The sequence below is a fragment of the Paraburkholderia terricola genome, from assembly GCF_900142195.1.
GTDB classification, from domain to species: Bacteria; Pseudomonadota; Gammaproteobacteria; order Burkholderiales; family Burkholderiaceae; genus Paraburkholderia; species Paraburkholderia terricola.
The window spans coordinates 112,658-155,898 of the sequence record NZ_FRAB01000016.1; the positions used below are offsets into that span (position 1 = coordinate 112,658).

Consider the following 43,241-nt stretch of genomic DNA (forward strand, 5'->3'; position numbering starts at 1 on the left):
AACAATCCACGCGAACTGAAGCTCTCGCGCAAGTGGATGAACCAAGGCCGGACCATCGACCTTGCCACACTGACCGACGCCACCACGGCGCTTGCCTAACTACACCTACGGACGGGACAACGGCATGAGAACCATCGACAACATCATGGGGGACCGCAGCAGCGCCGGTGTCTCCGGCCCTGTGACCCGGGGCTCGATCATCGCGCGTCTCGAGCGCCTGCCGAGGAACGCGATGCAGGTGCGCGCGCGGATTCTGATCGGGCTCGCGACATTCTTCGACGGCTTCGACGTGATCGCGATCGCGGCCACGCTGCCGGTCCTGATCGCGAAGTGGCATCTGACGCCGTGGGAAATCGGCTTTCTGATCGGCTCCGGGTCGGTCGGCCAATTGCTCGGTGCGTTCCTGTTTCCGTGGTACGCCGAGCGCAAGGGCCGCGTGCGCGCGATTGCATTGAGCTCGGGGATCATCGGCATCACCAGTATTGCGTGCGGTTTCGCGCCGACCTTCGCGGCGTTCGTGGCGTTGCGCGTGATTCAAGGCGTGGGACTCGGCGGCGAATTGCCGGTGGCCGCGACGTACATCAACGAGATCAGCCGTGCGCATGGCCGTGGGCGTTTCGTGCTGTTGTACGAGATCGTGTTTCCGGTGGGCCTGCTGGCTTCCAATGCGTTGGGTGCGTGGATCGTGCCGCGTTTTGGTTGGCAAGCCATGTACTGGATCGGCGGCATGCCGTTGATTCTGTTCTTCGTATTGCGCAAGCTGGTGCCGGAATCGCCGCGCTGGCTCGCCGAGCGCGAACGCATGACCGATGCCGACGCCGCCGTGCACGCGTTCGAACGCACCGCGAAAGGACCGCTGCCGCCGGTGACCCATTCCGCCGAATTCGAAGCAATGGCGAATCGCCATCCGAAGCGCCGCATGCGCGATCTGTTCGGCCCGGCTTATTTGAAGCGCACGCTGGCGGTGGCGATGCTGTGGATTACCTGCGGGTTCATTCAATACGGTCTCTCGACGTGGCTGCCGACGATCTATCGCACGGTTTATCACGCGCCGCTGCAACTGGCGCTGAATCTGGCGGTGGCGGCTTCGGTGCTGGGCGTGCTGGGTTCGCTGACTTGCGCGTTGCTGGTCGATAAGGTGGGGCGCAAGCCGATCATCAACCTGTCGTTCCTTGCGTGCACGCTTTCGTTGCTGCTGGCAGGCGTGTTTCATGAATCGTCGGTGTATGTGGTCGCGACGTTCTGTGCGTTTTCGTTGGGCTTTCTCGCTTGCGGCTTTATCACGGCTTATGTGTACACGCCGGAGTTGTATCCGACCAGTATCCGAGCGACGGGCTGCGGTATCGGCGGCGCGTGGCTGAAGGTGGCGGCGATCTTCGCGCCGGCCATCGTGTCGAAGACGATGATCGGCGGCAATTTGCAGGTGGCGTTTTATGTTCTGGCGGCGGTGCCTTTTCTTGCCGCGGTGGTGGTGCACTTTCTTGGGATCGAGACCAAGGGCAAGGTGTTGGAGCAGTTGGAGGCTTGATGCTTTCGGCGCGAAGGCGTTGGTGGTGAACTGCGCCCCAAAGATCGGATCGGTGTTCGACTTTTGGGGTGCGGGTCAATCACAACCCCTTCCGATAAATCACAAACCCCGACCGTTCAGCAACCTGGTCATAAAGCTTCATCGCCGTCTGATTGGTCTCATGCGTCTGCCAGTACACGCGTTGCGCACCGTCGGCCTTCGCCCGCGCATACACCGCTTCGATCAGCGCGCGGCCGATACCTTTGCCGCGCTCGGTTTCAAGCGTATAGAGATCTTGCAGATAACAGGTCGGTCCCGCCATCGTCGTGTGACGGTGATACAGAAAATGCACGAGGCCGAGCAATTGGCCGTTGCGTTCGGCGACCATCGCGTGCATCGGCTCATAACCGTCGAAGAAACGGCCCCACGTAATCAGCGTGATCTCGCGCGGCAATGCGGTTTCGCCGGAGCGTCCATAGAACGCGTTGTAAGCGTCCCAGAGCGGGAGCCATGCGTCGAAGTCGTCGGGCGTGGCGGGGCGGATTTGAATCGTGTCGGACATCAGCGCGGTTCCTTGTGGGTGATGGTGGCGGGCAGCCGCCGCATGCTTCTGCCAAGGGCGAATTGAGCGGGCGCAGACGTAGACGGTCGCGCTCAACGCCTCCTTGCGCCCTTCAGCGCCTTCCCGCCTGGCGGTATCCAGGCGATGGCTTTAGCTCCGACAGCATAAGAAATTTGCGGCGCTATTGTTAGCTCCAGCATGTGCTGGAAACTTGGAGCCACTATCGCCGGGGTTCACGCTCAACTACGCGGGCATCGAGCCGCACAAAGCGCATGCGTTTCGCGGTACGCCGACTGATCCGCCAACACGCCCCGCCACCATGACCTAAACCCTCTCCGCTCTCAACCACCGCGCGAGCATCGCATCATCACCCGTCTCCAAGGCCTGCGCGACGCGCCTTCCCACCGCCGCGCCGAATTTATAACCGTGGCCCGAGCATGCCGACACCACCAGCGTATTGCCGATGCGTTTCGAAAAGAAGCGTTTGTCCGCCGTAAAGGTGTACGCGCAGGTTTTCACTTCGGCAACGGTATATTCGTCGATCCGACTGAACGGCGGCGCAAAGAGCCTAAGCAAGCTGTCGCCCTCGCCGGGCCTCGCCACACGATCGACGTCAGGGTCCGGCGCACGCACCTTATGCACGCCGGCGCCGATTTTCAAACCGACGCCATCGACGGGCGGCAGCACATAGCCGTCGCTATCGCCGCCAATATCGACGATCGCCGGCGCATTCGACCACGCGTCCTCCAGATCCGCGGGCGGTTCCAGATAAGCGACGGCATTGCGATAGGTCACGAGTTCTTCCGCAAGCTCCGGGAACAGTTGCAGCGTCCAGGCACCGGCAGCGACCACGAGCCGGTCGGCGCGCACCACGGTCTCATCGTCGAGCCGCACGCAAGCGCCATGCGGATCGACGGAAAGCGCCTTGACGCGCATGCGAATATCGGCGCCGCGCATCTTCAGCCACGCTTTCATATCGCGCGCGATGCGTTCGCTAAAGAGCACGCCGCCTTCGCGATCGAGGTAGCCGTAGCGAAACGTCTCGGGGTCGAGAAAAGGATAACGCTCGGCTGCTTCACGCGGTTCGAGCCGTTCGTATTCGAATTCCATCCGGTCGAGGCCGGCGCGGCATCGTTCGGCGCCATCGCCCGCGTATTGCGAAATGCCGAGCACGCCGCAATTCGCATAGTGGGACACGCCCAGGTCGTTCCACACCAGATCCCAACTATCGAATGCCTCGGCGAGGTTGCGCGCATAACCATCGGCATCGCCATATGCACGGCGGATCATGCGATGCCGGTCGCCCGACGCGGCGAGCGGATTGGGAATCGAGCCTTGCTCGATCAGCGTGACGTCGTGTCCGAGTTTTGCGAGCGACCACGCCGTGCTCAAGCCGGCGATGCCCGCGCCTACGATTGTCACTCGCATACCAGCTCCCCCGAGTCGATGGTTCCGGGTCAGAGTCTAGCAGCGGAAAATAAAGAATCGGTGCGCGTTCGTGCGAATCGGCACTCGAATGAACCAGCCTGGTGCAAACACCAATCGGGCAGGCGGTGGTCTCCGCGCGCCGCCGTGTCAGTGCTTGCGATTCGAACCGTGGCGCAGTTGGTCGCGCACTTTCTTCGCCGCGAAGAGCGGCACGTAATCGAACACGCGGGCGTCGTGCCGATAGTCGGCGAGCGTGTCCGCGTACATCTTCGAGACGGTTTCCGGGGGCGTGTCGGTTTCCTCGGCGATGCTTTTCACCACTTCGTCAACGTTAGGCTCGGGTTGTGACATAGGACTTCTCCACGCAAGGGAGGCGGGTTGGACACCAGGACGCTCGGACACCAGCAGTCATTAGAGGATGCGATCGGCGGCGATGCAAATTGAATCGGTCTATCGCAGGACTCATTCCACAGAGATTTTTGTCTTGCAGTGCGGCAAACGCGCGAGCCACGCGGTGACGCGGAAAATCAATGGGTGTGACGATGATGTATGTCAGGGAAATGCGCATGCGTGTGCGTAATCGGTGCATGCCGATGCGGATGGCTGTGCGGCTCTTTGCCGTCCCAGGCGAAGTCGTGCTCATGCTGATGATGCGCGTCGTGCCGATGCCGATGCGTGTGATCCAGCGCGTGATGCGTGTGCGGATGCTCGTGCCGTTCGCGGATATGCAACCAGACGCCCAGCGTCATGAGCGCGGCGGCGACCCAGAATAGCGGCGGCGGCATGTCCGGCCACAGCAGCCACGACAAGGTCACGCCGAACAGCGGCGCGACCGAGAAATAGGCGCCGGTACGCGCGGTGCCGAGATTGCGCAGCGCGACGACGAACAGCACGAGGCTCACGCCATAGCCCGCGAAACCGGTCAGCATCGCGAGCGCGAGGGTCGGGACATTCGGCCAGGCGGCGCCAAGTGAGAGCGCAAGCGCGACGTTGACCGAACCGGCCACGAGTCCTTTCACGCAGGCAATGAACATCGCATCGTGGGTGGACACCTTGCGGGTGAGATTGTTGTCGACGGCCCAGCACGCGCATGCGCCGGCCAGCAGCAGCGTGCCGGGCGGCAGTCCGGCCGCGCCCGGCTGCCACGACAGCGCCACACCGCCCGCGACGATCGCGGCCATGCCGAGGAACACCTGCACGTCGACGTTCTCGCGGAACACGATCCACGCGATCAGCGCGGTAAAGACGCCTTCGAGGTTCAGCAGCAGCGAGCCGGTGGCGGCCGGCGTGGTTTGCAGACCCAGCATCAGCAGGGCCGGCCCCGCGACGCCGCCCGCCACGATCGCGCCGGCGAGCCACGGTACTTCGCGCAATGGAAAATGCCCACCATCGCTCCGCCGCGCGGCGGCGCTTGCCTTGAGCCGGCGCGCCAGGATCACCGCGGCGAGACCGATGCCGCTGCCCAGGTAGAAAAGGCCGGCGAGCGGAAACGGCGACAGCGAGCCGAGCAGCGCCTTGGCGAGCGGGGTAGTCGCGCCGAACAGGGCGGCGGCGAGCAAGGCGGTGAAGGCGGCGTTGGAACGGCTAGGCATAAGCGGACGATTCGAGTGGAAACGGGCGATGCCGACACCATACCGCTATCCCGGGGGCGATGCCTGGCGCTCCCGCGCCGGGCGACCAGAGCGCGCCGCGGCGCGCGTTCGTGGCGGCGCGCAAAGCGGCAGGCCGACGCGCTCCCGCCAGCAGCAGGCGCGGCCAAGGCTGGCCCGCGCGGTCCGCATCGACCCCATGCCGCTTCCGGTTCGAGTAGACTGTGCGACGATGCCGCCCGCGACTAGCAGGGCGGCAACCTTCTATCCGCTCGTGCACGGAGGCTCCGTTTATGCATGCTGTTCCCCCGCTCGAACAAGATGCGGTCGATGCACCGGCTGACGCGACGCTCGCTCATGCGGCCGCGCCGAATTCCACCCACGCACCCGCGAACGCCCACGCGCCGGGTCAGGCGGCCAATCAGGCGCCGGTGCGCGATCTGCGCCGCGTCGGTATTCACCCTGACTATTGGTATCCGCTCGCGTGGTCGCATGAGGTGAAGCGAGGCAAGACGCATGGCGTCACGTTCGCCGGCGATCCGATCGTGCTGGCGCGCACCGAGGGCGGCAAGGTGTTCGCGCTGGAAGACCGCTGCGCGCATCGTCAGGTGCCGTTGCATCAGGGCGTGGTGGATGGCGAGTCGATTCGCTGCGGCTATCACGGCTGGACCTACGACTGCTCGGGCAAGTGCATCGACGTGCCGTATCTGGGCCGCGAGCGTCTGCCGAACGGCGTGCGTTCCTATCCATGCCGCGAAGTCGAGGGGCTGATTTTCGTGTTCCCCGGCAATGCCGAACTGGCCGATGAAAGGCCGCTGCCCGCGTTCGGCTCGGTGTCGGACAAGAAGTACAAGACGCGCCGTTTCGGCCGTCCGGTGAATTGCCACTACTCGTTCATGCACGAGAACCTGATGGACATGAACCATCAGTTCCTGCATCGCCGGCAAATGGGGCAGATGCGCGCGCGTTCGTTGGGGCGGCGTCACGGCGACGGTTGGGTCGAGGTCGATTACACGTTTGCGCGCATGGCCGGCCAGCAGCCGATCGGCGAGGCGATCGTATTCGGCCAGAGCCGCAAGACCGGCGGCGACAACGACAAGGACGTCATGACGATCCGCACCGAGTATCCGTATCAGACGCTGCAAATCCGCACGTCGGAGCAGACGCTGGTGATGGATTTGTGGATCGTCTACGTGCCGCTCGATCGCGAGCAGCGCACCAATCGCACGTTCGGGCTGCTGTCGATCCGCAAGCCGGGGATTCCCGGTGTGCTGAATCTCGCGTGGCCGTTGCTCGTGTGGTTCACCGAGCGCATCTTCAAGGAAGACCGCGAGATCGTCGAAGCCGAACAGCGCGCGCACGATTTACAGGGCGCCGACTGGAATCACGAGGTGTTTCCGGTTATCAACGAACTGCGGGCTTTGCTGCGCGAGCGCGGCGCGCCGGATCAACGGGTGGGCGCCGGCACCGGCGACACCGCCGTGATTCGCTTCTGGGATTCGCGTCAGGGCAGTCCGCTGGCGAAAAGCTGATAGGTGGTTTCGGCGCCGCGGGCCGCGGCGCCACGCCAATGCAATGAATAGCGGCAATCGCGCATAAGCGAACGTCAGCGAACTTTGCACCGCGACGAATTAATCCATCTCCGCTCGGTAGGCAATCGGCCACCTTCGGCCACCTTCGGGCAGCGATAATGGCCTCTGATGCGTGAAGGTTTGCGCCATTCGACATCCGCAAGCCGCGCGCCCGTGTACCATTTCGCTTTTCCTCATTTTCAAGAACACCTCGTGACGACGCAACACATCCCCACCGCCTCCCGCAAATCCCTCACTCTGCTGCAAGTGCTCGGCATCATCGGCGCCGCCGGCCTGATTGCTTCCATCCTGCTGAATCAGCTGCTCTAGTCCACGCTTAAGACGCACGCCGGCACGCGCTGCCGGCTTCATCGCTATTCCGATTTGCCATGTACAAGAAGGGCGTAGCCGTCGAGATCCAGTTTTCCCCCGAGCGGCTCAACGACGGCGCCGGCGATCCCTACTGGATCGATCTGACGCGGGCCGAAGCGCAGCGGTTGCTGCAGAGCTTGCAAGCGCGCCTTGCGGAAAGTGGCGCGGGCACTGCCGCGCCGCTCGTGGTGAGCCTCGATGAGACGCCCGCATCGCAAGCAGCCGATGCGCCGGATGCAGCGGGCGAAACCGCAGCCTCGGCGGATGACTTCAAGCAATGGGTCTGTGTGATCTGCGGCTGGGTCTACGATGAAGCCGCGGGCTTGCCCGATGAAGGCATCGCGCCCGGCACGCGCTGGGCGGATGTTCCGGCCGACTGGCGCTGCCCGCTCTGCGACGTGGGCAAGGAAGATTTCGCGCTGGTCGAGTTTTGAACTCGACCAACATAAGGCATTAAAGCCGGCACTCACCGCGCCCGCACGGTGCGCGTGTACGACGCAATCATCGTCGCCAGTTCCTGCGCGGCGGGCGTGAGCGGAATGGCCGCGCGTTGCAGCAGGCACACGTTCTGTTCGACCGCGCGCTCGCGCACATCGATCGACGTGAGCGTGCTTGCGAACGGCCCGCGTTTCGCGACGACCGACGCTTCCAGCGACAGGCAATCCGTCGCGCCTACTAGATGCAGCGTCTCGTACAAACCTTCCACGGTCGCGACGATTTTCGGCGGCGGCAGGCCGTGGCTTTCAAACAGATGACTGAGCCGGTTGATTTGCGGATCGTCCGTGAGATTCGGCGAGCGCGTCGCCGCCCACGTGCAATCGACCAGTTCGGCCAGCGACGTCGCACCGGCTTTCGGATGACCCTGGCGGCAAACGATCACCGGATCCGACGCATAAAGCGGCGTCACCGACAGATCGGCCGTATCGGTGTGCTTCGACACCAGCGCGACCGCGAAGTCGAGCGAGCCTTCGCGAATCCACGAGATCATCATCCGCGAGGTGCCGGTACGCAGATGCACCGCGACCCGCTCGAAGCGTGAGCGAAATTCCATCAGCACCGGCGCGAACGCGTCGACCAGCGGCTCGGTGGTCATGCCGAAGGTGACCTCGCCGATGTAGTCGCCACGCAATTGCCGCACTTCCTGCTCCGCACGCTCGCATTCGCCGATGATGGCGCCGGCCCGCTGCAACAGGCGCTGGCCGAGCGCGGTCAACGCGATGCCGCGATTCGTGCGCGTGAACAAGGTCGCGCCCAGCATCGATTCCAGGTTCTGCAATTGCTGCGTGATGCCGCTCTGCGCGATGCCGAGCGCTCGCGACGCCGCGCGGATGCTGCCGTGCTCGGCAATGGCGGTGAACGCGCGCAGTTGGGAAATCGTCAGCGCCATGAAAGCTTCTGTTGGTGATCGGGAAAGGTGATCATGATAGTCCGGATGGGACTGTTTCAAAGCGCGGGTGCGGCATAGGATCGGTTTGTCGTCCTCCACCCCATCCACTTTTCCCGTCCATGAAAATTCCGCTGATGATCCTGAGCGCCGCGCTGATTTTTAGCGGCGGCGCGTTTGCCGCCGAGCCCGACACGCTGCGTCTCGGTATCGATCCGAGCTATCCGCCGATGGACGTCAAGGCGCCCGACGGCACCTTCAAAGGCTTCGACGTCGATCTCGGCAACGAAATCTGCCGGCGCATCCACGCGCGTTGCGAGTGGGTGGAGCTCGAATTCGCGGGGATGATTCCGGCGCTGCAGGCGCGCAAGATCGACGCGATTCTGTCGTCGATGGCGATCACCGAGAAGCGCGAGCAACAGATTCTCTTTTCCTCGAAGCTCTTTCAATTCAAGTCGCGCTTGATCGCGCGGCAGGGTTCCGCGCTCGCGGGCGGCTTGAATGCGCTGGCCGGCAAGCAGATCGGCGTGCAGTCCGGCACGCAGTTCGGAGGCTACGCGCTGAAAAACTGGGCGCCGATCGGCGCGCACGTGGTCGCCTATAAGAGTCAGGACGAAGTATTCGCCGACTTGCGCAATGGCCGGCTCGACGGCGCGCTGCTCGGTTCGGTGGAAGCGGACATCGGCTTTTTGCGCACGCCGGCGGGCAAGGGTTTTGCGTTTGTCGGCGAACCGCTTTCGATGGGCGACCGCGGCGTGGGCATCGGTTTGCGCAAGGATGAGACCGCGGTGCAGGCATCCATGAACGCGGCGATCGCTTCCATGCTCAAGGACGGCACGTATGCGCGGATCGCGAGGAAGTACTTCGACTTCGATCCATACGGCAACTGATCGTTTAGCTTCTTACTCTCTCTCTTCTTCAGATCATCCGCTCATGAACAGGCAATCGATTCCGCTCTTGTCGCCGGCTATCGGCACGCACCGCGAACTGGTGTCGTTTCACTTCGGTCCGGCTGGGAGCGGACAGAAGATCTATATCCAGTCGTCGCTGCATGCCGACGAAACGCCCGCGATGCTGACGACTGTTCTGCTCAAACGTCGATTGCTAGAACTCGAAAAGCGGGGCGCGCTGAATGCGGAAATCGTACTGGTGCCGGTGGCGAATCCGGTTGGACTCGGCCAGTACGTGCTGGGTCAATTTCTTGGACGATTCGATTTAGGCAGCGGCAAGAACTTCAATCGGCACTTCATGCAGTTCCCGAAACTGACATCGCGGGCGAAGGAGGTGCTCGGTTCCGACGCGAAAGAAAATCGGCGGACCGTGCGTGAACTGATTGCGGCTGAGTTGACGGAACAGAAGCCGTTGACTGAATTCGAGTCCTTGCAATTGGCTTTGCTGAAGCTCTCTTTCGACGCGGATGTCGTGATCGATTTGCATTGTTCCCTGGAAGCGGCAATGCATCTCTATACGAGCGAAGCAGCGTGGCCTGAGTTCGAACCATTGGCCCGGTATCTCGGCGCGCAAGCTTCGCTGCTTGCCACTAACTCAGGCGGCGAGTCGTTCGATGAGACGCATGGCTTGTTGTGGTGGAAGTTGCAGCAGGATATGCCGGCGGATAAACCGGTGCCGAATGGAACGATTGCGGTGACGGTTGAATGCCGCGGGCAGCGCGATGTTTCTTATGAAGCGGCGCAAGAAGATGCCGACGCGCTTGTCGATTATCTCGCGTGGCGCAAGGCGATTCTGATCGATGCGAAGCCGCTGCCCGAACTGCCGACGCCCGCGACGCCGCTCGCCGGCAGTGAGCAGTTTTATGCGCCGGTGAGCGGAATCCTGATTCATCGCGCGAAGATTGGTGACAGGATTCACGTCGGCCAGGCTTTGTTCGATATCGTCGATCCGTTGACCGATGAGACAACCACGGTGTCGAGCAATACCGAAGGCGTGTTTTATATGCGGCGGGCTATCCGGTTCGTGACGGCCGGCGCGCCGCTGGGGCGTGTGACGGGGACGCGGCCGTTCAGGACCGGGGTTTTGCTGGGAGCGTGAGGGTTTTGCGTCCCCCAGCGCTCCCAACGCGGCTTAACCCGTAACCAGAACCGGCGCGACCGCAGCCGGATCGCTGATACTCGGCCGCCCATTTTCGACGTGACCCGCCAAGCGACGCGAGAAACTCGCGTCGTCGTTATTCGTCACCGTCAAGTCGTACCAGTGATGGCTCGACGCCAGCACCCACGCCTCTTCGATATGCGCGCCGGCGGGCACCAGCACCGGACGCACGCGCGCACCGTAAGCGTTGTCGGTCACCGTCAAGCGAGCCACGCCACCGCCCTTGTTGCTGAAACTCAGAAACACGTTGCCGTTCGCCACGTCGTATTGCACCTTCACTTCAGGCTGCGCCGGCTTGTCGTTGCCGCGAGAACTCGCAGCCTTCTGCGTGTCGCCCGCGAACTTACGAACGAAACCATTCGGCCCGAACACTTCGAAGGTATAGGCGCCATTCGTCGTCGTCAGGTCGAACGTCTCCTTGAGCGACTTGCCCGCCTCGACCGTGTAACGCCACGGACCATCCGTGCGGTTCGTCGCATACACGTAGAAATGCGCGCCCTGGTCGCCGGAATTGCCGAACGAAATCTCGAACGTGTTCTTCTTCACGTCCGCGTGACCGTTCACATGCAACTCATACGGCAACGCGCGCGCGAAACGAATCCCGCTTTCCTGCGGATCGATCGCGCCAGGCGCCGCGGGTACGGTCGGCTTCGGCTGGGTCGCGCACTGGTTGTCGGCGATGCTCTTGTAGTTGCTCGTGTCCGGCAGCGGCGGCACCTTGGAGTCCGGCGTGCGGAAATCGAATGCAGCCGTCAGGTCGCCGCACACCGCGCGGCGCCATGCCGTGATGTTCGGCTCAACCACACCGAACCGCGTTTCGATGAAGCGAATCACCGACGTATGATCGAACACCTGCGAGCATACAAAACCGCCCTTGCTCCACGGCGACACGATGGTCATCGGCACGCGCGGGCCGAGGCCATACGGCAAACCGTCAGCGGTAAAGCTGCCGCCGCGCGCGGGATTCACCACGTTGTGAATTTCGCCCTCGGTGCTCACCGTCGACTTGCCTTGCGCGGGCGTCGTCGCCGGTTGCGGCGGCACGAGGTGATCGAAGAAGCCGTCGTTCTCGTCGTACATGATGAACAGCACGGTCTTGCTCCACACCTCGGGATTCGACGTCAACGCATCGAGCACCTGCGACGTGTACTCCGCGCCATACGCGGGCGTATAGCTCGGGTGCTCCGAGTACGCGGCGGGCGGGCACAGCCACGAGACTTGCGGCAACTTGTTCGCCAGCACGTCGGCCTTCAGATCGGCGATCGTGCGAACGGTCTGCGCGCGCTCATACAAAGGCGAGCCCGGCTGCGCGTTGATGAAGTTCGTGAAGTTCTGCAAGACGTTGGTGCCGTAGTTGCCGTTCAGCGGATCGGCGCCCGTCAGCCCCTGCTGATACACCTGCCACGAGATGCCCGCGGCTTGCAGGCGTTCCGGGTAGGTGGTCCACGAGAGCAACTGATAATTCGGTGGACCGTCGCCGTCGACGAAATCGTTGTTGTCGAGCAGCGGACCGCCCAGCGTGCCGGTCGGATCGACCATGCCGGTCATCAGATATGAACGGTTCGGGTGCGTCGGTCCCGGCAGCGAGCAGAAGTAAGCATCGCAGACGGTGAAGGCATCGGCCAGCGCGTAGTGGAACGGAATGTCGCTGCGCAGGTGATAGCCCATCGTCATGTCGGTCTTGGTGGCCGGCCACTGGTCGTAGCGGCCGCCGCCGATCGCGGCATGGGTCTTGTACCAGGAGTGATCGAGATCGCCGACGCATTGCGCGCTGGTCGTGGACGTATCCAGATGGAACGGCAGCACCGGCTTCGTGGGGTCGGCCTTCGACGGCTGATACCACACCGGCTTGCCGTTCGGCAGCGGAATCGGGAAGCGGTCGTTGTAGCCACGCACGCCGCGCAGGTGGCCGAAGTAGTGGTCGAACGACCGGTTCTCCTGCATGAACACGACGATGTGCTCCACGTCGCGAATCGTGCCCGTGCGCGAAAACGCGGGCACGGCAAGCGCATTACGAATCGACTCGGGCAGCGCGGTTAGCGCGGCGGCAGCGCCGGCGGACGATGCCACGGTCTGCAGGAAACGGCGACGGCTATTTGATGTCATCGAATATCACCTTCTGCGGGGGGAAAGAATAGCGCGCCTCGCGCGCCGGGGGAATGGGCTTGGGGAGTTAGTTGCTGCCGGCGCTGTCGCCTGGTGCGTAACGCATCACGGGCGCGACTTGCCGGCTGTCGGCGGCGAGGCTGGCTTGCATGTTTTGCGTGATTGCGTCGGAAGCGGCGAACGGGTTCTCCGCGAGCGGTGTGGATGCCGCGGATGACGTCCCCACGTTTTGCGCAACATCGTTGTTGTTCGCGACAACGGGCGACGAAGATGCCGAGGTTGTTGAAGCAGTGGCAGCCGGTGGCGAATCATCCGCGCCGCAGCCGCTCAACGCATACATTGCAAGCGCGATAAACAGCGCACTCGCGAGGCGTTTGTCTCTTCTCATGTCCGCATCCGGTTTCGTGAAAGCGGATGCAGTCTCTAATCCTTCCGAGAAATATTTGTGAAACGTTTGAGAGTCAGTGAAACTTGTTCGATGCGTCGGTTCTTCGAAAGGCGATGGAAAGCGATCAGCAGGACAATGTTCACCGCAGCGCCATATGTCCGGTAGTTTTGGCGTATCGAAAGATCACGGCTTGGCCTATTCCGGTAAATTCATGACACGCATCGAAAGACCTTTCGACATCACGCGTCTCGAAGACGAATGGCTCGAAGCGGATGGCTTCGGCGGATTCGCATCGGGCACGGTCGGCACGCTGCGCACGCGCCGCTATCATGCGTTGCTGCTCACCGCGACGCGAGCGCCGGGAGGGCGCATCGCGCTCGTCAATGGCGTGGAGGCGTGGCTCGAAACCGATGGCACGCGTTATCCGTTGAGCATGCAGCGCTATGTGCCGGACGTGGTCTATCCCGACCTGGCGCCGAGCCTTCTTCAATTCGACACCGTGCCGTGGCCGACCTGGCGGTTTCAGCTCGATACGCAGGGGGTGCTCACCGCCGAGGTATTCGTGACCAAGGCGACGCGCGAAACGGTGTTGCGTTGGCGGCTCGATGGCGCGATCAACGGCGTTCAGGCGTTACCCGCGATGCGCGCATTCACCTTGAAAGTGAGACCGTTGCTATCGGGCCGCGACTATCACGCGTTGCACCACGAAAATCCCGCGTTCAATTTCAACGCGCGGATCAGCAACGGCGACGCATGCGTGAGTTGGCAACCCTACGGCGACGTGCCGCTGATCAGCGCAGTCACGAACGGCGTCTACACGCACGCGCCCGATTGGTATCGGAACTTCTGCTACGTTCGCGAGCGCGAGCGTGGCCTCGACTTCAGCGAGGATCTCGCGACGCCCGGCGTATTCAGCTTCGATCTGGCGGCGAGCGAGGCGGTGATGATCCTCAGCGCGCCGAGCGTCACGACCGCATGCACGGCCGCATCCGCCACCGAGCCGACAGCGCAGCCAGGCGCGCGACCACCAACCGCGCATGCCGCGGAGTTGGCGCGCATCGAGGAGCAACGCCGCAGCGCACTCGGCTCGCGGCTGCAACGCTCCGCCGATGCCTACGTGGTCACGCGCAACGAAGGCCGCACGATCCTCGCCGGCTTTCCGTGGTTCACCGACTGGGGCCGCGACACGTTCATCGCGATGCGCGGCTTGCTGATCGCATCGGGCCGACTCGACGAGGCCGAAGCGATCCTGCTCGAATGGTCGGGCACGCTATCGGAAGGCATGCTGCCGAACCGTTTTCCCGACTACGGCGACGCGCCCGAATACAACTCGGTGGATGCGTCGTTGTGGTTCATCGTCGCCCTGCACGACTATCTGGCGACGGGACACGCGAGCGCCGCTACGCGAACGCGTCTGCAGCGAGCCGCCGAAGCCATCCTCGTGGGCTATACGAACGGCACGCGCTTCAACATCCAGGCTTCCGCCGCCGATGGCCTGTTGAACGCCGGCGTCCCCGGCATGCAACTCACGTGGATGGATGCCAAGGTCGGCGACTGGGTCGTCACGCCGCGCATCGGCAAACCGGTCGAAGTACAGGCGCTGTGGATCAACGCATTGCGCATTGCAGCAACGTGGAATCCGCTGTGGCTGCCGCCCGCCGAGCGAGCGTTGCAAGCGTTTCGCGAGCGCTTCGTCGATTCGTCCACGCAGGCGCTGTTCGATAACGTCGACGTGGATTTCATTGAAGGCCGCGTCGATCGCTCGATCCGCCCGAATCAGATTTTTGCCGTGGGCGGTCTGCCGTTTCCGTTGCTCGAAGGCGCGGCGGCGCGCGCGGTGCTCGACCAGGTCGAGGCGCATCTGCTCACGCCGCTTGGCCTGAGAACGCTGGCGCCGTCCGATCCCGCCTATCGCGCGTATTACGGCGGTCCGCCGCTGGAGCGCGATGGCGCCTATCATCAAGGAACCGTGTGGCCGTGGCTGCTGGGCCCGTTCGTCGAAGCATGGCTGCGGGTGCGCGGCAATGCGGCGGACGCTCGCGCCGAAGCCAAGGCGCGTTTTCTCGATCCGCTTCATGCGCATCTCGACCACGCCGGCCTCGATCATCTCTCGGAGATCGCCGGCGGCGACGCTCCGCATGCGCCTGGCGGCACGCCGTTCCAGGCGTGGTCGCTCGGCGAGTTGCTGCGCGTGGAGAAGCTGCTTGCCTAGTTGAAGCCCAAGGTTACGCAAACCGCGCTAGGATGTGAGTCCCACCGCAAGCCTGATGCAAGGACGTCGTCATGCCACCGCTTCGCGCCGCCAATCTGCTCGCCACCGTTGAGGGTTCACGCCTGCATTCGGCCGACTGTGCACATTGGCAACGCTGGGGACCGTATCTCAGCGAGCGTCAGTGGGGCACCGTGCGCGAGGATTACAGCGCGGACGGCACCGCCTGGGATTACTTTCCGCACGACCATGCGCGCAGCCGCGCCTACCGTTGGGGCGAGGACGGCATCGCCGGTTTCGGTGACGACACGCTGAGCTGGTGCGTGTCGCTCGCGCTGTGGAATCGCCGCGATCCGATTCTGAAAGAGCGTCTTTTCGGCCTCACCAACGCGCAGGGTAATCATGGCGAGGACGTGAAGGAGCTGTACTTCTACCTCGACGGCACGCCCACGCATTCGTACATGCGAATGCTCTACAAGTACCCGCACGCCGCGTTTCCGTACCAGGACCTGATCGAGGAAAACGCGCGCCGCGGCGGCGACATGCCGGAGTATGAAATTCTCGACACCGGCGTATTCGACGACTTGCGTTATTTCGACGTGCAGGTCGAATACGCGAAACATGCGCCCGACGATATTCTGATGCGCGTGACGATCGAGAATCGCGCGGACGAGGCGGCCTCGCTCGACGTGCTGCCGCAAATCTGGGCGCGCAATTCGTGGTCATGGAAGGAAAACAAGGAGAAGCCGTCGCTCGCCATCCGCACGGATCACAACGGCGAAGCGCATGTGCTCGGGCATCATCGCGTCCACGACCCGATCGTGGTGACGGCATGGTCGAAAGACGCGCCGCGCATCACGTGGCTGTTCTGCGAGAACGATACCAACGTCAAGCGCCTTTTCAACATGGAAGGCACGGGTCCGTTCAAGGACGGCTTCAACGATTACCTCGTGCACGGCGACGAACAGGCGATACGCCGCGACGCGGGCACCCGGGCCGCGGCGCATGCGCCGATCGAACTCGGGCCGCATGGGCGGGCCGTGGTGTACATGCGCTGGTGTCCGCAGGGCAACCTGGGCGACGCGCAACTCGACGCCGATGCGGTGTTCGCGCACCGCATCGCCGAGGCCGACGAATTCTACGGCGCCCTGCAACACGAAATCCACGACCCCGACGCGCGTCTCGTGCAGCGTCAGGCGCTCGCCGGCATGCTGTGGTCCAAGCAGTACTACCAGTACGACGTGCAGCGCTGGCTGGACGGCGATCCGCTGCAACCCAAGCCGGCCGCCTCGCGCAAACACGGCCGCAATGCGGACTGGCGGCACCTGTGCAATGCGGACATCGTGTCGATGCCGGACAAGTGGGAATACCCGTGGTACGCATCGTGGGACCTGGCGTTTCATGCGGCCGCTTTCGCGCTGATCGATCCGGCGTTTGCGAAGCGTCAGTTGCTGCTGCTGGTGAAAGACCGCTATCAGCACCCCAACGGCCAGTTGCCCGCCTACGAATGGGCGCTCAGCGACGCCAATCCGCCCGTGCATGCGTGGGCCGCGTGGCGTGTCTACGAGATCGACCGCGCGCTCACGGGCAAGGCGGATCGCGATTTTCTGGAACTGGTCTTTCACAAGCTCCTGCTGAATTTCTCGTGGTGGGTAAACCGCAAGGACGCCGACGGCCGCAATATTTTTCAGGGCGGCTTTCTCGGGCTGGACAACGTCGGCATCTTCGACCGCTCTTCGCCTTTGCCGACCGGCGGCCACATCGATCAGGCCGACGGCACCGCGTGGATGGCCGCCTACGCGCTCGACCTGATGCGCATCGCGCTCGAACTCGCGTATGCGAATCACGTGTTCGTCGATATCGGCGTGAAGTTCTTTGAGCACTTTCTGTATATCGCCGAAGCCGTGAGTTGCGACGACGGCTGCGATACGGGCCTGTGGGACAGCGAGGACGAATTCTTCTACGACAAGCTGCGCCTGCCCGACGGCAGCAGCGTGCCGATGCGCGTGCGGTCGATCGTCGGTCTGATTCCGCTCTTCGCCGTGCACGTGCTTGAAGAACGCTTGCATGGCCACTTGCCGTGTCTGCGCGAGCGGCTCGTCTGGTTCCTCGAACATCGCCCCGATCTGGCGAAGCTGGTCTCGCGCTGGAACGAGCCGGGCAAGGGCAATGCGCTGCTGCTCTCAGTATTGCGCGGACACCGCATGAAAGCTTTGCTGCGCCGGGCGCTCGACGAAAGCGAATTCCTCTCCGACCACGGCGTGCGCGCGCTCTCGCGATTCCATCGCGACCATCCGTTCGTGTTCAACCACAACGGCAACAGCTTTTGCGTCAAGTATCTGCCGGCTGAATCGGATACGCGCGTGTTCGGCGGCAACTCGAACTGGCGCGGTCCGGTGTGGATGCCGGTGAACTATCTGCTGATCGAATCGCTATACGAATTTCACCGCTATTACGGCGACGAGTTTCGTGTCGAGTATCCAACCGGCTCGGGGCAAAAGTTCTCGCTCAGCGAGATCGCCGACGAACTGGCGCGCCGTGCCACCACGCTGTTCCTCAAGAACAGGGACGGCGAGCGTCCGGTGATGGGCGCGTATCCGCTGTTGCAAGCCGACCCCCGGTCGCGCGATCTGATTCTGTTCCACGAGTATTTCCACGGCGACAACGGGCGCGGCGTGGGCGCTTCGCATCAAACCGGGTGGAGCGGGCTCGTCGCATTGTTGCTGCAACCGCGCGCCATGGCGGCGTCGGGCAATGTGCCGCTGGCGGGCGAACCGGAGCGCGCGCCGATTCCGACCGCGCCCACGCCGGCCATGCCGGAACCGGAGCCCGAACGTGAGCCGGTCCTGGCTTCCGCATCGGCGCCTGTATGGCGTGCCCGGCTGCGCACCTGAACGCCGGCTGCGGCCGGGTTCAGGCGCGGTCTTTCCTGTATCGCCAGGTTCTTTTCATCGCTTTTCGAACGTGAATCCCATGTCGACTACACCGAATACCCCGCCATCCGATAGCGCCGGCCACGAACTCAGTTGCAAGATCAGCGCGCGGGCGCACGATGCGCCCGCCTCGCCGGCCGGCAAGCGGCCCGCGCCGCCTTGCACGCTGGTGATCTTCGGCGCGGCCGGCGATCTGACGAAGCGGCTCCTGATGCCCGCGCTGTACAACCTCGCGGTGGACGGCCTGCTCGACGGCGGCATGAAAATCGTCGGCGTGAATCATGGCGCGCGTGAGACGAGCAAGTGGCGCGACGATTTGCACGCGTCGCTGCGGCAGTTCGCGGCGGACAAAGCCAGCACCTTCCACGCCGGCAAGCTCGACGACACAGCGTGGGACTGGGTCGCGCAACGCCTCGACTACATGGCCGGCGAATTCGAATCCGACGAGACGTTTGCGATGCTCAAGCAGAAGCTCGATCACACGCCGGGCGGCAACGTGATCTTCTATCTCGCGGTCGGCTCGCGCTTCTTCGAACCGATCGTCGAGCATCTCGGCCAGGCGGGCTTGCTGAAAGAAGGCGAGGGAGCTAGCGGCGGCTTTCGCCGCATCGTGATCGAGAAACCGTTCGGCACCGATCTCGCCTCGGCGCGCGATCTGAACGCGCACATTCTGTCGTATGCGAGGGAATCGCAGGTGTATCGCATCGATCACTTTCTCGGCAAGGACACCGTGCAGAGCATTCTCGCCGTGCGCTTCGCGAATGCGCTGTTCGAGCCGATGTGGCGGCGCGAGTACATCGACAACGTGCAGATCAGCGCGGCCGAGACCCTCGGCGTGGAAGGGCGCGGCAAGTTCTACGAGCAGACCGGCGCGTTTCGCGACATGGTGCCGAACCATCTGTTCCAGTTGCTCGGCATGGTCGCGATGGAACCGCCCAATTCGTTCGACGCCGAAGCCGTACGCGACAAGAAGGCCGAGATCTTCGACGCAATCCAGCCGCTGAATCCGGACGACGTCGTGTTCGGTCAATACGAAAACGGCCCGGCGGGCATCGGTTACCGCGAGGAGCCGGACGTCGCGCCGAACAGCACGACCGAAACTTACGCGGCGGCCCGCGTGTTCATCGAGAACTGGCGCTGGGCCGGCGTGCCGTTCTATCTGCGCACCGGCAAGCGGCTCGCCGCGCGCCGCACGGAGATTGCAGTGCAGTTGAAACCCGTGCCGTTCCGTTTGTTCCGCGACACACCCGTCGACGCGTTGACGCCGAACGTGCTGACCTTGCGCATCGATCCGGCGCACGGCACGAGCTTCGACTTCAACGTGAAAACGCCGGGGCCGGTGATGCGGATCGGCGCGGTGCAGTCGTCGTTCGATTACGGCGACTTCTTCGCGGAGCGTGCCAACGTCGGTTACGAAACCTTGCTGTACGACTGCATGCTCGGCGACGAGACGTTGTTCCAGCGTGCGGACAGCATCGAAACGAGCTGGTGCGCGGTGGACGACGTGCTGCATCCGAAAACCGGCGGCGCGCTTGCGGTGCACGGTTATGCAGCCGGCAGCGACGGACCCGCGCAAGCGGATGCGCTACTGGCGCGCAACGGCCATGCATGGCGGCCATTGAAAAAGAACGCAATCGAGAAGAAGTGACGCGATCCAACGCTTCAATAGGACACAACGGGGGACACGGTGGCGACACGTAAGGCGAAAGTAAAAGACAGCACCGAGCGGATTCTCGCGATCGACGTTGGCGGCAGCGGCCTGAAAGCCGCAATCATCGGTGCGGACGGTCAGATGCAAACCGAGCGCATGCGCGTGGCGACGCCGCATCCGTGCACGCCGGATCAGTTGGTGGATGCGCTGGCGAAACTGGTCGAGCCGCTCATCAAACAGGCGCCGCCTTCGCTCATGTCGATCGGTTTTCCCGGCGTGGTGCGTAATAACCGCATTCTCACGGCGCCGCACTTCGGCATCGAGGGCTGGCACGACATTCCGCTCGCGGATGCGTTGGCGCAACGCCTGGGCGGTTTGCCGGTTCGCATGATCAACGACGCCGAGATGCAGGGCTTTGCCGTGATCGAAGGCCACGGCATCGAATTCGTGCTGACGCTCGGCACGGGCGCGGGCACGGCGCTCTTTCGCGACGGCGAGCTGATGCCGCACCTGGAGCTTGCGCATCATCCGGTGAGCAGGAAAGGCGTCGCGTACGACGAGTACATCGGCGAGGCCGCGCGTGAACAGGTGGGGAATAAGCGCTGGAACCGGCGCGTGCAGAAGGTGATCGGCATTCTGGACTCGCTGGTGAATTACGACAGGTTGTGGATCGGCGGCGGCAACGCGGCGCGTCTCACGATCGAGTTGCCGGCCAACGTCGCAACCGTTTCGAACGATGCGGGTATTCAGGGCGGCGCGCGGCTATGGCATCCGAAGTCCGTGCGCGAAACGCGGCAGTTGCCCGAGGCGAATGAACGGATCGGGCGTTTCAAATGACCGGTTCCACAAGCGGCACCTGGCGGAATAAGAACATGTCGACGGAATAAAGCGCTCGGTCTAAACGTTTGCCGTCGACGGGCACCCCACTTTCCAACGGATCAACAATGAAAACATCGCGCCGTCATTTCCTGCTGCTGAGCGTGGGCGTGGGTTCATCGCTCGTGCTGTCGCGCGCCGCGTTCGCCGACAGCGCCAACGCGCTCAGCGAAGCCGATCCGAAGGCGCAAGCCGTCGGCTATAAAGAGGACGCGTCGAAGGTCGACAAGGCGAAATTCCCCGGCTATGCCGCCGGGCAAACCTGCGGCAATTGCTCGCTGTTCCAGGGCAAAGCCACCGACGCTTACGGCGGCTGCACGGTGTTCGGCGACAAGCAGGTGGCCGCGCGCGGCTGGTGCGGTTCGTATACGAATATGTGAGCGGCGCGTTCGTTGATTGAACACGCGCTGCGTGCGCGCGGATTCGGCGCGCTTCAGCGCAACGCGCCCAGCGCCAGTTCGTGCGAATCGCCGATCCATACCGCGGCGTCGCGATGATCGCGCAAGGCGTCGCCGGTATTCGGATGCAGGAAAACATCCAGCGCGCCGTGATTCAACGTGAGCCAGCCGACCAGTTCGGCGAACTGCTCGTGCGCGAACGCGAGCTGATACGACCACATGGGATGCGGTCCGACAGGCCGTTCGTGGAAACGGCCCATTTGCAGCCTGCCGTTCCAGCGCGCTTCGATTTGCTCGCGAAAGGCCCACGCGGCGTCGCGGCTGCTCGAATCGAAATAAATGTGAGCGTGCCAGTTGGCAATCACTGAGGTGTCGCGAAAGGTCATAACAAAGTCCGTTGGGTTCGACGCGTCGAACAGTCTTTATCCGCCATTTATTCTGCTTCGGTTTCCGCCGACGCGCGCGGCGCACGCCTCATGTGAAACTGTCTGTCATCTTCGCCGATGGTTTCGAAGCCCAGGCGCTCGTACAGGCGCTTCGCGGGATTGCCTTTGAGCACCTTCAGCGTGACCGGCAGCGCTTCCATCTGCGCGGCTTGCAGGACGGTATGCAGCACGCGTTCGCCGATGCCGCGCCCTTGGTGTTCAGCCGAGATTTGCAATTGCATGACGACCCACTCCGTGTCGGTGCGGTGCGCTTTGAGCAAGCCGGCCGGCGCGCCGTCGATGCAGATCACGCGCGCTGTGTCGTAACGATGCAGCACGCGCGCGCGATGTTCGGCGTCGTCCGAAGCGTCGCCAGCGCGTGCGAGGTGTTCGGTCATGGTCGCCTTGCGCAGGTCGAACAGAAAGGCCTCGTCGGCGCTCAGCGCTGGGCGCAGGGTGAGGGCGGGTTCGTGATCGGACATGTTGGTAACGTTTCCGGCGAGGGCGACGGTCAGTAAAAATTGGCGTGAATTGTCGAGCCAGCAGCGCTTTTTTACCACGCGCTCAGGTTATCGCCTCTCGACTTCATTGCTCGAAGCACACGCCGATGTCATCGACCGATGCTCTTATCGATGCGGATCAGCATATCGCCGCGTGCGCCGTCTCAGGCGCTACCGGACTTTGCAGCTTGTGAGACGAGGTACGGCCTCAGTGGGCATCATCAGGCGCAGCGACCCGCCGCGCCTTGGTATGCAAATTGGCATGCGCTTTGCTTTTGTCTCACCCGCGAACCGGCGAGTGCGCAATTTCGATGCCTGCTCGCGCAAGGCGGCGAACCGCCGCGCGGCCGGCGTTTCGTTCAGTTTCTTCCGGCGTCGTTCGTTCAACACGGCGAATGGCTTAATGAACTTTGCGAGGTGGGCTATGGAGGTTATCGAGCTTGAACCTAGCGTCTCGGCAGACGGACGCGCGGTGATTTTCCAGCTTTCGGCGCGAGGGCGGGAGCTCGAATGCGCCGTGACGCGCGAGGCGCTGGAACAGCACTTCTGGCTGCAACGCGACGCCGGCGAGGAACGCGTACTGAAGACCTTCGCGGACGGACGCAAGCGCATCATCGCCGTCGCCGAACGAAAGATGCTGGCGCGGCCCGGCGAAAAAGTCCTGTTGACGATCAGCGACTTCGCCGCGCGAGGTTGATGTTTTTCGCCGGGTCGAGCGTCGCTCGGCACCGGCCCGCCCGCCAGATAACTCACCACACTCACCACGGCGTAACCGGCCCGCACGCCTCTGACATCGGATGAAAGCGCCGCGTTACGCCGATTCGTCAAATTAGCCTGCCAATTCCCCTCGCTTCGGCCAATTGCCGTCGCATGCTCTCGCCTACACTGTTTTCCATGGAGCGACAAAACACCGAGCCCCATCGACGCGGTCTCCCCCCGCGTTGTTTTGAACCGTACCGTTGATGGCAGTGTGCCGCGTTGTCGAATGCGGCAGGGCAGTAAAGCAGTAGGAAGTAGAAGCAATGCAAACGGCGCGCGATCCACGCAAGAAGCGCGCGAATCAGTAGGGGGTTGCAGCCAGGCGTAGTTGAAGGCGAAGGACCCGGCTGCGATGCAGTCGCAGTACAAGGCAGCACCCGCTTTTGCAGTAGCAGTAGGAACAACAAGCACGGCAGCAACAGCAGCAATAGCAGCAATAGCAGTTCAGTCGGTAATCGCTTTTTGCAGCAGCAGTTGAGGTAGCAACAGCTTGATTGGTTTGCGGTGGTGACAGGTCGGCAGGCATCCACGCGCGTGCACGACCCTTCCATCCTGTCCGGCCCTGTTCTCTCGCGGGAACAGGGTCCCTTTTTCGTTTGAACCACTCCTCCGACGTTTAAGCCGGCCTTAATAGTTGCTTGCCATGATGGCGACACGGTCTCGCAGTCGAGCCCTGTCAAGCCGCCGGCGTTTCGGCGGCGCTTATCGCCGAAGTCGTGCAGAATTCGGTGGTCAAGCTGAAAGTCAGCGAAGGAGGTTGAACGATATGTCCAGTAAGTCGCGAGTCCGCAAGCACAGCCAATCGGCCATGTCCCCGCTGTTGCGCGCGCTGACCTTTAGCCGCACCGCACACGAGCCGGTCACCACGGCGATGGTCCTGCAGGCCTATAGCGCGCTCGACGCGTTCCGGCACAGCCACGGCTCGCGGACGCTCCACACGACGTTGAGCCGGCATTTGCTGGTCTCGCAAGAGCTTGCGCGGCTTGGGCTCGGTGAGGACTTGCTGGCCGACATCGAAAGCGCGCATGCCGCAATGGTTCAGGTCGACGCCCGCGAGCATCGCGACGGCGCGTGGACCGTCGAGGACGACGAATACGCCCGCCTGTGCGCGGCGCTGGCGATTCTGGACGGGCAATTGTCCGTCGCATCGTTGAGTGAGATTGCGAGCGCCGAAGCGCGAATGATCGAAGGCTTGATGCGCTCCGCGCAGATGCGGGCGATCGCCGAAGCGGCGGTCTGATCGGTACGGCAGTCTCGCTCCGATACTGCGCCAACGAAAACGCCCCGCATGGGGCGTTTTTGCATTGCAGCGGCTTCGCGCCGTGCAGCGAAAACGCGCGATCGACGCAAAAAAGCCTCTCGTGCCGCGCGGAGACGACGAGTCTCCGTAAAGATCCCAATCGACCGCCACGCCGGCGTCGGGCAGCGTTTGCCGGAGTGATCCGCGCTTGCTAGACTGCCTCACCCTACCTACCGCAAGCGCGTTGTTTGCGTTCATACGCGTACCGGGCGTTCACGTCCGCGGCGCGATCAATCGGAGACGCCATGTCTTACATGCTGCTCATCGTCGAACCCTCGCATCAACGCATCGAGCGCGGCGAAGCCGCGGGGCGCGAAGTCTACGACCAGATGGTGCGTTTCGCCGCCGACCTGAAAGAACGCGGCAAACTGCTCGCCGTCGAATCGCTCACTTCGACGAAAGACGCCGTGCGCGTGCAGGTGCGCAACGGCCAGCCGAAACTGCTCGACGGCCCGTTTGCCGAAGCCAAGGAAATGATCGGCGGTTTCTTCCTGCTCGATTGCGAAAGCCGTGACGAAGCCGTGGCGATCGCGCAAGCCTGTCCGGCGGCGTCGTGGTGCACCGTCGAGGTTCGCAAGCTCGGACCTTGTTTCGCCTAGGCGATAGACGCATCCGTTGGCAGACCGGGGGTTTTCCCTGGCGCGTCGATAGGGGTGTCGATCCGGTCGTGCATCGCTCGTCGTGTGAGTAAGGAGCCAGCAAGGCTGCACGGCTCTCCCTCTCACCACGAAAAGGAGTAACGGCGATGCGATTCATGATCCTGGTCAAGGCGACGGCCGCCAGCGAAGCCGGCGACATGCCCGACGAAGCGCTGCCGGCCGCGATGGCGACCTATCACGAAGAACTGGCCAGGGCCGGCGTGCTGCTCGACGCCACCGGCTTGCAACCGAGCTCGAAGGGCTGGCGCGTTCACTACAGCGGCGGCAAGCAGACCGTGGTGGAAGGTCCGTTTGCGGAAACGAAGGAACTGATCGCCGGCTACACGTTGATTCAGGTCCGCTCGCGCGAGGAAGCGATGGAATGGGCGCGGCGCTTTCCGGCGCCGTTCGGCGAGCAGGCCGAGGGCGAAATCGAAGTGCGGCAGCTATTTCAACTCGACGACTTCGAACCCGGCCCGCAAGTCGAGCGATTCCGCGAACTGGAAGCGGCCAGGCGCTGAGCCGCGCGTCGATCCGAACGCCGCGCCGCATGCGCGGCGGCACCTGCCCCAACGCGCGGTCGCCGCGCAGCATCACCTGACCAACGGATGCTCATCATGCACAAGCAGATTTACGTCAATCTCGCCGTCGACAATCTCGAACGATCGAAGGCCTTCTTCAGCGCGATCGGTTTCAGCTTCGAGCCGCGATTCACCAACGACCAGGCGGCGTGCCTGATCCTCGGCGAGAACCTCTACGCGATGCTGCTCGTCAAGGCGCTGTTCAAGTCGTTTACGCATAAGGCGCTTTGTCACCCGAAGGAAAGTACCGAGGTGCTGGTGGGCCTGTCATGCGAAAGCCGGGGCGAGGTGGATGCGCTGGTCGCGAGAGCGCTCGCCGCGGGCGGCACGGCGCCGCGCGCGCCGCAGGACTACGGCTTCATGTACGGCCACGGTTTCGAGGACATCGACGGGCACGTCTGGGAGCTGATCTACATGGACCCGAACGCCCAGGCGGCGGGCTGAACTCGTGACGATACCGGCCACCCATCGTGCCATCGAGGCCGTCTGGCGGATCGAATCCGCCAAGGTCATTGCCCACGTCGCGCGGATCGTGCGCGACGTCGGGCTCGCCGAGGAACTGGCGCAAGACGCGCTGGTGGCCGCGCTCGAGCATTGGCCGGAGGCCGGCGTGCCCGACAATCCGGGAGCATGGCTAATGGCGACCGCGAAAAACCGTGCGCTCGACCGCTGGCGGCAGGAAGCGCTGCATGCCCGCAAGCGCGAGGAACTGGGCCACGATCTCGACGCGCTGGAGGCTCATCTCGTGCCCGATTTCGTCGATGCCCTCGATGCCGCGCGTGCCGACGATATCGGCGACGATCTGCTGCGGCTGGTGTTCACCGCGTGTCATCCGGTGTTGTCCACCGACGCGCGCGTCGCGCTGACGCTGCGGCTGCTCGGCGGCCTCACCACCGACGAAATCGCGCGGGCGTTTCTCGTGCCCGAGCCGACCATCGCCCAGCGCATCGTGCGGGCCAAGCGCACGCTGTCGGCGGCCAAGGTGCCGTTCGAGGTGCCGCAGGCCGACGCGCGCGCGCCGCGGCTCGCGTCGGTGCTGCAAGTGATCTACCTGATTTTCAACGAAGGTTATTCGGCCACCGCCGGCGATGACTGGATGCGTCCCGCGCTATGCGAGGAAGCGCTGCGGCTTGGGCGGGTGTTGAGCGGTCTCGTGCCCGACGAAAGCGAAGTGCATGGCCTCGTCGCGTTGATGGAGATTCAGGCGTCGCGCACGCATGCACGCACCGATGCCGAGGGCCGTCCGGTGCTGCTGCTCGATCAGGATCGCAGCCGCTGGGATCCGCTTCTGATTCGCCGCGGACTGGCCGCGCTCGACGCCGCGCATGCGCTCGGCGGCGCGAGCGGTCCCTATGCATTGCAGGCGGCGCTGGCCGCGTGTCACGCGCGCGCGCGCCGCGCCGACGACACCGATTGGGCGCAGATCGTCGCGCTCTATGACGCGCTGGCCCAGGTGGCGCCTTCGCCGGTGGTCGAGCTGAACCGGGCGGTGGCGGTGGGCATGGCGTTCGGGCCGGCTGCCGGTCTGGAGATCGTCGACGCGCTCGCCGCCGATCCCGCGCTCGCCAACTATCACTGGCTGCCGAGCGTGCGCGGCGATCTGCTGGCGAAACTGGGGCGCACGGAAGAGGCGCGCGCCGAATTCGAACGCGCGGCCACGATGACGCGCAATGCGCGCGAGCGCGAGTTGCTGCTCGAACGCGCACGCGGCGGTGCGCATTGAATCGTATGAGCCGCTAGCGAATCAACTGACGCACGCCCAGCGCGACGATCAGGCCGCCGCACACGCGATCGATCCACGCCTTGCAGCGCCGGTACGCCGTTGCGATGCGTGCGTGCGACAACGTCAGCGCGACGAATCCATACCAACTGCTCGCGACGACGCCCACCATGCCGAGCATCGCGGCAAAGGTTCCCACGCTCACATGCGCCGGCGCGGCCGAAGAGAACACGGCGGCGAAGAACGCCATCGACTTCGGATTCGCAATGTTGGTCGCGAAACCTTGCGCGAAGGCCTGCCGGAAGCCGCCCGCCGCCGCCTTCACGGTTTGCGCCGGCTTGCCCGCCGACGCGTTGACGATCAGCCGGCCGCCGAACCAGATCAGATAAGCCGCGCCTGCCACTTTCACGACCAACGCGAGCCACGGAAACGCGGTGAATACGATACCGACACCGAGAATCGCGCAGCTTGCCCAGAGCAGGTTGACCAGCACGATGCCGGCGACCATCGCGAGCGCCTCGACGCGCGTGGCCGACGCGGCCTTGTGCGCAACGGCGACGAAGTTCGGCCCGGGGATCACCACGCCGGCCACATACACGGAGAAAACGCCTAGAACGGCAGAGCCATCAATCACACACCACTCCTTATCGCGGACAGTACGGCGCGGCGCAATCCGAGGATGCGTCCGCTAGCCGTTGTTGCATCGAATCAAGCCGAGAAAAACGCCACCGCGCCCATCACCACGCCGGCCGTCGCCACCACGAACGACAGATTGCGCAGCCACCTCTTGCGAGTCAGCAAGGTGATCGCACAGAGGGCGATCGCGACCTGGATCAACGTCGTGGCCTGCGCCCAGCGATGGTGGCCGTGCAGAAGGGCTTCACTCTTGGCGTCGTTGTCCAGCACTTCCTTTTCGATCGCCTCGGCCTTCGCGCGGATCGGTTCTTTCTGCTGCTTGTACTTGTCGACATCCGCGGCGAACTTCGCGTGGGCATCGGTGTTGCCGGGCGAGAGCGCCTCGCCGAGTTCGGCGAGGTTCTGCTTTTCGCCCTTGGCCTGGTAGTAATTCCATTGGTTCGACGCTTCGGTCTTCTTGATGGCGGCTTCGTTCTTGTAGTACAGCGCCAGGTTTTCGCTGTTGCCGCTCTGATAGGCGCACAGCGCGCCGATCGTCGCGAGGACCGCCGTTATCACGGCCATGCGGCCCGCAAAGGGGTCCGCGTCATGATGGCCGGCGTGCTGAACGGCATGGTCGTGCGGACCGTGGACTTCATATTCTTCAGACATCCGATTCTCCGAGGCAGGGCTTTTCTTTTGATGTGCGGGCGGCGCGCGTGCTGGCGACATGCGTGCAAGCCGCGCTGCGATGCGCGGGTTGCGGGGCCGGCGGGCCTCAATCTTAGCGTGTGGCGAGGGGGGAGGGGGAAGCTGTTGGGTTGGGGCCGCTGGGCATACGCGCACAAAATCTGCGATCATCGCTCGCACTCTCAACGCTCCTTGACTTTCAGGCGTTCCCGCACCTTCGCCCTTCAAATGTCCACTCACTCCACCCACCTCACCACCGACCGCCTGACCCTGCGTCCGCACACGCGTGACGATTTCCTCGATAGCTATGCGATGTGGTCCGATCCCGAGGTGATCCGCTATATCGGCGGTAAGCCGTTCACGCGCGAGGAAGTCTGGGCGCGTCTACTGCGTTACGCCGGACATTGGGCGATGCTGGGTTACGGCTACTGGGTGGTGCGCGAGACGGAGAGCGGCCGGTTTCTCGGCGAGGTCGGCTTTGCCGACTATCACCGCGAGATCGAACCTTCGTTGGGCACGCCTGAAATCGGCTGGGCCCTGGACCCGGCGGCGCATGGCCGCGGCTACGCGACCGAAGCCGTGCGCGCCGCCTTGCGTTGGGCCGACGCGCACTGGCCCGGCGCTGAAACGGCCTGTATCGTCGCGCCGGACAATCAGCCTTCGCTGCGCGTCGCCGACAAGTGCGGCTATCGCGAGCACCTTCGCACCACCTACAAAGGCAAGCCGACCATCGTGCTGCGTCGCGCGGCAGGCGCGGCTTGAGCCGGTGGCGCGCGGTGGGCGCGTCGGCGGTTGAGCGCCTCGTTGCAATCCGTCGACGGCTCGATGCATCCAACTCGCGAGCGCTTATCGATCGTGTTCGCTAACTTGCCGCCCGCTGCCGCGCGATCAGATCCACCAGCCGCTCGACCTGCTGGCCCTGCGCATCGAAGTTGCCCGCATCCAGCCAGCGCGTGTAGCTCGAACGCAGCGCGGGCCATTCGCTATCGATGATCGAAAACCACGCGGTGTCGCGATTGCGTTCGCGATACACGATCGCCTGGCGAAAGATGCCTTCGAACGTGAAGCCGTAGCGCAACGCGGCGGCCCGCGACGGGCCGTTCAGCGAATCGCACTTCCATTCGAAGCGCCGATAGCCGAGTTCGTCGAACACGTGCTTCATCAGCAGAAACATCGCTTCGGTGGCGATGCGCGTGCGCTTCAGACGCGGCGAATAAATCACGTGGCCGACTTCGATCACGCCGTTCGCGGGATCGATGCGCATCAGCGCCAGCGTGCCGACGGCCTTGCCGGTCGCCAGATCGATCACCGCATAGTGCAGCGGATCGGCGGACGCGGCGGCGCGCGTCAGATACTCGCGATACGCGTCGAGGCTGTCGAACGGGCCGATCGTCAGATACGTCCAGTCCCGGCCATCGGCCGCCGAGCGGTAGGCGTCGTGCAGGTCCGCGGCGTGGTGTTCGACGTTCACCGGTTCGATCCGGCAATAGCGGCCCGCGAGCGGCTCGCGGCCGGGCGCTCCGGCGCCGTTCCAGCCCGGCACGGGTGCGCCGATGGGTTGTTCGAACGCGTTACGTCTGGGTTCCATCTCTACTCTCCAAAGCGGGTCGTTAGCTTACGAAGAACGATACGGCAAACGTGGTATGTTAAAAAGATCCAAGACAAACACATTTGATGGGTCCAGCCGCGATGATCGAGATCATTGGCCCGCTCGCCAATCCAGCCGCCGCGAATCGTGCTCGCAGCGCCGAAAAAGCCGCACCGCTGCAAAAGCAGTTGATCGAGCGTTTGCAGCAGGCGATTCTCGCCGGGCGTTTGCCGGCTGGTTCGCTGCTGCCTTCGTCGCGCTTGCTGGCGACCGAAATGGGCGTCTCGCGCAACACGGTAGTGATCGCTTACGAGCATCTGGCCGCGGTCGGCTATGTCGTGGCCGACAAGAAAGGCACCCGCGTCAGTCCGCTGTCGAGCCCCGCTGCGCGCGGCGAACCGTCCGCCAACCCGGTCGCCTTCGAGGCGACTTACGCGGCGCGAGTCGGGCAGTTCGCGGCGGCGCACACTCAAGCCGACAATAGCCTTCCTCTCACGCCCGGCACGCCCGCGCTGGACCGCTTTCCGCTGCCCGCGTGGCGGCGCGCGCAGGAACGTTCGATGGAACACGCATTGCCCCAGGCGCTCGGCTATGGCACGCCGGCGGGCGAACCGGCGTTGCGCGACGCGATCGCCGCGCATCTGCGGATGGCGCGCGGCGTGCGCTGCGAGGGCTCGCAGGTGGTGATCACCGAGGGCGCGCAGGAGGCGTTGAGCCTGTGCGTGCGGCTTTTCACCAATCCCGGCGACGTCGCCGGGGTCGAGGATCCCGGCTATCGCGGCGCGAAGGCCGCCTTCAACCTGGGCGATCTCACGACGCTGCCGATGCCGGTCGACGCGGAAGGCATCGCCGTGCCGCCTGACGCATGGGCCGCGCATCCGCCGAAGCTGATCTACACGTCGCCGGCGCACCAGTATCCGACGGGCGCGGTGTTGTCGGTGGCGCGGCGGCTGGACTTGATCGCGCAGGCGCGCCGCAGCGGCGCCTGGCTGATCGAGGACGACTACGACGGCGAGTTCCGGCACACCGGCGAACCGATCGCCAGCATGCAAGGACTGGTCGACGACGCGCCGGTTCTTTACGTCGGCTCGTTCAGCAAGACGATGTTTCCGGCGCTGCGCATCGGCTTCGTGGTGCTGCCGCGCGCGATCGCGGAGCGCGCGGCCGTCGCGCTGCACGAGATGCTGCGCGGCGGGCATCGTCTGGAGCAACTGGCGCTCGCGCATTTCATCGAAAGCGGCGAGTTCGGGCGGCACCTCGGGCGCATGCGGCGGCTGTATCGGGAGCGCCAGCAGGCGTTGCGCGACGCCCTCACCGCGCATTTCGCGCCGGCTTCCATTCTGGGCGGCGAGTGCGGCATGCATCTGACGCTGCGTTTGCCGCCGCGGATCGCCGATCGGTCGCTGGCTGAACGCGCGCTTGCGCAAGGGCTCAACCCGCGCGCGCTGTCCGGTTTCGCGTTGCGGCCGCGCGCGCAGACCAACGGGCTGGTGATCGGCTACGGCAACACGCCCGCCGAACAGCTGGCGCCGGCCATCCGCATGTTGTCATTGATCGCTCGGCGCGGCCGATAAGTTTTGCGTTTGTCCGCGTGGCCCATGTCGCGCTATCGTGTCGTTTATGCGCGGCTATCCTGAAATGCGCGACGTGGACGGATCGCCCGCAGGTCGTACTCGACGCACCGCACTGCACAACCTCGCGCGGACATGCCGCGCGCCGTTCGGGCTGTGGGTCGCGTGAGTATGAAGAATGCCTTTGTTGTGGTTATCTATGACGATTTATCCGACCGGAGACGACATGAAGGAAATCGAACCGACCCCCTGGTTTGAGCTTGCCGACCACACGCCCGTCCGCGAAGGCTGGTACGAGGTGCAACTGACGAGCGGGGACACGGCATTTGCGAAGTTTGGCGACGGCGCATGGACCGAGAAGCCATTGCTGACGTTCACGCACTGGCGCGGCCTCACCGCCGATCCCTCGGAGGCAGCCGACGGCGAATCGCAGTCGGTCCAGGCCGAGGCCACCGCGGCTCAAGGCGTACGCGCTGCCTGGAACGCTTTCTTCCCCGGCCTGGGCGAGGAACAGCACAAACCGCTGGACGCCGTACCCAACGGTAAAGCGCCACATTGATGCGCGCCTGGGCGGCGGCGCTTCCCGGCTGCCGCCCTGCATCCTCGTTTTGAATCCCTGCCTTGATTGCCCGACTTTCCGCTTGAGCGCCTGGGCACCCTCGCTTGCCCGCACCCGCTTCGCGCAGCCTCGCTACAATCGCCTTCATCCCTTTGAAGCGGAAACGACGTATGAAAGTCACACGAGAACCCGTGGCGTTGTCGCGGGCGACGCAGTTGCTGAATCATGGACCGGTCACGATCATTACCAGCGCGCACGGCGGCCGCGCGAACGTGATGGCGGCATCGTGGGCGATGCCGCTCGATTTCAATCCGCCGAAGGTAGTCGTCGTGGTGGACAGCCGCACGCTCACGCGGCAACTGATCGAGGCGAGCGGCGTGTTCGGGCTGCAATTGCCGAGCCGCGGATTCGCCGCGCAAACGCTGGCGGTGGGCACGAACGCCGGCGCGGAACTCGACAAATTCTCGGCCTTCGACCTCGAAACGTTCCACGCGCAAAACATCGACGTGCCGATGCTGGCCGGCTGCATCACGTGGATGGAATGCAAGGTGATTCCGGACGATAGCCAGCGGCACGACCTGATCATCGGCGAAGTGGTGGCGGCGTATGCGGACAGTCGCGTGTATTCGAACAACCGCTGGCATTTCGGCGACGATCCCGATTTGCGCACGTGCCATTACGTGGCCGGCGGGACGTTTTTTGCCACCGGCGATGCGTTCGAGGCGGAGCCGGTGGGAGCGGGGCGATGATCGACGGCCGGCCCGTCCGGACTATTTCCGCCGGAGAAATTTGCCGGCTTTCTGTTCCAGCAGGGCGACAAGTTCGAGCTGCATGAAGGCGTAGTCGTCGGGAATGTCGAGGCAAACGACTTTCTTGCCGTTCAGGCATGCGCGGAATTTCGCGGACAGCCTCGCGCGATGCGCTTTTTCCATCACGAAGACAATGTCGGCCCAGCGAACCTGCTCGGAGGAAAGCGCGACGTCGGCGTCCGCGCCGAGACCGGCCGAATCGGTCTCGACGTTGGGCCAACTGGCGAACACCTGCTCGGCTGTCGGGCTGCGCAGACGGTTCTTGCCGCAGATAAAAAGGGCGTGTATCACGGGCGATTACCGATCGAGCGGCCATGCGGCCATGCATCCGTTCGGACGCGAGCCTCGCTCATGCGTCACCCGCCGCAAACGCCTTGAGCGCGTCCCCCGCCAACCGGTAACGCACCCATTCGCTTTGCGCGCTCGCGCCGATCGATTCATAGAAGCCGATTGCCGGCTCGTTCCAGTCCAGCACGCTCCATTCGAAGCGGCCGCAGCCGGTGTCGCAGGCAATGCGGGCGAGGTGGCGCAACATCTGTTTGCCCGCGCCGCTGCCGCGCGATGTCGGCGACACGTACAGGTCTTCCAGATAAAGCCCTTGCTTGCCGAGCCACGTCGAATAGGAAAAGAAGTAGACGCAAAAGCCGATCGGCTCGCCGTTCATCTCGCAGATCAAAGCCTTGGCGCTTGAACTTGCGGAGAACAGACTGGCCTCGATGTCTCGAACGGTTGCGACGACTTCATGCTCGGCTTTCTCGTACACCGCGAGTTCGGTGATGAAGCGCAGAATCAGCGCGGCGTCGGATGCGTGAGCGGGGCGGATGTGAATAGTCAAGGTTGGATGCTCAATCGGTTAAACGGCGAATCGAAGTTTGGCGGAAACGCGACGGCTTCGGATCAGAGATGCATCGTATCGTTTATCCTGCTGTACTGGCGAGCGGACTGCCGCTCACCACTCCATTTGACGAAACAACGCCCGAGGGTTTTCTATGAAGCGAGTGTCGATTCTGGCGGTGACGTCTCTGTGGTTGTGCGGCAATGCCTACGCGGAAAAGATCGATTGCAAGAAGGCGTCGGACCAGAATTCGCTGAATCGTTGCGCCGACCTTAGCTACCAGGCCGCCGACAAAAAGCTCAACGAGACCTACGGCAAGCTGCTGGCAAAAGTGAGTCCGCAGGGCAAGCCGCGCTTGCAGAAGGCCGAGCGCGCGTGGGTTGCTTATCGTGATGCGCAATGCGATTTTTTAAGCTCATCGGCTGGGCCGTATAGCGCGCAGCCCATGATTCATTCGTCCTGTTTGAGCCGGCTTACGCAAGCGCAAACGAGACTGCTCGACGAACAGTTGCATTGTGAAGAAGGGGACGTGGGTTGTGGGCAGCAGTGAGGCCGGCGCCGACGCATTGCAAGCTCCGGCGTTGCTGCGCCGCCTGTTACGCGCCAGGGACCGCATGGACGCCGCCTCGCACGAAGCCTGGCCCGTCAAGCGGCTGGCCGCGGTCAGTGGTGTGTCCGAAGCCCATTTCGCGCGGTCCTTCAAGCAGGCCTTCGGCATCCCGCCGCATCGCTATTTGTTGACGCGGCGCATCGAGCAGGCCACCACCTTACTGCGCGACACCGAGCTCAGCATCACGGAAATTGCCTTTGCCACCGGGTGGGAGAGCCTGGGGACCTTCGGCCGCACTTTCCGCGACATCACCGGGCGAAGCCCCAGCGCCATGCGCGTCGAGGCCCGGGCCGACATGCCTGAATTCGACCGCGTGCCCGCCTGCGTCCTGAGGGCCGCGCAGCGCCCCGACCTCACCACCGCAGTTTTGGAGAAGCGCCGCCGCGTGGGCAAAGGTACATTCCGCCCATCAACCAGGGAGGTGTCATGAATCAAGGTATCAATGTAGTGGGCTTGTACGTGGACAACCAGGACGAAGCGCTCGCGTTCTACGTCGAGAAGCTCGGTTTTCGCGTCCACACGGACGTGCGCAACGGTGCTTACCGCTGGCTCACGGTCCAGCATCCCGATCAGCCCTCGTTCCAGCTCGGTCTTTTCACGCCGGGCCCGCCGATCCACGACGAAGCCACCGCGCAAACGCTGCGGGCGATGGTCGCGAAGGGCGCCATGCCGCCGCTGGTGCTTACTGTGGCCGACTGCCGCGCCAGCTACGCCAGGCTGAGGGCCAGCGGCGTCGAATTCACCCAGGATCCGGTAGACCGCTACGGCAGCGTCGATGCCGGTTTCCGCGATCCCGCCGGCAATGGCTGGAAGATGATCCAGGCTGCGGCTGCGGGAAATATTAACGAGGCATGAGACAGGTGAACCCGACGCTCGCGAGCACAACGCACGACGACATCGAAACGCTGGTTCAGATGCGTATCGACGCGATGCGAGAGAGCCTTGAGCGTATCGGCCGCTTCGAGCCGCGGCGTGCACGCGATCGTTTCGTGTCGTCGTTCGATTCGGCGTTGTGCAAGTTCATTGTGGTTGACGGCGTATCCGTTGGCTTCGTGCAAATAAAGCCCGCGGCCGATCACCTGTTGCTCGAACATTTCTATGTTCTACCGGAGTACCAGGGCAAAGGTATTGGTTCGACAGTACTCTCGGCGATTCTCGCGGACGCGGACTCCCAGTCGGTTTCGATCAGACTGGGAGCGCTTCGCGATAGTGACTCGAACCGTTTCTATCAACGACACGGGTTTTTGAAAACGGCTGAGTCGGAGTGGGATATCTACTATGTTCGGGAACCGCACCGGGCATGAATTTGCACCGGATATTTGCCTCGGCCTCCCGCCAGGCGGTGTCGAACGAGGCAAGGAGGATAACGGTAATGGGAAAAGCAGTCACGGTGGGTCTGGCTGGGGACTTCGACCACTCGGTACCGGCGCACCAGGCTATTCCGCTTGCATTGAAGCGAGCGGCAGATGTGAAGCAAGTCGAGATGGAATTTGAATGGGTTTTGCGCCAATCCTATCAATGCAAGGATTGCTAGATAACGGTCTTGGCGGCGAAAGCCGCGCGTTTGCGCCTTCGCTCAGAACGACCCCGCCACGAGGTCAACCTCAACACCCTGGCTAGTCCCCGATCACCGCTCTCTCGACAAAGAACCCCGCTTCGATCCAAGGCCGGCGCACCTCATGGCGCCAGGATCGCCATACCGCGTCAACGGGATACCCAGCCTCGGCCGCAATCGCTTCCACCGACGCCGGCAGATCCCGGGTCCGTCTCACGAGCGACAAAAATTCATAGTGCAGGCGAGTGACCGGATAAGTGTGCGTCAGAAAATCGCGGCGCAGGATCACCGCGTAGGAGCGCATGGCAACCGGTAACTGTGGCGAACGCCCGGCGCGAACCTCGTGGTAATACCAGGCCACAGGATAGCGGTACGCGACCAGGGCCAGGCAAGGCTGGAGGACCAGTGCGCCATCGTCGGCTGACGCGTCGGGCCAAGGCCGTCCCTCGTGGCCCTGTGCGTCGAACAGGCGATACAGATCGCGCTCATAACTGGCCAGGTCCACCATGAAATCGATCCAGGACTCGCGCTGTTCCGGCGGCTGGTCCCGATCCGGGCGATTGTCCTCGAGCCATTCCGGAAAACGCCGACCGAGCTCGTGCAGCGTATAGCTGTCGGACGGGCAGGCCCGCAGATATTCGTTGGCGAAATCGGCGAAAAGAGTCGCCCCCAACGCGTGGTAGCTGGCGGGGAACTGCTCTTCCAGGCATTTCCGCAACCGCAGGATGTAGCTGCGCTGATAGATGGCCAGGCAAGCCGAGGCGGACAGCTTCGGCCCCGGCAATAAGGTGGCGGCGATGGTGTCGGCGTCGACGCCATCCGGCGCGATCAGTGCCTCGATCATCCAGCGTTGCAGCGAGTCCAGACGACCCTGGTCGACACTCATGACGAGCACACGACGCTGTTGCTCATGATCTCGGGCACCAGGAACGCGACTGGCGTGGACACCGCCTCGGCGCTGTCCGGCCGCGGCCGCGGGGCGGCTTCGACCTCGGCGGGCGCGTCGCCATCGATGATCTGTCGCGCCCGCATCAACTCGGCATGCACGCGCTCGAAGGCAGGCACATCGCCATCCCATTCGAGCAAGGTCGCGGCTTGTTCGCTGCGCTGCCAAGCCAGGCGGAACAGTTGCCACACCGCCGCGGAAACCGGACGATCGTGAGTGTCGACGATATGGGTGCCGCAATGCTGATGTCCGGCCAGATGCAATTGCACGACGCGATCGAATGGGAACTGATTCAGGTAATCCAATGGATCGGTCCCGGCATTAAAGCAGCTGACATAAACATTGTTGACATCCAGCAGCAGCCAGCAACCCGTTACGCGGCTTAGCTCGCGCAAAAAGGCCGGCTCGTTCAGCGTCGACTGGCGGAAGCGGACATAGGTGCTGGGATTCTCCAACACCAACGGCCGTCCCAGTAACTCCTGCGCCTGGGCGACCCGGGCGCTCACATGGTCCAGTGTCCTTTCGTTAAGCGGCAGCGGCAGGAGGTCGTGGCTGTTGACCCCCAGCGCGCCGGTCCAGCACAAATGGTCACTGACCCAGCGGGCCGATACCTCGTCGGCTAGCCGCCGCAAGCGGGTCAGATAGTCACGATCGAGCGGGTCGGTGCTGCCGATCGACAGCGAAACGCCGTGCAGCGCGACCGGATAATGTTCGGCGATCCGGCGCAGGACGGCGCGCGGCCGTCCTCCCGAATCCATGAAATTCTCCGAGATGGCTTCGAACCAATCCACCGGCGGCCGCGTTGCCAAAATATGATCGAAATGCTGATTGCGCAGCCCGACGCCAAACCCGAGCCGATGTCCGGCTGCGTCCCCTCGAAGTTCAGTCATGTCCAGGCATTCCTTAGCTGCAGCTACCCGCGCCGCTCATGCCGCTCGCCCCGCAAGCCGTCATGCCATGACCGCTATATTCCTGAATCCACTCGATGGTCGGACCGTACTTGAACAATTCCGCATGCGGCGGCTCAGGCGGCTGGGCCGGCAGCGACGGGTTCTTTTTGCGCAGTTCCGGCCAGGTTTGCTCGGCGAACACTTCGCGCGCACGCAGCCATACGCTCTTGCCGCGGTTGCGGCCGTCGGTGCTGAAGCGCTCCGCATTGATCGGCGTGGCGCAGCAGCCTTGCGTGGCGCAGGCATTCGCGCCCGGCGCTTCCTGCTCGTGTCCCGTGCCATACAGGCCGCAACCGCCTTGACCGGCGCAAGCGTTCTGTACGCGGCAGGTGTGATCCGATATCAGCGGCGAGGCCGGGTCAGCGAAGTTGAATTCCAGCGCGGTAGAGCAATAGCCTTGGCCGGCGCATTCGTTATCGCGGCTGCGGCCTTGTCCCTTGCATTGGTTCAGTCCCATGCATGCGTGCCGCACCTCGCCAGCCAGTAGTACGCCGGGCGCGGGCGGCAGTTCCGTGAACATCGGAATGCCCTGATATTGACTGACGTCGCAGCCAGGCTTGCCCAATGTCGGTTGATCAGGCGGCGTCTGCCATAGGCCGCTCACCTCCGGCAAGGAAGGGATCATCTCGACGAAATATTGCGCGTCGCTGCTGTACCAGGATTCGCTGCCGTATTTGGCGTTCATGCCGTTGCACATGGCGACCAGGGTCGCGAAGGCCTGGTGACGCGGGCCCAGATTGATGTTTTCGAAAGTGGGCGCCAACTGGAGGGTACTCGGGTAGCCATCGGTGCCGTACAACGAGATTTTCCGCATGGCCTGGATCATCTTGTCGAGGATCCAGATCATCGATCGGTGCAGCGTCTGGTTGAAATACAGCTTTTGCTGACTCGGTTCGATGAGGAAGATGCTCTCGGTCATGATCAGCATGTACTGGTACAGGCCGCTGACGATGTCGGCGAGTTCGCGGCGTCCGGGCGGGTAGGCGGCGGCAACCGGGTTGTCGGGAAAATCGAACATGATTCTCGCCAGTTCTTCCCGGCTGAACTGACGTGCCGCCGCGGGCGGCGGGGGCGGCATGTTCCGCAACTTCTCGTCCTTGGGATCGTAGCCCGCCAGTTGCGATTGCAGCGTCAGGAATTTGTAGTAATGCGAGAGTTCGTGGTGTGACAGATCGTCGAACTTGTGAGGGCCGAAGCCCTCGCCTTCCGCGTCGATCGTCTGGATGGCCTGCATGGCGTTTTCGCGCGAGGCAATCGTCATCAGCGCGCTGCGGCTCGCATGGCTATCGCCGCGGCTCGCATAGGCGGCCGTGGCGGCCGCCGAGCCGTTGACCGGCGCCGGTACCGGGCAGCCGTAATTGAAGCCGGCAGTCGGATACACCGAGTCGATGTTGTTGGGCGAATAGTTGGACGGCTGGATCTGGGCTGGCGCGCGGCCCGCCTTGAAGTCGTCGTCGGTGATGTGGCGCGAGCTGATGATGCAGCGCAGAAACGAATATATCTGGCCGATCGTCTGCCAATTATTCAGCTCAGGCGGGGCGTCCGCCGCCGCCGGGTATTCGATTTCGAGGAACTGCCATAACTGCTCGGACGAGAACTTGGCCAGCGGAAGGGCCATCGGCTTGCTGTCCGGCCCGAGCCTCGCATGACCGGGCAGATCGGTCGGATACGGCGAGGGCGAGCGCAAATAGAGCTGGGGCTGCACGCCGAGCGAAAACAGCATGTTGGACGACAAGGACAAGTGAAGCATTTCCTCGACAGCCACGCTCATCATGATGCCCCCCGCCTGATCGGCGAAGCGGGACAGATCGGTCGCCGGGAATCCTTGAGGGGTACGGTTGATCGAGTAATAAGCGAAGAGATAGAGCGGCACCGTTGCCAGTTCGATCTCGACGGCGGTCTGCAATCCGTCGCGCAATTCCGTCAATGCGCGGGCGCGATCCCAATGCTCGTCGATATGGCGCACCAGGCGTTGCTCTGCTTCGGTGAGGGGGCGGACGGGAAGACCTGCGTTTCTGGAATCGTGCTCGGACATGTTCGTTTTTCCTGATCGGGCGGTCACGAAGATTTCTTCGTCGACGTGTTGACCGTCACATGGGGAGGGACACGGGGCCGCCACGTACTCGTAGCAGCAGCGCGATGATCTGACTGGTTTGCGCCCGCCAGGTGAAGTCGTAGCGGGTGATATTGCTGACTGTCGTTCGAAGCCGATAGTGCTGAGCGCACCGATTCCGTTGGCGATGGAAATCCCCGTGCATTTGCCCACCATAAAGGCTGGTTACCGGTGTTGGATTGAATGATCTTGGAGCCAAGCCGCACACTCACGGCCATTTCCATTCCACTCGTTACAGGGATAAAAATGTAGCTATCAATATTGATAGGTGGCTGTACCGGGAGGCGATTATCACGGCCTCGCGCAGACGCTAGTGCATTGCATCAATCGGTTGAATGCGCCTGACGTGTTTGTGCCCGTCTATCGCGGATTCTGTTGGCAAGAATGTATTTGCACGCCGACCTGAAGTTTCGGCCTACCATGGTTGGCACAGGATGCTGTGCTCCGTTAAACGCAACGGCGCCAGCAAGGACGCTCGTCGGTTCGGCAGCGTGCGCAGCGCAGCATGCCGATCGGACGGGAAGCAAGGAGCGATCACGATGCGCACACCAAGCATGAGCCACGGACGGCGCGATTTTCTTCGCAGGTCGGCTACGGTGCCGTCCACGTTGCTGCTGTTGGCCCTCGGAAAGGCAAACCGTGGCCGGGCCGAGGAAGTGTCAGCGACACCCGCCTGCACCGACGGACAGGAACCGACCCGGCGGCAGACGGCAGGTCCGTTCTTCCTGCCGCACTCGCCGCAACGTGTATCGCTGCTCGAACCCGGCATCAATGGAACAAAGATCGTCCTGACCGGACGGGTGTGGTCGACACGATGCAGGGCGGTGCCCGGGGCGTTGCTCGATTTCTGGCACGCGAATGACGCCGGGGAGTACGACGTCGACGGGTTCCGGCTGCGCGGCCATCAATTCGCCGACAACGAGGGACGCTACCGCCTCGAGACCATCGTGCCGGGGCTCTATCCGGGACGCACACGACACTTCCATGTGACGGTGCAGCCGCCCAACGGGCCGATGCTCACCACCCAACTGTACTTTCCCGGCGAGCGGCGCAATGCTCGCGATTCCCTGTTCGATGGCCGGCTGCTGATGACGATCGACGACGACGGCGAGCGAAAGTCGGCCCGGTTCGATTTCGTGCTCGCGTTCACCTAGCGCAAGCCGTCGTGAAGCCGCGGCGCGTTGCGAGTCGAGGCTTTCTGCGCTGCCATCGATCGACGTTGCGCAGCGGCGGCGCGGATGCGCTCCGCGGTGAGCGCGTCCAGCGGCGTGTACACGAGCATGCTGAGGTCCGGCCGACCATCGACAGCGAACAGCGAATACTCCATCTCGATGGACCCCAGCGTGGGATGCAGCAGGCGCTTCACGTTCTCGCCGTCCCCGTGGCTCAGCACCTGGTTTTCGCGCCACATGCGGTCGAAGTCGGGGTTGGCGCGGCGCAGATCGTCCACGAGGTCGCCCACTTCGGAAGCGAGCCCCGCGCGCGCCACGTCCGCGCGGAACGTCCCCACGACGAAGCGCGCGACGCTCTCCCAGTCGTGCTGTTTCGCGCGAACGGCCGGGTCGCCGAACAGAAAGCGCAAGATGTTGCGCTGGCCGGCCGGCAGGGTGCTGTAGTCGGTGAGCACGACGGCCGCGGCTTGATTCCACGCCACCACGTCCCAGGTCGCGGTCTTGACGATCGACGGGCTGGCGTCGAGCGAATCGAGCACGCGCTGCAACCGCGGGTTCACGCCATCGACGGACCGGTAGCGCACTTCCGGCGGCCGCCCGAGGCCCAGCATGAAAAGGTGTTCGCGCTCGGCATCCGTCAGCATCAGCGCTGCGCAGATGCGCTCCAGCACCACCGCCGAAGGCGCGCCGCCGCGGCCCTGTTCGAGCCAGGTGTACCAGGTGGAACTGATGTTGGCGCGCTGAGCCACTTCTTCGCGGCGCAGTCCCGGCGTGCGCCTGCGGCCCGAGAAGCCGAAGCTGGCCGGATCGAGCCGCGTGCGACGGCTGCGCAGAAAGTCCCCGAGCGTTTGGGCGGCGTTCACTGACATGCTGAGCCTGTTAGTCGTTTTACCGGGATAAAGTCACTACTTCAACAGGAAAGCGGATGATCGCATAGTGCCGGGGTGATTAACCCAAGGAGACTTCACGATGCGTATTTTTCTGACGGGCGCAACGGGCTTCATCGGCTCGGCTCTGTTGCCCGAACTCATCGAAGCCGGTCATCAGGTGATCGGCATGACACGATCCGATGCGGGCGCGCAAGCGCTGAGCGCGGCGGGCGCCGAAGTCCATCGCGGCACGCTTGAAGACACCGACAGCCTGCGCAGCGGCGCCGCGAAGGCGGACGCCGTCATCCACCTCGCGTTCGACCACGACTTCTCGCGCTTCGTGGACAACTGCGCGAAGGACAAGCGCGCGATCGAGGCTCTCGGCTCGGCGCTGGCCGGCTCCGATCGTCCGCTGCTCGTCACCTCGGGCACGGGCGCTGGCAGCCGCGGCGACGGGCAACCCGCGACCGAGGACGTGTTCAACACCGCGCACCCGAATCCGCGCCTCGCCAGCGAGCTGGCCAGCAATGCGCTGCTGGAGGCAGGCGTCAACGTCTCGGTGATGCGCCTGCCGCAAGTGCATAGCCCGTTCCGCCAGGGCCTCATCACGCCCCTCATCCAGATCGTGCGCGAGAAAGGCGTGTGCGCCTACGTGGAGGAGGGCCGTAACCGCTGGCCCGCGGGACATCTGTCGGACGTCGTGCGGCTGTACCGGCTCGCGATCGAGAAGGGAGAACGCGGTGCGCGCTATCACGCGGTCGGCGAAGAAGGCGTGAGCGCCCGCGAGATTGCCGAGGCGTTAGGGCGCGGCCTCAAGATGCCGGTCGTGTCGATCGCGCGCGAGCAAGTGCAGGCGCACTTCGGATGGATGGCGATGTTCGCGGCGCTCGATATGCCGGCGTCGAGTGCGCAGACACAAGCGCGTTTGGGCTGGCAACCGACAGGCCCGACGCTCATCTCGGATCTCAACGAAGCGCGCTACGTCGAAGTGTTGACGTAACCTCGGCCATCGCTGTCGGCCCTGTTACGGCAAAGCTGTAGTGTCGTACCTGGGCAAAGCTGAAACGTCGCATGTCATGCTGGCTGACCTTTGACGGGAGGCTCGCATGACGACGACATCCGGGACGATCACCATGACGATGCGCGAGGTAGACCGGCTCAGGACGATCCAGTCGGTGGTCGACGGCATGCTGATGACATGGCAGGCCGCAGAACGGCTCCATCTGAGCCGGCGTCAGGTTGAGCGGTTGACGGTGCGCTATCGCAGCCAGGGTGCTTCGGGACTGCTGTCACGGCATCGTGGACACCCGAGCAATTACCAGTTGGCAGACGGCGTGGCCGAGCGCGCGTTGA

The 43,241-nt window shown here is 63.6% G+C and carries 47 protein-coding genes (1 of these 47 cut by a window edge); 29 read left to right on the top strand and 18 right to left on the bottom strand.

All coding sequences use genetic code 11. From position 1 onward, the window contains the following. A protein-coding gene (locus BUE39_RS16245; RefSeq protein ID WP_073429689.1) for an NAD(P)/FAD-dependent oxidoreductase crosses the window boundary here: on the top strand, positions 1 to 99 show its final stretch. Its footprint begins 1,167 nt before the window's first position; only the last 99 of its 1,266 coding nucleotides appear in the window; its start codon lies beyond the left edge, outside the window; it ends in the stop codon at positions 97 to 99. A 25-nt stretch (positions 100 to 124) separates the two neighbouring features. After that, the gene (locus tag BUE39_RS16250; RefSeq protein ID WP_073429690.1) at positions 125 to 1,528 is read left to right on the top strand and encodes an MFS transporter; all 1,404 of its coding nucleotides are present in this window, start codon (positions 125 to 127) and stop codon (positions 1,526 to 1,528) included. Between the two features lie 79 nt (positions 1,529 to 1,607). Here the strand turns inward: BUE39_RS16250 and BUE39_RS16255 are convergent, their stop codons facing one another. The 4 genes from BUE39_RS16255 to BUE39_RS16270 form a co-directional block, all read right to left on the bottom strand. After that, a complete protein-coding gene (locus BUE39_RS16255) occupies positions 1,608 to 2,069 on the bottom strand; it encodes a GNAT family N-acetyltransferase (RefSeq protein WP_073429691.1) in 462 nt (153 codons plus the stop codon). A gap of 324 nt (positions 2,070 to 2,393) precedes the next feature. Beyond that, positions 2,394 to 3,497, bottom strand: a complete 1,104-nt coding sequence (locus tag BUE39_RS16260) for an NAD(P)/FAD-dependent oxidoreductase (protein WP_073429692.1) — start codon at positions 3,495 to 3,497, stop codon at positions 2,394 to 2,396. Positions 3,498 to 3,644: 147 nt separating this feature from the next. Beyond that, positions 3,645 to 3,848 carry a DUF3562 domain-containing protein gene (locus BUE39_RS16265; protein WP_073429693.1) on the bottom strand — a complete coding sequence of 68 codons (204 nt, stop codon included), beginning with the start codon at positions 3,846 to 3,848 and terminating at the stop codon, positions 3,645 to 3,647. Between the two features lie 176 nt (positions 3,849 to 4,024). Continuing rightward, entirely contained in the window at positions 4,025 to 5,089 is a 1,065-nt protein-coding gene (locus BUE39_RS16270) for a DMT family transporter (protein ID WP_073429694.1), read from the bottom strand. Between the two features lie 290 nt (positions 5,090 to 5,379). Here BUE39_RS16270 and BUE39_RS16275 point away from each other — a divergent pair, with 290 nt between their 5' ends. Together BUE39_RS16275 and BUE39_RS36015 are read left to right on the top strand one after the other, a co-directional pair. Beyond that, positions 5,380 to 6,618, top strand: a complete 1,239-nt coding sequence (locus BUE39_RS16275) for an aromatic ring-hydroxylating oxygenase subunit alpha (RefSeq protein ID WP_073429695.1) — start codon at positions 5,380 to 5,382, stop codon at positions 6,616 to 6,618. Between the two features lie 428 nt (positions 6,619 to 7,046). After that, the gene (locus BUE39_RS36015; protein WP_073429697.1) at positions 7,047 to 7,463 is read left to right on the top strand and encodes a rubredoxin; all 417 of its coding nucleotides are present in this window, start codon (positions 7,047 to 7,049) and stop codon (positions 7,461 to 7,463) included. A gap of 32 nt (positions 7,464 to 7,495) precedes the next feature. Here BUE39_RS36015 and BUE39_RS16290 read toward each other — a convergent pair whose 3' ends face one another. Further along, a complete protein-coding gene (locus BUE39_RS16290) occupies positions 7,496 to 8,416 on the bottom strand; it encodes a LysR substrate-binding domain-containing protein (protein WP_073429698.1) in 921 nt (306 codons plus the stop codon). Positions 8,417 to 8,535: 119 nt separating this feature from the next. On the opposite strand from BUE39_RS16290, the gene BUE39_RS16295 reads away from it, so the two are divergent. After that, positions 8,536 to 9,303: a transporter substrate-binding domain-containing protein gene (locus BUE39_RS16295; protein WP_073429699.1), complete on the top strand. Its 768-nt coding sequence runs from the start codon at positions 8,536 to 8,538 to the stop codon at positions 9,301 to 9,303. Positions 9,304 to 9,346: 43 nt separating this feature from the next. Further along, positions 9,347 to 10,462 (top strand): succinylglutamate desuccinylase/aspartoacylase family protein, encoded by a 1,116-nt coding sequence (locus tag BUE39_RS16300; protein ID WP_073429700.1) that lies wholly within the window; start codon positions 9,347 to 9,349, stop codon positions 10,460 to 10,462. A gap of 33 nt (positions 10,463 to 10,495) precedes the next feature. Here BUE39_RS16300 and BUE39_RS16305 read toward each other — a convergent pair whose 3' ends face one another. Together BUE39_RS16305 and BUE39_RS16310 are read right to left on the bottom strand one after the other, a co-directional pair. Then, entirely contained in the window at positions 10,496 to 12,628 is a 2,133-nt protein-coding gene (locus BUE39_RS16305) for a phosphocholine-specific phospholipase C (RefSeq protein WP_073429701.1), read from the bottom strand. 67 nt (positions 12,629 to 12,695) lie between these two features. Continuing rightward, positions 12,696 to 13,016 (bottom strand): hypothetical protein, encoded by a 321-nt coding sequence (locus tag BUE39_RS16310; protein ID WP_073429702.1) that lies wholly within the window; start codon positions 13,014 to 13,016, stop codon positions 12,696 to 12,698. A gap of 211 nt (positions 13,017 to 13,227) precedes the next feature. Between BUE39_RS16310 and BUE39_RS16315 the strand changes: the two genes are divergently transcribed. From BUE39_RS16315 to BUE39_RS16335, 5 genes are all read left to right on the top strand, one after another. Beyond that, a complete protein-coding gene (locus tag BUE39_RS16315; protein WP_073429703.1) occupies positions 13,228 to 15,228 on the top strand; it encodes an amylo-alpha-1,6-glucosidase in 2,001 nt (666 codons plus the stop codon). Positions 15,229 to 15,299: 71 nt separating this feature from the next. Next, complete coding sequence (locus tag BUE39_RS16320) at positions 15,300 to 18,119, top strand: MGH1-like glycoside hydrolase domain-containing protein (protein ID WP_073429704.1); 2,820 nt, start codon at positions 15,300 to 15,302, stop codon at positions 18,117 to 18,119. 79 nt (positions 18,120 to 18,198) lie between these two features. Beyond that, positions 18,199 to 19,806, top strand: coding sequence for a glucose-6-phosphate dehydrogenase (gene zwf, locus BUE39_RS16325; RefSeq protein WP_073429705.1), 1,608 nt, complete (start codon positions 18,199 to 18,201; stop codon positions 19,804 to 19,806). A 39-nt stretch (positions 19,807 to 19,845) separates the two neighbouring features. Beyond that, the gene (locus BUE39_RS16330) at positions 19,846 to 20,646 is read left to right on the top strand and encodes an ROK family protein (protein ID WP_073429706.1); all 801 of its coding nucleotides are present in this window, start codon (positions 19,846 to 19,848) and stop codon (positions 20,644 to 20,646) included. Positions 20,647 to 20,753: 107 nt separating this feature from the next. Continuing rightward, positions 20,754 to 21,065, top strand: coding sequence for a high-potential iron-sulfur protein (locus tag BUE39_RS16335; protein WP_073429707.1), 312 nt, complete (start codon positions 20,754 to 20,756; stop codon positions 21,063 to 21,065). Positions 21,066 to 21,118: 53 nt separating this feature from the next. On the opposite strand, the gene BUE39_RS16340 is transcribed toward BUE39_RS16335, so the two are convergent. Both BUE39_RS16340 and BUE39_RS16345 read right to left on the bottom strand, forming a co-directional pair. Continuing rightward, complete coding sequence (locus BUE39_RS16340) at positions 21,119 to 21,469, bottom strand: DOPA 4,5-dioxygenase family protein (RefSeq protein ID WP_073429708.1); 351 nt, start codon at positions 21,467 to 21,469, stop codon at positions 21,119 to 21,121. Positions 21,470 to 21,516: 47 nt separating this feature from the next. After that, positions 21,517 to 21,990: a GNAT family N-acetyltransferase gene (locus BUE39_RS16345; RefSeq protein WP_073429709.1), complete on the bottom strand. Its 474-nt coding sequence runs from the start codon at positions 21,988 to 21,990 to the stop codon at positions 21,517 to 21,519. A 442-nt stretch (positions 21,991 to 22,432) separates the two neighbouring features. Between BUE39_RS16345 and BUE39_RS16350 the strand changes: the two genes are divergently transcribed. From BUE39_RS16350 to BUE39_RS16375, 6 genes are all read left to right on the top strand, one after another. Continuing rightward, on the top strand, positions 22,433 to 22,705 hold the full coding sequence (locus BUE39_RS16350) for a DUF1488 family protein (protein ID WP_073429738.1): 273 nt from the start codon (positions 22,433 to 22,435) through the stop codon (positions 22,703 to 22,705). Between the two features lie 828 nt (positions 22,706 to 23,533). Next, positions 23,534 to 24,007, top strand: coding sequence for a hypothetical protein (locus tag BUE39_RS16355; protein WP_073429710.1), 474 nt, complete (start codon positions 23,534 to 23,536; stop codon positions 24,005 to 24,007). 305 nt (positions 24,008 to 24,312) lie between these two features. Then, positions 24,313 to 24,666 (top strand): YciI family protein, encoded by a 354-nt coding sequence (locus tag BUE39_RS16360; RefSeq protein WP_073429711.1) that lies wholly within the window; start codon positions 24,313 to 24,315, stop codon positions 24,664 to 24,666. A gap of 146 nt (positions 24,667 to 24,812) precedes the next feature. Next, positions 24,813 to 25,226, top strand: coding sequence for a YciI family protein (locus BUE39_RS16365; protein WP_073429712.1), 414 nt, complete (start codon positions 24,813 to 24,815; stop codon positions 25,224 to 25,226). A gap of 96 nt (positions 25,227 to 25,322) precedes the next feature. After that, complete coding sequence (locus tag BUE39_RS16370) at positions 25,323 to 25,730, top strand: VOC family protein (protein ID WP_073429739.1); 408 nt, start codon at positions 25,323 to 25,325, stop codon at positions 25,728 to 25,730. Positions 25,731 to 25,734: 4 nt separating this feature from the next. Beyond that, a complete protein-coding gene (locus BUE39_RS16375) occupies positions 25,735 to 27,009 on the top strand; it encodes an RNA polymerase sigma factor (RefSeq protein WP_073429713.1) in 1,275 nt (424 codons plus the stop codon). Between the two features lie 13 nt (positions 27,010 to 27,022). Here the strand turns inward: BUE39_RS16375 and BUE39_RS16380 are convergent, their stop codons facing one another. After that, the gene (locus tag BUE39_RS16380; protein WP_073429714.1) at positions 27,023 to 27,640 is read right to left on the bottom strand and encodes a LysE family translocator; all 618 of its coding nucleotides are present in this window, start codon (positions 27,638 to 27,640) and stop codon (positions 27,023 to 27,025) included. 74 nt (positions 27,641 to 27,714) lie between these two features. After that, positions 27,715 to 28,293: a DUF4337 domain-containing protein gene (locus BUE39_RS16385; protein WP_073429715.1), complete on the bottom strand. Its 579-nt coding sequence runs from the start codon at positions 28,291 to 28,293 to the stop codon at positions 27,715 to 27,717. 246 nt (positions 28,294 to 28,539) lie between these two features. Here BUE39_RS16385 and BUE39_RS16390 point away from each other — a divergent pair, with 246 nt between their 5' ends. After that, complete coding sequence (locus BUE39_RS16390; protein ID WP_073429716.1) at positions 28,540 to 29,073, top strand: GNAT family N-acetyltransferase; 534 nt, start codon at positions 28,540 to 28,542, stop codon at positions 29,071 to 29,073. Between the two features lie 100 nt (positions 29,074 to 29,173). Here the strand turns inward: BUE39_RS16390 and BUE39_RS16395 are convergent, their stop codons facing one another. Further along, complete coding sequence (locus BUE39_RS16395; protein WP_073429717.1) at positions 29,174 to 29,899, bottom strand: GNAT family N-acetyltransferase; 726 nt, start codon at positions 29,897 to 29,899, stop codon at positions 29,174 to 29,176. A 101-nt stretch (positions 29,900 to 30,000) separates the two neighbouring features. Here BUE39_RS16395 and pdxR point away from each other — a divergent pair, with 101 nt between their 5' ends. The 3 genes from pdxR to BUE39_RS16410 all read left to right on the top strand — a co-directional run bounded on the left by pdxR (position 30,001) and on the right by BUE39_RS16410 (position 32,778). Continuing rightward, on the top strand, positions 30,001 to 31,473 hold the full coding sequence (gene pdxR / locus BUE39_RS16400; RefSeq protein WP_073429718.1) for a MocR-like pyridoxine biosynthesis transcription factor PdxR: 1,473 nt from the start codon (positions 30,001 to 30,003) through the stop codon (positions 31,471 to 31,473). A 223-nt stretch (positions 31,474 to 31,696) separates the two neighbouring features. Further along, positions 31,697 to 32,029 (top strand): hypothetical protein, encoded by a 333-nt coding sequence (locus tag BUE39_RS16405; RefSeq protein WP_073429740.1) that lies wholly within the window; start codon positions 31,697 to 31,699, stop codon positions 32,027 to 32,029. Positions 32,030 to 32,199: 170 nt separating this feature from the next. Beyond that, positions 32,200 to 32,778 (top strand): flavin reductase family protein, encoded by a 579-nt coding sequence (locus BUE39_RS16410; protein WP_073429719.1) that lies wholly within the window; start codon positions 32,200 to 32,202, stop codon positions 32,776 to 32,778. Between the two features lie 21 nt (positions 32,779 to 32,799). Here the strand turns inward: BUE39_RS16410 and BUE39_RS16415 are convergent, their stop codons facing one another. Both BUE39_RS16415 and BUE39_RS16420 read right to left on the bottom strand, forming a co-directional pair. Further along, entirely contained in the window at positions 32,800 to 33,129 is a 330-nt protein-coding gene (locus tag BUE39_RS16415) for a low molecular weight protein tyrosine phosphatase family protein (protein WP_090518771.1), read from the bottom strand. A gap of 58 nt (positions 33,130 to 33,187) precedes the next feature. Further along, positions 33,188 to 33,673: a GNAT family N-acetyltransferase gene (locus BUE39_RS16420; protein WP_073429720.1), complete on the bottom strand. Its 486-nt coding sequence runs from the start codon at positions 33,671 to 33,673 to the stop codon at positions 33,188 to 33,190. Positions 33,674 to 33,836: 163 nt separating this feature from the next. Here BUE39_RS16420 and BUE39_RS16425 point away from each other — a divergent pair, with 163 nt between their 5' ends. The 5 genes from BUE39_RS16425 to BUE39_RS35500 all read left to right on the top strand — a co-directional run bounded on the left by BUE39_RS16425 (position 33,837) and on the right by BUE39_RS35500 (position 35,817). Continuing rightward, positions 33,837 to 34,223: a lysozyme inhibitor LprI family protein gene (locus BUE39_RS16425; protein ID WP_159442572.1), complete on the top strand. Its 387-nt coding sequence runs from the start codon at positions 33,837 to 33,839 to the stop codon at positions 34,221 to 34,223. Further along, positions 34,210 to 34,713, top strand: a complete 504-nt coding sequence (locus tag BUE39_RS16430) for a helix-turn-helix transcriptional regulator (protein WP_227470507.1) — start codon at positions 34,210 to 34,212, stop codon at positions 34,711 to 34,713. The genes BUE39_RS16425 and BUE39_RS16430 overlap by 14 nt, the downstream gene beginning before the upstream one ends. Beyond that, positions 34,710 to 35,138 (top strand): VOC family protein, encoded by a 429-nt coding sequence (locus tag BUE39_RS16435; RefSeq protein ID WP_073429723.1) that lies wholly within the window; start codon positions 34,710 to 34,712, stop codon positions 35,136 to 35,138. Before BUE39_RS16430 ends, BUE39_RS16435 begins: the two co-directional genes overlap by 4 nt. A gap of 5 nt (positions 35,139 to 35,143) precedes the next feature. Further along, entirely contained in the window at positions 35,144 to 35,587 is a 444-nt protein-coding gene (locus BUE39_RS16440; protein ID WP_235004887.1) for a GNAT family N-acetyltransferase, read from the top strand. A gap of 68 nt (positions 35,588 to 35,655) precedes the next feature. Continuing rightward, positions 35,656 to 35,817, top strand: a complete 162-nt coding sequence (locus BUE39_RS35500) for a hypothetical protein (protein WP_176035783.1) — start codon at positions 35,656 to 35,658, stop codon at positions 35,815 to 35,817. 82 nt (positions 35,818 to 35,899) lie between these two features. On the opposite strand, the gene BUE39_RS16450 is transcribed toward BUE39_RS35500, so the two are convergent. From BUE39_RS16450 to BUE39_RS16460, 3 genes are read right to left on the bottom strand one after another with little or no spacing between them, the layout of a single operon-like run. After that, positions 35,900 to 36,724: an HvfC/BufC N-terminal domain-containing protein gene (locus tag BUE39_RS16450; RefSeq protein WP_073429726.1), complete on the bottom strand. Its 825-nt coding sequence runs from the start codon at positions 36,722 to 36,724 to the stop codon at positions 35,900 to 35,902. Next, complete coding sequence (bufB, locus tag BUE39_RS16455; protein WP_073429727.1) at positions 36,721 to 37,674, bottom strand: MNIO family bufferin maturase; 954 nt, start codon at positions 37,672 to 37,674, stop codon at positions 36,721 to 36,723. The genes BUE39_RS16450 and bufB overlap by 4 nt, the downstream gene beginning before the upstream one ends. Positions 37,675 to 37,687: 13 nt before the next feature. Continuing rightward, positions 37,688 to 39,769 (bottom strand): ferritin-like domain-containing protein, encoded by a 2,082-nt coding sequence (locus BUE39_RS16460; protein WP_073429728.1) that lies wholly within the window; start codon positions 39,767 to 39,769, stop codon positions 37,688 to 37,690. Positions 39,770 to 40,386: 617 nt separating this feature from the next. Between BUE39_RS16460 and BUE39_RS16465 the strand changes: the two genes are divergently transcribed. Further along, positions 40,387 to 41,001, top strand: coding sequence for a dioxygenase family protein (locus BUE39_RS16465; protein WP_073429729.1), 615 nt, complete (start codon positions 40,387 to 40,389; stop codon positions 40,999 to 41,001). On the opposite strand, the gene BUE39_RS16470 is transcribed toward BUE39_RS16465, so the two are convergent. Beyond that, positions 40,998 to 41,888, bottom strand: a complete 891-nt coding sequence (locus tag BUE39_RS16470) for a helix-turn-helix transcriptional regulator (protein ID WP_073429730.1) — start codon at positions 41,886 to 41,888, stop codon at positions 40,998 to 41,000. The two genes, BUE39_RS16465 and BUE39_RS16470, sit on opposite strands and share 4 nt — an antisense overlap. Positions 41,889 to 41,988: 100 nt before the next feature. Between BUE39_RS16470 and BUE39_RS16475 the strand changes: the two genes are divergently transcribed. Next, entirely contained in the window at positions 41,989 to 42,888 is a 900-nt protein-coding gene (locus tag BUE39_RS16475; protein ID WP_073429731.1) for an SDR family oxidoreductase, read from the top strand. 106 nt (positions 42,889 to 42,994) lie between these two features. Then, positions 42,995 to 43,241, top strand: a 247-nt coding sequence (locus tag BUE39_RS16480) for a helix-turn-helix domain-containing protein (RefSeq protein ID WP_143169508.1), incomplete at its 3' end; no start/stop codon positions are given.

Bases quoted from the DNA above. Each gene is read 5' to 3' on its own strand.
- BUE39_RS16250 (WP_073429690.1), top strand. From the start codon at position 125: ATGAGAACCATCGACAACATCATGGGGGACCGCAGCAGCGCCGGTGTC.
- BUE39_RS16255 (WP_073429691.1), bottom strand. From the start codon at position 2,069: ATGTCCGACACGATTCAAATCCGCCCCGCCACGCCCGACGACTTCGAC.
- BUE39_RS16260 (WP_073429692.1), bottom strand. From the start codon at position 3,497: ATGCGAGTGACAATCGTAGGCGCGGGCATCGCCGGCTTGAGCACGGCG.
- BUE39_RS16265 (WP_073429693.1), bottom strand. From the start codon at position 3,848: ATGTCACAACCCGAGCCTAACGTTGACGAAGTGGTGAAAAGCATCGCC.
- BUE39_RS16270 (WP_073429694.1), bottom strand. From the start codon at position 5,089: ATGCCTAGCCGTTCCAACGCCGCCTTCACCGCCTTGCTCGCCGCCGCC.
- BUE39_RS16275 (WP_073429695.1), top strand. From the start codon at position 5,380: ATGCATGCTGTTCCCCCGCTCGAACAAGATGCGGTCGATGCACCGGCT.
- BUE39_RS36015 (WP_073429697.1), top strand. From the start codon at position 7,047: ATGTACAAGAAGGGCGTAGCCGTCGAGATCCAGTTTTCCCCCGAGCGG.
- BUE39_RS16290 (WP_073429698.1), bottom strand. From the start codon at position 8,416: ATGGCGCTGACGATTTCCCAACTGCGCGCGTTCACCGCCATTGCCGAG.
- BUE39_RS16295 (WP_073429699.1), top strand. From the start codon at position 8,536: ATGAAAATTCCGCTGATGATCCTGAGCGCCGCGCTGATTTTTAGCGGC.
- BUE39_RS16300 (WP_073429700.1), top strand. From the start codon at position 9,347: ATGAACAGGCAATCGATTCCGCTCTTGTCGCCGGCTATCGGCACGCAC.
- BUE39_RS16305 (WP_073429701.1), bottom strand. From the start codon at position 12,628: ATGACATCAAATAGCCGTCGCCGTTTCCTGCAGACCGTGGCATCGTCC.
- BUE39_RS16310 (WP_073429702.1), bottom strand. From the start codon at position 13,016: ATGAGAAGAGACAAACGCCTCGCGAGTGCGCTGTTTATCGCGCTTGCA.
- BUE39_RS16315 (WP_073429703.1), top strand. From the start codon at position 13,228: ATGACACGCATCGAAAGACCTTTCGACATCACGCGTCTCGAAGACGAA.
- BUE39_RS16320 (WP_073429704.1), top strand. From the start codon at position 15,300: ATGCCACCGCTTCGCGCCGCCAATCTGCTCGCCACCGTTGAGGGTTCA.
- zwf (WP_073429705.1), top strand. From the start codon at position 18,199: ATGTCGACTACACCGAATACCCCGCCATCCGATAGCGCCGGCCACGAA.
- BUE39_RS16335 (WP_073429707.1), top strand. From the start codon at position 20,754: ATGAAAACATCGCGCCGTCATTTCCTGCTGCTGAGCGTGGGCGTGGGT.
- BUE39_RS16340 (WP_073429708.1), bottom strand. From the start codon at position 21,469: ATGACCTTTCGCGACACCTCAGTGATTGCCAACTGGCACGCTCACATT.
- BUE39_RS16345 (WP_073429709.1), bottom strand. From the start codon at position 21,990: ATGTCCGATCACGAACCCGCCCTCACCCTGCGCCCAGCGCTGAGCGCC.
- BUE39_RS16350 (WP_073429738.1), top strand. From the start codon at position 22,433: ATGGAGGTTATCGAGCTTGAACCTAGCGTCTCGGCAGACGGACGCGCG.
- BUE39_RS16355 (WP_073429710.1), top strand. From the start codon at position 23,534: ATGTCCAGTAAGTCGCGAGTCCGCAAGCACAGCCAATCGGCCATGTCC.
- BUE39_RS16360 (WP_073429711.1), top strand. From the start codon at position 24,313: ATGTCTTACATGCTGCTCATCGTCGAACCCTCGCATCAACGCATCGAG.
- BUE39_RS16365 (WP_073429712.1), top strand. From the start codon at position 24,813: ATGCGATTCATGATCCTGGTCAAGGCGACGGCCGCCAGCGAAGCCGGC.
- BUE39_RS16370 (WP_073429739.1), top strand. From the start codon at position 25,323: ATGCACAAGCAGATTTACGTCAATCTCGCCGTCGACAATCTCGAACGA.
- BUE39_RS16385 (WP_073429715.1), bottom strand. From the start codon at position 28,293: ATGTCTGAAGAATATGAAGTCCACGGTCCGCACGACCATGCCGTTCAG.
- BUE39_RS16390 (WP_073429716.1), top strand. From the start codon at position 28,540: ATGTCCACTCACTCCACCCACCTCACCACCGACCGCCTGACCCTGCGT.
- BUE39_RS16395 (WP_073429717.1), bottom strand. From the start codon at position 29,899: ATGGAACCCAGACGTAACGCGTTCGAACAACCCATCGGCGCACCCGTG.
- pdxR (WP_073429718.1), top strand. From the start codon at position 30,001: ATGATCGAGATCATTGGCCCGCTCGCCAATCCAGCCGCCGCGAATCGT.
- BUE39_RS16405 (WP_073429740.1), top strand. From the start codon at position 31,697: ATGAAGGAAATCGAACCGACCCCCTGGTTTGAGCTTGCCGACCACACG.
- BUE39_RS16410 (WP_073429719.1), top strand. From the start codon at position 32,200: ATGAAAGTCACACGAGAACCCGTGGCGTTGTCGCGGGCGACGCAGTTG.
- BUE39_RS16435 (WP_073429723.1), top strand. From the start codon at position 34,710: ATGAATCAAGGTATCAATGTAGTGGGCTTGTACGTGGACAACCAGGAC.
- BUE39_RS35500 (WP_176035783.1), top strand. From the start codon at position 35,656: ATGGGAAAAGCAGTCACGGTGGGTCTGGCTGGGGACTTCGACCACTCG.
- BUE39_RS16450 (WP_073429726.1), bottom strand. From the start codon at position 36,724: ATGAGTGTCGACCAGGGTCGTCTGGACTCGCTGCAACGCTGGATGATC.
- bufB (WP_073429727.1), bottom strand. From the start codon at position 37,674: ATGACTGAACTTCGAGGGGACGCAGCCGGACATCGGCTCGGGTTTGGC.
- BUE39_RS16460 (WP_073429728.1), bottom strand. From the start codon at position 39,769: ATGTCCGAGCACGATTCCAGAAACGCAGGTCTTCCCGTCCGCCCCCTC.
- BUE39_RS16465 (WP_073429729.1), top strand. From the start codon at position 40,387: ATGCGCACACCAAGCATGAGCCACGGACGGCGCGATTTTCTTCGCAGG.
- BUE39_RS16470 (WP_073429730.1), bottom strand. From the start codon at position 41,888: ATGTCAGTGAACGCCGCCCAAACGCTCGGGGACTTTCTGCGCAGCCGT.
- BUE39_RS16475 (WP_073429731.1), top strand. From the start codon at position 41,989: ATGCGTATTTTTCTGACGGGCGCAACGGGCTTCATCGGCTCGGCTCTG.